This is a genomic window from uncultured Mucilaginibacter sp., from assembly GCF_903893715.1.
Classification (GTDB): domain Bacteria; phylum Bacteroidota; class Bacteroidia; order Sphingobacteriales; family Sphingobacteriaceae; genus Mucilaginibacter.
Map to the genome: position 1 here is coordinate 57672 of NZ_CAITNG010000047.1, position 57671 is coordinate 115342.

The following is a 57671-nucleotide window of genomic DNA, read 5'->3' on the forward strand; positions in this document are numbered from 1 at the left end:
TGCCCACTTTTTAAACTCCTCATTAAATAAATCTGAGATAACAAGGGTAAAGGAAGATGTGTTGGAAGGCAAAACCAAACTACTTTATGTTGCGCCCGAATCGTTGACCAAACAGGAAAATATAGATTTTTTACGTTTAAACAATGTATCGTTTGTTGCGGTTGATGAAGCTCACTGTATATCCGAGTGGGGCCACGATTTCAGGCCCGAATACCGCAAAATACGTCAGGTAATCAGTAACATCGGCGATAATATACCCATCATCGCATTAACAGCTACCGCAACCCCAAAAGTTCAGCAGGACATTCAAAAGAACCTGCAGATGAACAATGCTACCATCTATAAATCATCGTTTAACCGCGGTAACCTGTTTTATGAGGTGAGGGCAAAGCGTACGGTTTTAAAGGAAATTGTTCGTTTTGTAAAACAACACCAGGGCAAATCGGGCATTATTTATTGCCTTAGCCGCAAAAAGGTGGAAGAAGTTGCCGAAGCTTTAAATCTGAACGGTATAAAAGCATTGCCTTACCATGCCGGTTTGGATGCCAAAGTTCGCGCCGATACGCAGGACAGGTTTTTGATGGAAGATGTAGACGTAATAGTTGCCACCATCGCTTTTGGTATGGGTATTGACAAACCCGATGTGCGTTATGTGATACACCACGACATGCCCAAAAGCATGGAAGGCTATTACCAGGAAACCGGGCGCGCCGGGCGCGACGGAGGAGAAGGCATCTGCCTGTCGTTTTATTCTGAAAAGGATATCGACAAGCTGCAAAAGTTTATGAAGGACAAGCCGGTTGCTGAACGTGAAATTGGCACCCAGATATTAAAGGAAGTGATTGATTATGCTGAGTCAGCCGTATGCAGGCGCCAGCAAATATTGCACTACTTTGGCGAGAACTTTAACGAAGCGGGCTGCAACTGTATGTGCGATAATTGCAGCGCGCAAAAACAGTATTTTGATGCCGAAGCACCTTTACATAAAGCGCTGAGCGTTGTTAGGGAGTTGGGCGAGAAATTCGATGATAACCACATCATCAGTGTGTTGATGGGCGTTGATAATCCGCAAATACATAACTACGAACACCATTTGTTGCCTTCGTTTGGTTCGGGAAAAGAGGAAGGCGAAGTGCTTTGGCAGTCGCTGATGCGTCAGGCCTTGCTTAATAATTTCTTGTCCAAGGATATCGACCAGTATGGTCTGTTGCGTCTCACCAAATCGGGCAATGCTTTTATCGAGAATCCGTATTCCTTAAAATATGTGCTGAACAGGCCAATGGGCTCTACAGACGATAGCGACGACAGCGACGATGCCACCAAAAACGGCGGCTCCGGCGCTTTGGATGCGCAATTGCTGCAAATGCTGAAGGATCTGCGTAAAAAAATAGCCAAGCAAAAAAACCTGCCACCGTTTGTTATCTTTCAGGACCCATCTTTAGAGGAAATGTGTACGCATTACCCCATCACTATTGATGAGTTAAAACAAATATCGGGTGTTGGTGCCGGCAAGGCAATGAAGTTTGGCGCGCAGTTTATCGAACTGATCGGCAAATATGTCGAAGAGAACGATATCGACCGACCTATCGACATGGTCATCAAAAGCGCGGCCAATAAATCGGCCATGAAGGTGTATATCATCCAAAACATCGACCGCCATTTATCGCTCGAAGATATTGCCGCCTCAAAAGGCATCAGTTACGAAGACATCATTCGCGAAGTGGAATCCATTGTCAACTCAGGTACCAAGCTAAACCTCAACTATTATATCGATGAGGTGATAGACGAAGACAAGCAGGAAGAAGTGTACGATTACTTCCGCACCGCCGAAGTAGACTCAATTGACGACGCCCTTGCCGAACTTGGCCCCAACGATTATACCCGCGAAGAAGTGCAGCTCATGCGCATCAAGTTTATGAGCGAGTTGGGGAATTAAATGAAAGTTTTATCTCTTATACCAAATAGCGATGGGTTTCAAACCCATCGCTATTTTTGTTTAGCCCTAACCCATAGCCGCTACTTCGCTATTCTTACGCGTAGTTATTTGTTCCGATTTTGCAATTACCTGGTAAACTGCTATCTTTGTAATAAATAATAAAAAAATGCTTTTCCTAACCAACCTGAGTATGTCATACATAAAGCGACCCATGTGGATGCTTCGGGGGGATATTGCGTTGACTCACCATACCTCCAATGCCGTATAGCTAATTACTATTACCGCTATCAACGAATCAATTAATTTTTAAAATGTCTTTTGCTTTTTCGAGCAGGAGCGAAATCTATATCCTATATGGACACTTACTATTCTATTGAAGAGAAATACTTGCATGCGGTGGAGGAGTTGAGTTACGGAGACACTCCACTATCGCTGAAGTTATTGAACGAGATCCTCGCTGAAGATCCTTTGTTCGCTCGTGCGCACTATAAAATAGGTGTTCTTTACTATTATAATCTTTGTGACTATCAGGCCGCAGGTTATCATTTTAAATTATGCACCGAGTTGGACGCATTTTTCCCCGACGTGTACTTTCATTATATCAGCCTGCTGGTGTTTTTGAATATGGAACGCCAGGTGAACCTGGTGGCCCAAAAGGCTGTTACCATTCCGGGAGTATATGTTTCGGCTATTTACAACCTTGTGGGGTTGTGTGCCGAAAACAATTGTAAATTGAACGAAGCACTTAATTGGTATGAAAAAGGCTTAATGCTGGTGACCAATAAAGACAAGAAAGACGATATCGAAGAGAATATCAGCCGGATAAAGTTCAAGATGGAAAGGAATAAAGCATACACCTACCATCTTTCATAAACAAATAAGGTGCCTACCGGGCGCCTTATTTGTTTTTACTTATACACCAAATACTTCACCACCTTGTTCATATCGTTCATCTTATTCGTCAATAATATCCGCCAAATGGTTTTTCCATCCCAACTGTGCTTTAATCCCTGGTCTTCCGGCGAAACTAAGTCCATCTTTTCTTTGCCGATACCCCATACCGAAGCATCATAATCCAAATAAACCTTCCCTTGGTTAGGCAGGTTAAAAATAATCTTGCCCGGCGTGCCTAAATCAACATCGCAAACCGTCATGAACGATTGTGTCAGGCTGGCCAACGGTGTGGCCATCGCATAGCTGTCGTCAATTTCTATCTTGTTGTTGCTCATTTTTACTGTCCTGGTCCAGTTTTTTATACCGGCATCGGCAGGATAGGCTTTGGCAATATCCATGCTCAAACCTGCGCCGGTTTTGTTGAGCTGATAGTTAACATCGCTGGCAGTATATTGCAGGCCCGCGCCTTGCTCTTTGCCGTTAATGGTAGGCAGGTTATGGTACGGCGAGGTATTGAACCACAACTTGTACCTGTCTTTACCAAAAGTACGCCCGGTATACGTGCCCGAGCCAACGTCGATAATTACCGGATAACCATCGGCATATACCATAAAATCGCCAACATCATTATGGTTATGGCTTTCGCCGTTGGTGCCGCCGTGCGATGCCACAAACAAACCATCGTCCGAGCGGGCCACCATCAATTGCACATCGCTATACCAGGCATCGTGTACGTCGGTTTCCTTTGCGGGCGATGTTGCGCAGGCGCTTATGGCGGCCAGGTCATACAAAACCCTCGTCCGGCGGAACTGCTCATAACCGTCTTCGTCCTTAAAGCTATGGTAAGCCCAGCTACCAAACTCCTGCATCGGCCCGTAACCAATGTCTTTCCCAAAACGGTACATCATCAAGCCATCGGGTTTAAGGGTTGGGTGGGCGTCGGCAACGTTGATAAAGTAATCGCCGGCAATATGTGTCTTATAAATATAGCTCCCCATTTTTTGGATGAACGGTTCTTTGTAAATATTGATTTTGCCGCCCGTGGCATCATACAACAGGTTCAGCGCATCATACACGCAACCGCCGGCCGCGCCCCAATAGCTCGGCCCTTCTTCACAGCCGCCGTCAACACCAAGGCCATCCATATACTGGTCGAGTATTTTAATGGCCCGGTTCATATCGTCCAGGAGTTTGGCATCATCTTTCTCCATAATAAGGGCCGCGGTAATATAGTTGCTCGCTATCCATGGCGCCCAATTGTTCAGCTTGGCTTCGGGGTTGTTGCCGCCCATCCAGCCGTATTTGGCAGTGAGCATCGGGGTAAATATTCGGCGGTTTATTTCATAACGGATACGGGGGCGTACCAATTTCGATACCTTCTCCAATTGCGGGCCAACAAAATAATCGGTCCATGCCAGTACGGCTGCGGTTTCGGCGGCAAACAAGTCAACTATCGGGTCTTCTACATCGGGCAGGCCTGCACCGGCCTTTTGCGCACCAACATGCGCGCTGATACCCCAAAAACTTTCCTCGCTTATCGACCATATCCCGTTTACTATCTGGTCGGTGAAACGACCCTTGCCTTCAACCGCCTCGGCCATTGCAAGGTCCCATAACTGGTTTCGTTTTTCGAACGATAGTTTTTCATAATCGGTGCGGTTGCCGGTGCGCACAAATTCAAGCATTACCGTTGCCGGGATATTTTTGAAATCCTTTTTCAAAGCGGCCTCACCCTTACGGATGATCTTAGCGATAACCGTATCGGGCAGTAGCTGCCGCCAGCCATCGGGTGTTTGGGGGAAGGGTTTGAATTTATTTTGCGGCACAAGCGACCGGCCCAGATCGGTCGATGCTTTTTGCAAAAGTTCGCGATGTATCAATTGTGCTTTTGATCGCGCCGAAAAAACAATAAGGCTCAAAATAAGTAAACAGGTATGCAGGTGTTTCTTCATGGCATTGTTATAAATGGTGAAACAATAATAGCTAAAACATTCAATCATTCGATAAATCAATCATTCGATCATTATTCAACTAAACCTTTCCCGTTAAATTCCCTCCAAAGGATATAATTTACAGACAAGGCCATGACCGAGATCAAACAAAATACATTATCCCCGTTCAAAATACTGAGCATCAGTATCGGTGTCATTTATGTATGGTTCGGCGTACTTAAGTTCTTTTTTGGCCTTAGCCCTGCCGAGCAGGTTGCCATACAAACCATCCATCAACTCACCTTTGGCTTAATGCCCGATAGGGTGGCCATCCTAACGCTCGCAGTTTGGGAATGTGGCCTTGGCCTCATGCTGATACTTCGTCGCACCATGAAATGGGTGCTCATCCTCCTGTTTGTACACATGGCCTGCACATTTACCCCATTCATCTTCTTCCCGCATCAAACCTTTATGCGCATGCCTTACGATTTTACCTTGCTGGGCCAATACATCATGAAAAACATCATTATCATCAGCAGCGGCATCGTATTATGGCAATACTATGTAAAAGGCACTCCGACCAATTATATGCGCCCTTTCAGCGAAAGCATATAACAATCGCAATTATATTCTCGTAATCTCTTCTTCGATGCAATGTATTGGATTTTAATTCTTTGTAATTTCATTTAAACGGAATTATATTCTTTGTAATGTATATATTACAATACAATTACTCAATAAATTAAACTATCGCAATTTCATAGCGTCTTAATTACAAACACTAACAAAATGAAAAAGTTATTTTTAATATCAGCAATAGCAATAAGTGGGATGATGGTTCAAACCGCTAACGCACAAATACATTTAGGTTTACATGTTAATTTAGGTGGTCCGGTTTATGTTCCGGCAGCACCTGTATATGCCGACGACGACTATTACTACCTGCCCGATGTACAGGCATACTACTCTGTAAACAGCCGTATGTATTATTATAACGATGGTTACAACTGGGTGTCGGCTGCTTACTTGCCAGGCGCTTACCGCGACTACGATTGGGCACATGCCCGCAGGTTCGAAGTACGTGGCGACAGGCCATACTTACACGATGATGTATACCGTGCCCGTTATGGTGCAGCCGAACACTTTGACTGGAACAGGCACGAAGGTTACGACAGGGATAGGGCTTATGCCGCCCAACCCCGTAACGACCACCAGGATTATAACCGTGAACAATACCGTGGCGACAACCGTGAGCAATATCACGGCGATGACCGTGGCCAATACCAACAACGTAACTATCAACAACAAAACTATAGCCGCCCGCAGGCACAACCACAATACAACAGGGGTAACGACGACAGGGGCAGGGAACGTGATGGTAGCCACGACAGGCACGGCATATAAAGAACAGTGTTTTTGTTTGATTGTTGTTTAATGAAGGCCGCTCCGGAAGCAATTTCGGGGCGGTTTTTTATGCTTTGATCAATTCTTCGCCGCTTTCCTTCTTTGCCAACTCCTTTAACAAAACATAAAAGGTTGTGCCCTTTCCAGGTACGCTATCAAACCATATTTCGCCGCCGTGGCTTTCCACAATCTGTTTTGATATCGACAAGCCTAACCCGAACGACGGCTCGCCAATAGTGCCGGGCCTTTTGGCTTCGGTAAACATATTGAACACCGTTTGCTTCATTTCGGCGGGTATCCCGATGCCATGGTCTTTTACCGATATCAGGATATTATCATCCCTATGTCCAACCTTTACCAGTATCTCGGCTCCCCGCGGGCTAAATTTGATGGCATTGCTAATCAGGTTGCTCATTACGCGCCATATCTTTTCGCGGCTGATGTATAATTCTTCGGGGGTATCCAGCGCCTCAAAAACAATGCGCTGGTTTTTTTCGGCAGCCTTAAAACGCAACAGGTCAATGCTGTTGCTTACCAGCAAATTGATTTCCACCATCTCTTTTTTGGTGATTTTTTCACCTATCGTGCCGGTGGCCTCCAATATCTCCCTTATCAGCTCAAGCGAATTGTTGGTCGCAAGCTTTATCAGCTCCAGTAAGTCCTTTTGTTCACCGTCCACGTCAACTTCTGATAGCAGCAATGCTGTTAACGAGCCTATACCCGCTATAGGGTTGCGCAAATCGTGAGCCACGGCACGTAATATCTTGTCTTTCTCTTTGTCGTTTAGTTCAAGGTTCAAAAAGGCCCTTTGCAGGCTTTCGTTCTGCTCATGTATCTTCTTGTTCAAATCGCTTAAAGCCAGTACGTTGTTTTTTGTCTTCTTCCAGTTGGTGTATACCAATAACACAATGATAAGTGCCATGGCGCCGCATATAATAGCAACCGTAAGGTAAATATGCTGCATTCCATTATCGGTTTTTAGCTTGTTTATGTTCGATTGGTTCTCAAAATCCTTAAATTGCTGACTGGCGTCAATCTCGAGCAGCTTGTGTTTCGCTACATCGCTGGAGTCTTTTAATTGGGCATATTTGTTAAAATAAAGCAATGCCTCTTTAAGGTTGCTTTTGCTTTGATAGTAATTGGCCATCAAATGGCTCCAGTCGACTTCGGCATCAGGGTTTTTAACCGTATCCAATTGCCGTCTGATATTTTGCAGCAAAAGGTAAAGCGAATCAGCTGCATTCTGCTCCACATAAATATGGGCGAGTTTTAGTTCGCTCAGTTCAGCATCTCGGTTATCGTTATCCTTTTTTAAGTTAATGGCAAAGCTCTTTTTAAGCAGGTTTGCGGCTTTTTCATAATCTTTTTGTATCGTAAATAATTGAGCCTGGTTGCCGTAAACCACACCTTTTGCAACCTCTATCATGCCTTTCTTTTCAGGATATTTAGCTCCTTCGGTATCAATAAAGTTTAGCGTTTTATTGTAATAGATACCTGCACTGTCCGTTATCCCGGCCTTATAATAACTTAACGCGGCATTGTCCAATAACTCTTGCCGACGGTAAAATGTCGCGAAATTCTCATCGCACGACTTTGATTCAATAAAACTCTGGTTAAAATAATCAGCCGCGAGGCCAAAATGCTCTTGTTTATACATTACCATCCCCAAACGGTAACTGTAGTCGCCAAGCGTGCAGTTGTCTAAGTTATTACGGCCTGTTACTTTACCTTTATAATAGTACTGATAAGCTTCAATATATTTCTGCTTGTTAAAAGCCACATCGCCCAACGAAAAATAGGCTATCCCGTATAGTTTTGGATAAGCCTCCGGGTGGCCGCTGTTATCCAAAACCATCAGCAGGCTGTCCGCGTAAAGCAGGCCTTTGTCATTATTGCCCGCAATGTTTACAAAATAGTCGCAATGTAAACGGTAAACCTCAAATCTATCAGCTACCGATATGTTTTTATATTTTGAAGCCGCCGAATCAATGATGCGTAAACCCTTTACATGGTCTTTGTTAAAATAGATTTGCGAAGCTGAGTCGAGTATCTTTTTGAAACCCGCCGGCGATGAATTGTTGTTCGGTTTTTGATCGCATCCGGTAACTATCACCACAAAAAAGCACATAATGGCACAAAAAAGATTGATATACAACTTTTTATGTTTGCCTGTATTTTTTGTACTGATTTCTGGCATTTATTGATGGATTATCAAAAATATAAAAAACAAGATCAAAGTTTATAAATTTTTACACTAATTGCTATTAAAATTGAAAAATATAAGTCTAAAAATCAATTATTTAAATGCATCCTCGCCGGTAATGTCCATCCCGGTTATCAATAAATGTATATCATGTGTCCCTTCATACGTAATAACCGACTCAAGGTTCATCATGTGCCGCATAATGGGGTATTCGCCCGTAATGCCCATGCCGCCCAGCATTTGCCTGGCCTCGCGGGCAATGGTAATGGCGGTTTCCACGCTGTTGCGTTTAGCCATCGATATTTGCGCGGGAGTAGCCCTGTTCTCATTTTTCAATATACCCAACCGCCAAACCAATAGTTGGGCCTTGGTGATTTCGGTGATCATTTCGGCCAGTTTTTTTTGTTGTAGCTGGAAGGCTGCTATGGGCTTGCCAAATTGTTTACGCTGTTTGGTATAACGCAAGGCCGTATCATAACAATCCATCGCGCAACCTAAGGCGCCCCAGGCAATACCGTAGCGCGCCTGGTTTAAACAACCTAACGGACCTTTCAGCCCGGCCACGTTTGGCAGCAGGTTTCCTTTCAGGATCTTAACATTGTCAAACACCAACTCGCCCGTTGCCGATGCCCTAAGTGACCATTTGTTATGCGTTTCGGGCGTGGAAAAGCCTTCCATACCGCGTTCTACTAACAAGCCGTGTATCTTCCCTGCCTCACTTTTAGCCCACACAACAGCTATATCCGCAAAAGGCGCGTTCGAAATCCACATTTTCGCGCCGTTCAGCAGGTAGTGGTCGCCCATGTCTTTAAAATTGGTCGTCATACCGCCCGGATCCGAGCCATGGTCGGGTTCAGTCAACCCAAAGCAGCCCATCATTTCGCCGCTGGCTAATTTGGGCAGATATTTTTTACGCTGTTCTTCGCTGCCATAGGCATATATCGGGTACATCACCAACGAGCCCTGCACCGATGCTGTCGACCGTATCCCCGAATCGCCCCGCTCAATTTCCTGCATCATAATGCCGTAAGCAATATAATCCAAACCCGCGCCCCCGTATTCCACCGGTATCGTCGGCCCGAATGCACCCAATTCGGCCAGGCCTTTCAATAATTGTTTAGGGAAGGTAGCATTCTGCGCATGTTCCTCAATTATCGGGCTCAATTCCTTCTTCACCCAATCCCGCACTGTTTTGCGTATCAGCAAATGCTCTTCGCTCAACAGCTCATCCAATAAATAATAATCCGGGCTTTGGTATAGGTCTGTTTTCGGCATAGGCAAAATTATGTTTAACAAAACTAATAATTAATATATAAGTGATGGAATGACCATCAACACCTTTTTTCTATTTAATCAACCCCACAAAACGCGAGGGGGGCGGGAGTACGAAATAACAGATCACCCCGCACTCCCAATAAACTAATGAACTGATGAACCAATGAACCGGCAAAGGGGGAAAAAGTAAGAATTAATTTAAACATATATCAAGCTCCTTCCCTTTAAGCGTCCGGCCGATGACTAATGACTTAATGACCCAATGACTAAAGAGAGGGGGAAAAAGTAAGAATTAATTTAAACATATATCAAGCTCCTTCCCTTTAGGCATCCGGCCAATGACTAATAACTTAATGACCCAATGACTAAAGAGAGGGGGAAAAAGTAAGAAATAACAACAAGCTTTTAACATTTCAACCTTACAACTTTTTAACTTTACAACAATCATACAATATACAAAAATTTACCCGTTTATCCTAACTTTACCGCATGGTTAAAGTTGGTTTACAAGGTGTCCGTTTTTTTGCCTACCACGGCTTTTACGCCGAAGAGCGGGTTGACGGCAATGATTTTATGGTGGAGGAAAAGTTTTTGGGGTAGTATTTCACTGCCGACGAAACTCGTTTTGTGTATATTTGAAATTTTGGTAAATTTAAGAATATTTGATAAACCTTATGAAACCATATCTACTACTATTATTTGTAAGCGCTATTTTAACTGGTTGCAAGGATTCATTTGACGATGCAAGCAAACGGAATGAAAATTTTGTTTGGTGGGTTGATGCTAAAACAGATAAAGGGAGTTGGGTACCTGTAAAAGGTAGTGGTGTACAGATACAAAATGGGGTATTGACGAGGTTCTATTCAAATGGGAAAGTATTTTCGAAATTTAGACTGGTTAATGGAGTTTCTGTGGATACCACACTTTATTATGGGATGGATGGTAAGCCATTTGCTTCTGAATTTAAAAAGGACGGTGACACGATCATGTATTTTTTGCATGACGGCCCGCTAAAAACTTATGCACAGAAAGGTTACCTCACAGGCGAGGGTAATATCCAAAATCATACCTACGGTCATTGGCGTAAGTATTACGAATCGGGCAGATTGCACGTGTTCTATAATTTAAAGAACGATACCGGCAGCATTGAAAATTATTATGAAAATGGGAACCGGGAGGATAGCAATTATAGGTATAAAACAAGTGCTGAATCATGGAATATTAGGCATTGGTCCGAAACTGGCAAATTACAAATGGCTTCATTTTTTAAAAACACACCAACTGGATATTGTGAAAAATATTATTGGGACGGGCAACTTGAGTCCAGAGGCGAGGTTCTTAATGGAATGAGAGACGGTGAAATAAAAGCCTGGTTTCAGAATGGCAAAATAAAAGTTATACAACATGTTATAATGGATGTGCTTGACGGGAAGTAAATGGACTATTATGAAAACGGAAGTCCTAAAACGATACAGTATTATAAAATGGGGGTACGTGATGGGCGGCAGATGGTTTATTACCAAAACGGTAAGCTAAAAATGGATGTCAGTGTAACCGATGGAAAACTTAATGGTGAACGCAAAATGTATACCGAGGATGGTAAGCTTATAAGTGATGAAATTTATGAGGATGGCAATATGATGGAGCGTAAACTTCCCTAACTTTACCGCATGGTTAAAGTTGGTTTACAGGGTGCCCGTTTTTTTGCCTACCACGGCTTTTACCCCGAAGAGCGCGTTGACGGCAATGATTTTATGGTGGATGTGGATGTGGAATTTTTGCAGCAACAGCATTTTAATACCGATGAGATAGCCCATACCGTAAACTACGAAACGCTTTACCTGATCGCTGAAAAGCACATGAACATTACCCGAAAACTGCTCGAAACCGTAGTGCAGGGCATTATCGACGAGATAAAAACGGTTTATCCTTTTGCCGAAGCCATCCGCGTAAGCCTTAAAAAACTCGACCCGCCCTTAAACGGCGATGTGGAATGTTCTTTCGTTCAAATTACCTACCACAAGCCCAATGAAATTTAATACAATCAGCGTCGGCCTGCTTTCGCAGATAAAAACCATTGTTGGCGATGCCAATGTGTATACCCGTCGCGACGACCTGGAGCGCTACAGCCACGATGAAACCGAAGACCTGCACTATTACCCCGAAGTAGCCGTAAAACCAAAAACCGCTGCCGAGGTATCCGCTTTGTTAAAACTTTGCAACGCCCACCTCATACCGGTAACCCCGCGCGGTGCCGGCACAGGTTTGGCAGGTGGGGCATTGCCCATTCATGGTGGTTTGATTATTTCAATGGAGCGTTTCAATACCATCATCGCTATCGACGAGCGCAACCTACAGGCCACCGTCGAACCGGGTGTTATCACCGAAGTATTTATGAACGCCGTGGAAGAAAAAGGCTTATTTTACCCCGTCGACCCGGCAAGTAAGGGCAGTTGCTTTATCGGCGGCAATATGGCCAATTGCAGCGGCGGCCCGCGTGTGGTAAAATATGGCACCATCCGCGAGTATGTGCTCAATTTCGAACTGGTTTTGCCTTCCGGCGATATCATCTGGACGGGTGCCAACACGCTCAAATATGCATCGGGCTATAACTTGACTCAGCTATTGATAGGTTCCGAAGGCACACTGGGCATTATCACCAAAATAGTGGTAAAACTGATACCCAAACCAACGCACACCGCCTTGATGCTGGCCTCGTTCACTACCAACGAGCAGGCCTGCGGAGCGGTATCGGCCATATTCCGCGCCGGACTGGTACCCTCTGCGCTCGAGTTTATGGAGCGCAAAGGTATCGAATGGGTAAAAGAGCACGATGGCATCAATTTTAATTTGCTGGATGGCATCAATGCTTACCTCCTTATCGAGGTCGATGGCACCAATCCCGACGTTATTTTTGGCGATTGCGAGAAGATAAACACTGTATTGGAAGAATTTGATTGCCGGGATATTTTGTTTGCCGATTCATCCGCCCAAAAAGAAGAGCTTTGGTACATGCGCCGCACCATGGCGGTGTCCGTTAAATCAAACTCCATCTACAAGGAAGAAGATACCGTAGTGCCCCGTGCCGAACTGCCCGCGCTCATCAAAGGCATCAAAGAAGTAGGAGCGAAATATGGCTTCGAATCCGTTTGCTACGGCCACGCCGGTGATGGCAACCTGCACGTCAACATCATTAAAGCCGGCATGAGCGACGCCGACTGGAACACCAAACTAAAAGACGGCATCAAAGAGATATTTGAATTGACAGTAGCCCTCGGCGGCACCATCAGCGGCGAGCACGGCATCGGCCTGGTACAAAAAGAGTTTATGTCCTTGAAGTATGCGGAAATAAACCTGAATTTGATGCGAGGAATAAAGCAGGTTTTTGACCCCAATGGGATATTGAATCCGGGGAAGATAACTCCCTAACTATTCATAATCAGCCTCGGCTCATCATAGCTGATCATCTTTTTGCGCTGTTTATCGGGTATCGGCATCGATTTGCCTAACTTATAGTCGTAACTGATGCAAACCGTTTTGCCGGTGGTGCATATTTCTTCATGGTCGCCCACCACTTTCGATAGGATGTACTCCACATCAAAACTGCTGTTGCCCACGCGGCTGGTGCGCACATAGCAAACAATCTGGTCGTCCAAGGTGATGGGTTTGCGATAATAAATTTCCGAGCGGCCTAAAATAATGCCCATTTCATTCCAGTCCCACTCAATAATGTTGGTCCAGTAGTTGCCGCGCGCTATTTCGAAGTAGGTGAGATAGATAGCATTGTTCACGTGCCCAAAGGCGTCCATGTCCGAAAAGCGGATATGTATCGGGGTTTTATATTTAAAATTAGCGAGCGATGGTGGCATTTTATGTCAATATGTCTGTATAAAAAAATAATAAGCGACAATGTGTCTGCATAAAAATGCACAATTGTCCAAAAGTCCCTCAAAAAATCAATTGGTATATCAATTGAAATAGGGTTTACGAAGTTAATAAAAAACCATACTTAGGAGGACATAAAAATGACACTTGTAAAATTTGCAAACGGACAAAAAAACAACGCATTAAACCCATTATTTACCGATGTGTTCGATTCGATATTGAACGACACTTTTTTGGGCGACAGGTTGGTATCGCGTGTACCTGCGGTTAACATTGCCGAAACCGAAAATAATTTCCACATCGAAATGGCAGTGCCCGGCTTAAAGAAAGAAGACTTTAAAATCAACCTTGAAAAAAACCTGTTAAGCGTTTCGGCCGAAAAGAAAACCGAAAACGTTGACGAAACAAAAAAATACAGCAAACGCGAATACAGCTACAACTCTTTCGTAAGGACATTTACTTTGCCCGAAACTGTTGATTACGCCAACATCAACGCCGAATATACCGACGGTGTGTTGAACATAAGCGTTGCTAAAAAAGAAGAAGCTAAAATTCAAACCCGCGAAATAGCAATCAAATAACCGGGTTTTTTATATAGATGATGAGCTACCATGTGCCGGTGGATGAGTGAAACAGATGAGTGCAGCGCGCATGGTATTTCATAATAGGTTGTTAGTTTAGTTGTGGCGGGGTGTTGCGAAAGCGGCACCCCGCTTTTTTGTAAAAAAACTTACCGCGATTATTTCCCTCCTTGGGGAGGGGGGCGGCTGCCGGTGTAGTGGCTGGGAGGGGTCATTCCGTTAATAGGCTTGATAAGCCGCTAAACAGACTTTGCGTCTTCGCGCTTTTGCGCGCTCTAATAAATATCGTTTATCATATTCGCTATCAAGGCACTCCAGCCGGTTTGGTGGCTGGCACCCAAGCCAAAGGCTTCATCGCCGTGAAAGTATTCATAATATAGCAGCAGGTCGGCATTTTCCGGCTTTTGGTAAAAATCGGCATGTATGCCATGTACCGGCCTTGCGCCGTTTTCGTCCTTCTCAAAAATACTCACCAACCTGCGGCTCAGTTCGTTGGCCACATCGGCTATGCTCACTTCCTTATCGCTACCCGCGGGGAACTTAAATTTGGTTTCCTCTCCATAAAACTCCGCGTATTTTTTTATCGCGTTGATCAGCAAAAAGTTCATCGGCATCCATATAGGGCCGCGCCAGTTAGAGTTGCCGCCAAACAGGTTGGTGGTCGAGTCGCCCGGCTCATACTTTATCGAGTACGAATTGCCGTTTATGTTCGCCGTATACGGGTTGTTCAAATGGAATTTTGATAAGGCACGTATACCGCCCTTGCCCAAAAACTCGTTCTCGTCGCATATACGGTTCATCAGTTTTACCAAACGGTCAAACGGCACCAGCGACAACAGTACCTTGCCCTTCCCGTTATCCGATAGGGGCAAAAACAACTTGTTTTGTGTGCGGTAGCGGTTCAGCCAGCCGGCACGTTTCCTAAAATCTTTTAGTTTGTCGTAATTATCCAATTGAAATACCGATACCGCGAACATCGAGGTCAGGCCCACTAACGAGCGTACCTTAAGGTGATAGGGGTTGCCCACGTCCATCCGTAAAGTATCATAAAAAAAGCCGTCCTCTTCGTCCCAAAGGCCAAGCTCGTTCAATGCCTCCGCTATCAGCACGTAATGCTCATAAAACTTAACGGCCATGTCTTCAAAAGCCTCATCCACCAGCGATATCTCAATGGCCATATCCATCATGTTCAACGCGAAAGCGCCCATCCAACTGGTACCGTCAACCTGTTCCAAAACAGCGTCCTTTATGGTGCTGCTTCGGTCGAACACCCCGATATTGTCCAAACCCAAAAACCCGCCCGAAAAAATATTATTGCCTTCCAAATCCTTTCGGTTGGCCCACCAGGTAAAGTTTACCACCAGTTTTTGGAAAACGCGCTTTAAAAAAGTAATATCGCCAACGCCCTTTTTTTCTTTTTCGATGCGGTAAACCTGTAAGGCCGCCCAGGCCTGTACGGGCGGGTTCACATCGCTAAAATTCCATTCGTAGGCAGGTATTTGCCCTTCCGAATTCATATACCATTCGCGCATGATCAGGATCAACTGGTTCTTGGCAAAAACCGGGTCCACCAACGCCATCGGCACACAATGGAAAGCCAGGTCCCAGGCCGCGTACCATGGGTATTCCCATTTATCGGGCATCGATATCACGTCCTGGTTCTTCAGGTATTTCCAACTGCTGTTTCGGTCGTTAGGCCGGGTTTCCAGGGCGGGCGACGCGTCTTTACCCTTGTACACCATCGCACGGATATCATAATGATAATACTGTTTATTCCACAATAGCCCGGCAAAGGCCTGCCGCTGTATAATGGCCTGTTCGGGGCTGGTATTGGCGGTCAGCATTTGCTGGTAAAAGGTATCCGCCTCTTGTTTCCGGGTATCAAATAGCTTTTCAAACCCGTCGGCAAACGGACTTTCAACCGGCAATTTGCTCAGGCGCAGGTATATTTTTTGGCTGCCCTTTGAGGGGACGGTATACTGGTACACCGGCGAAAATTTAGTGCCATCTGCTTTGTTTTTAAATTGATCAAGGTTTTCTTTTTCGATGATCGCTTCATGAAAAGCGTCTTTTACAAATATGCTGTCATTCGGCTGCTTAAAAATGCGCTCCTTATTGGTATCATTTTCGGTAAACATGGTAAACCGGGCATCCTGGTGGTATAAATAATGGTCGCCGCCGTTGGGATGGGTTGCCATAACGCAATTGTCGTTTACTTTAGTGATGACCGGCTTAGGCTTTACCTGGTCAAACTGCCAGTAATTATAAAACCAAAGCGTAGGCAATATGGTAATATCAGCGCTTTCGGCAGCGCGGTTCACTATTTCAATGCATATTTGGATATCACTACTGTTATTTTTTGCGTAAGTAACATATACATCAAAATAGCGGTCGTTATCAAAAATATGGGTATCAAGCAACTCGTATTCAGGCTCTAATTTCGAGCGGCCCATGTTCACACTCACCAACTCATCATACGGAAACTCCTGTTGCGGATATTTGTACAAGTATTTCATATAATAATGCGATGGTACATTATCTAAATAATAATAAAGTTCCTTCACATCTTCGCCATGGTTGCCCTGCCCGTTGGGCAAGCCAAACAGGCGTTCTTTCAAAATCGGGTCTTTACCGTTCCATAAAGCAATGGCAAAACACAGGCGTTGGTAATAGTCGGATATCCCCGCCAGGCCATCTTCGCCCCATCGGTATGCCCGGCTTCGTGCCTGGTCGTGCGTAAAGTAGTTCCAGGCATCGCCGTTGGTGCTGTAATCTTCGCGCACGGTGGCCCATTGGCGCTCGCTTAAATAGGGCCCCCAATGTTCTAAGGGTACCTCTTTTTTGGCATTTTCGTCTAAACGTAACTGTTCGGGGTTGGTAGGTATGTCTGTCATAAACCGGTTGCTGGTGCCAAATTAGCTTATTTGCTTTTGATAATTTGAATGGGTAAGATAAACATTTAATGTTAGCTGTATAAAATGTGTTATTTATTAAAAAAAATGATAATCGTAACTTTAGTAATAGATAATATCGTATAAAAGCTTATATTTAGCGGCGAATTAATTCATAATAAAAATTTCCCCTTTTTATTATAATTGTTATCTCACAATAGTTGCAATTTAAAATTAGTGTAACTAAATTGAGACCAAATATTTTCACTAATTGGTAAAACATTACGTTAACTGTGCCGAAAACAATTTGCTTAAAATCCTGATAGGGATATTGGGCATGCTGTGCTTTTTTTCGGCCTCGGCACAGCAGTTAACGGGCTCGGTTAAAGGAAAAATCACCGAAACCGGCAATATAGCTATTGTTGATGCCACCATATCGTTATTAAAAACCAGCGACTCAAGTTTGGTCAAGATGGCCCTCACAAACGAGCAAGGTATTTTTGAACTGAAAGGTTTAAAACCAGGGGACTACCTGTTGGGTGTTACCAATATAGGATATGCCCGTGCGATGCGCGCAGTCAACATCGGCCCCGGTGCAACCACCGATGCCGGCACCATTCAATTAAATAAGGGCAAAAACCTTGGCCAGGTAAATATTAAGGCAACGATACCCATTGTTGATGTAAAACCCGGAAAAACCGTGGTGAATGTTGGGAAAAGTATATTATCGGCAGGAGGTACAGCCTTGGATGTATTGGGCACCGCTCCGGGTGTCCAGGTCGATGGCAATGGTAACGTAACCCTTAACGGCAAGGATGTACAAATAATGATAAATGGCAGGCAGAGTTATTTATCGCCCGCTGACCTTGCCGAAATGTTGCGCAATACGCCCAGCAATACCATTTCGCAACTCGAACTGATCAGTCATCCCGGCGCAGGTCAGAGTGCCGAAGGATCGGGCGGCATCATCAACATTAAGCAGCACCGCGATAAAACGGCCGGCTTCAGCGCTTCGGTTAACGGCACATACGGTATCATTGACATTAACCCCCAATATGGTACCAAGCAAAAATGGAACACAGGCTTTAACTTCGATTACAATACCAAAAACACAAGCTGGTACGGAGGCTTTACACATGCAAACAATGTTACCGAAAGGCTTTCAAGCATAGACAGGACCGTTTTCGACCCTGCGGCCCAACAAGTGCAAACCGACTATTTGGATGACCTGCACGAAAGCGCTAATATACTTAGGCTGGGTATGGATTATACCATAAACCCTAAACAGATCATCGGTTTTTTAGTAAATGGTACTTACAGCAATTACGACTACCATAAAGGCACCACCAGCAATATATTTACCAATGGTGTACCTGATTCATCCATCATCACACAATCGGCAGTGCTGCGCAGGTTGGTAAATTACACTGTTGATGTTGACTACAAGAACGACCTTGGTAAATTAGGCACCTTATCGGCCGATGCGGACTACACGGTGTTTGACAGGAAACCAACCGAAAATATTGTAAGCAATTATTATAATGGGTATAATGCGTTGTATAGAACTTTGTTGCTGCAAAATATTTTTCCTACACTATACCATATATATACCGGTACAATTGCCGATGATATAAAAACGGGTAAAAATTCATCGTTGCTGGCCCAGGCCAAACTGAGCTATGTTAATACCGATAACAGCGCCACCTTTGGCGATGTGGTAAATGGCCAGCTAATCCCGGACCCCTCTTTTACAAGCGGGTTCAATTTTCACGAACAAATAAACGCGTTTGGCTTAACCTATAATACGCTTTTAAGTAAAACCACCACCTTAGAGGCCGGGCTGCGTGCCGAGCAAACCATAAATACAGGTACGGCAACGCCCTTGAACGGCGGCCAACAAGTGTATAAAAATAACTATACCGATTTTTTCCCATCCTTATTATTGACCACCAATGTAAATGCCGATAACCAATTGTCGTTTTCGTATGGACGGAGAATAAAAAGGCCGAATTACGCTGATTTGAACCCCTTCGTGAGTTATCAGGACCAATACAATTACTCCGAAGGTAACCCCGCGCTTAAACCACAGTACACCAACAGCATCGAACTGACTAATATTTACAGGCAAAAATTCAGCGTTAGCCTACAGGCTTCGTTGGTAAACGATAACATTTACTTGATTGTTTTACCAGGCAATATTGTATCACAACGTGTCAATTTTGGGAACTATTATACTTACAATGCTATTTTTAATGCCCCTGTTAATATAACAAAATGGTGGAACGCTAATATCAATCTTGATGTATCGTACCAACATTTTGATAACAGTTTTGCCGGCAACTCCTTTAATGTAAATACAGAGGAAGCCATTTTGAACGTGCACCAACAGTTCGTTTTTTTAAAGCAATTTAAAGCCGAGGTTATAGGGTACTATGACTCGCCCCACTATCAAGGTTACTACGATTTAAATGCAAGCTATCATTTCGATGCCTCGATAAGTAAAAGTATTTTTGAATCCAAAGGTTCAATACAGTTCCAGATATATGATGTTTTTAATACCAGCTATACCAACTATAACACTGTTTATCAAAATCAAAATTTTAATGGGCATTTGCAATCCTTTTTCAGAACTATTCAGTTAAGTTTAAACTATGCATTAGGTAAAAAAAGTAAACCGGAGCGGCAACATAAAGTAGGCTCGGCCGATGAGCAGGGGCGCTCGGGCGGAGGCTAAAAAAAATAGCGATGGGTTTAACCTCATCGCTGTTTTTTTAATTAGGGGATGCTATTTCTTATTTCAATTTAGCCAAAGCTGTTTTTATCCTGTTCATGGCTTCGATCAGTTTTTCTTCCGATGCGGCGTACGATATGCGTATCGATTTCGGGTCGCCGAACGAATCTCCGCCAACGGTAGCCACATGCGCTTCTTCCAACAGGAAAATGCTTAGCTCATCTGCATCATTATAGGTTTTGCCCTCATAGCTTTTGCCGAAGAACGAAGTAACATCCGGAAAGAAGTAAAACGCGCCTTCGGGCAGGTTCACTTTTATGCCGTCGATATTTTTCAAAAGTTCGTAAACAATATCCCGGCGTTTGCGGAAAGCCGCGCGCATTTCGTAAACCGACTCCAAGCCACCTTCGCAGGCTGCTATACCGGCACGTTGGGTAATGGAGCAGGTGCCCGATGTGATCTGGCCTTGCAGTTTATCGCAAGCTGAGGCAATTTCTTTGTTCGATGCCGAGTACCCGATGCGCCAGCCGGTCATCGCGTAAGCTTTCGAAAAGCCGTTGATGATTACTACACGGTCCTTAACCGATGGGAAAGAGGCTATGGAAACACATTTTTCAACAAAGTTGATATGCTCGTATATCTCGTCCGAAAGGATATAGATATTGGGATATTTCTCAAACACCTTTACCAGGCCTGCCAGTTCTTCTTCGCTGTAAACACTGCCGGTAGGGTTGCACGGCGATGAGAACATAAACAATTTGGTTTTCGGTGTGATGGCCGCCTCTAATTGCTCAGGTGTTATCTTAAAGTTTTGCTCAACAGTAGTGTTGATGAACACGCTTTTGCCCTCGGTAAGCTTTACCACTTCGCTATACGATACCCAATACGGTGTAGGGATAATTACCTCTTCACCGGGGTTTACCAAACACAACAAAGCGTTCGCGATGGCTTGCTTGGCACCTGTTGATACCACGATCTGGCTTGCATCGTAATCCAAACCATTCTCGGTCTTCAGCTTATTGGCAATAGCCTTTCGCAGTTCAGGGTAACCGGCTACCGGGGTATAATAAGTATAGTTTTGGTCCATTGCCAGTTTGGCAGCGGTCTTGATGTACTCAGGTGTATGAAAATCGGGCTCGCCAAAGCTCAGGCTGATCACATCAACACCTTTGGCCGAAAGTTCGCGGCCTAATTTGGCCATTTTAATCGTTGCAGATTCGGATAAATTATTTATCCTGTCGCTTAATACAGTCATATCGTCTTTTTTGTTAACGCGGCAAATATAGAAAATAAGTTTACTGCTGTTTAGCTTGTTATTTATAAATTTGACAAATTCAACACCTACTTGAACGAGCAAAGGCGCATCATACTCATTTCGTTAATTACCGGTACCTTTTTAATGGTTGCCAAATTTGCCGCCTACCTTTTAACCTCGTCAAATTTTATATTGACCGATGCCGCCGAGAGCATCGTCAATGTTTTGGCAAGCGCTTTCGCATTCTTCAGTATCTATCTTTCGGCACAGCCTCGAGATGAAAACCACCCTTACGGGCACGGAAAAGTGGAGTTTTTCTCTGTTTTTGTCGAGGGCATCCTCATCATGATTGCCGCCCTCATGATCATATTTAAATCGGCATTCGGTATTTTTAGCCCCCATCCTATACACGCTATCCTGTTAGGTGCTTTTATCATCGGCATAACAGGCATCATCAACGGATTTTTAGGATGGTTCCTCATCCATAAAGGAAAAACGCTGCAATCGATGACATTGGATGCAGATGGTCGGCACCTCATTACCGATATGATAACCAGTATCGGCCTGGTTGTTGGCCTGGTGCTCATCTACTTTACCCGGTTGGAGATATTGGATAACTTGCTATCCATTTTGGTGGCATTTTATATTGGCTATGTTGGATATAAGCTCACCCGAAAATCCATAGCCGGACTAATGGACGAAGCTGACTTTAAAATAGTTGAACATGTTGTGCAGATTTTGAACGACAAACGCGACGAAGCCTGGATTGACATTCATAATTTGCGTGCGCAAAAATATGGGAATGAACTACATATCGACTGCCATTTAACCTTGCCAAACTATTTCGACCTGAACCGGGTGCACCAGGAAGTGAAAGAGGTGGACGATTTGATAAACAGCCAGGTAAGTATCAAAACTGAGTTTTTTATCCATACCGACCCATGCATACCGGAATGTTGCTATTATTGTAACATGCCCGACTGCCTCATACGCACCGAGCCGAAATCGAAAGATATTTTTTGGACCATGGAAAACGTTACCCGCAATAAAAAACACTTTGAATAGATGAGCAAGTTTAATGTACGTGTGTATGGCTTATTGATAAACGAAGATAACCAGGTACTCATCAGCGATGAATGGGAGCGCGGCATGCGTTTTTCCAAATTCCCGGGTGGAGGCCTGGAGTACGGCGAAGGTATGATAGATGGCCTGAAACGTGAATTTATAGAAGAATGTAACCTGGATGTTGATGTGGTACAACATTATTATACTACCGATTTTTTTGTAAAGTCGATATTTGGTGATACACAGCTCATCGCGGTTTACTATATCGTAAAAAATACCGAACCGGTTAAACTGGCCACTAAAACCAAAGCTTTTGATTTTGATGGCGATACCGAACCACAGCAATCATTCCGCTGGGTTAAAATTGATGAATTAACGCCGGAAGATGCCACCTTCCCGGTTGATAAATATGTAGTTGAATTATTAAAAGATGGCTATGGACTTAGTTGAACGCGACCTTGCCGTAATATGGCACCCTTACACCCAAATGCAAACCGCTTTGCCGCCCATCCCGATAGTAAAGGGGCAAGGCGCTTTGTTGTATGCCGAAGACGGTAAAACCTATATCGACGCTGTATCATCCTGGTGGACCAATATCCACGGGCATTCGCACCCGCACATTGCGCAAAAAATATATGAACAGGCACTGCAATTGGAGCATGTGATATTCGCAGGCTTCACGCATCCCATCGCGGTTGAACTGGCTGAGCGCTTGTTAAAAATCATTCCGAAAAACCAGGGCAAAGTATTTTACTCTGATAACGGCTCAACAGCTGTTGAAGTTGCCCTTAAAATGTGCCTGCAATACTGGAACAACCAGGGTATTCATCGTACCAAAATATTGGCTTTTAACAACGCCTACCACGGCGATACCTTTGGCGCCATGGCCGTTAGCGGCCGCAGCGCGTTTACCAAAGCTTTCGACTCGATGTTGTTTGAAGTTGAGTTTATTGACTTGCCGGATGCTGAAAATATTGAAGGTCTAAAATCCCATATCTCACATCTAAACTCCGAATTAGCCTGCTTTATTTTTGAGCCATTGATACAAGGCTCGGGCGGGATGTTGATGTATGAGGCAAAATACCTGGATGAACTGATGGCGCATTGCCAAACTGAAGGTGTATTAACCATTGCCGACGAAGTAATGACCGGCTTTGGCCGCACCGGCAAACCCTTCGCCTGCGACCATCTGCAGCAGCAACCCGATATCATGTGTTTCTCAAAAGGGTTGACCGGTGGCTCGATGGCATTAGGTATAACCACCTGCACGCAGCAAATTTATGATGCCTTCCTTTCGGATGATAAATTGAAGACCTTGTTCCACGGGCATTCCTTTACCGCCAACCCCATCGCCTGCACTGCTGCGTCGGCCAGTATGGATTTGTTTTTACAGCCCGAAACCATGGCCAATATCCAACGCATCGAGGCCAGCCATAAAGCTTTTGGCGCTAAAATAAAATCACATCCTAAACTAAAAGCCATACGCCAAACGGGCACTATCATTGCGATGGAGTGGGAAACGGGCAGCAATACATCCTACTTTAGCGGCTTGCGCGATAAACTGTACGCCTACTTTTTAGGCGAGGGCATTATCCTGCGCCCATTGGGTAACATCTTATACATTTTACCGCCATATTGCATAACCGATGCCCAACTGGACTATATTTACGGCAAAATTGAAGAGGCCTTAGACAAATTTTAATGGAGAACTTACTGAATACCATAGTAGCTGATAATGGTTTACATGCGCGTTGGCTAAACACGCTTTCGCTGATGGAAAATACCGGCGCGCGCAAAATTTCGGCCAGCGAGGATATGGCGACCGTTACCTATATCATCCTCAAACACGCGGCTGAAGAACACCGCCACGCTTTCTACCTCAAAAAGCAATTGGAGAAAGTAGGGAATGACCTTTGCCCAACTTATGCCACCCGGTATCTGATAGCCCCTGCCCAAAGCAAATACTACCTTAACCTGCTGGATGTTGAAGTTTGCCGTTACCTAAAAACAGAGCTGAAACTGAGTGGCCGGGACCTGCGTTTCGCCGCATACCTTTTAGTTACATACGCCATCGAAGTGCGTGCGGACGAGCTTTACCCGGTTTACCAAACTGCTCTGGATGCCGCGGGAAGCAAGGTCAACGTAAAATCCATCATCCTGGAAGAAGAAGGACACTTGGAAGAAATGATCAACCAGCTCAAAGCCTTCTCACCGGATTGGCAAACACACGCCAACAAAGCCGTTGAAATAGAGTCGGGTTTATTTAATAATTGGATTGAAGGGTTGAAGAAAGAAGTGTTACTGGGAGTAGCAAACTAAACTTATTAATAAAAGCGTCATTGCGAGGAACGAAGCAACCTCTGCGCGATAGGTCTCAGATATGTGTCCTCGACATGTATGTGCAGAGATTGCTTCTCCGCTAGCCAACGGATCGCAATGACGTGGTCACTTACACGTATATCTCCCCCTTCAAATAAGTAACCGCTTTGCCGCTCATCAGCACGCGCTCACCTTTGTTCTCGCACCATAACTCACCTTTGCGGGAAGATATTTGATAAGCGTGCAATTTATCCTCGCCTAACTTTCTGGCCCAATACGGTATCAAATTACAATGCGCCGAGCCCGTTACCGGATCCTCATTTATCCCAGCCGATGGCGCGAAGAAGCGCGATACAAAATCAACCGTATCGCCGACAGCGGTAACAATAACGCCAATGGTATCCACTTTGCCCATCAGGTTAAAATCAGGTTTCATATCGCGTATATCTTGTTCGCTTTCGTAAACCAAAAAGTAATCACGACTCTTTAGTATCTCTACGGGCGGTTTCCCGCCCAGCGACTCAATAAGGTGAGGCGGAGCTGCAACAGGCTGTGGTGGCCTGCTCGGGAAATTGAGCGTGTATTTATCACCGTTTTTCGTTACTGTCAGCGTGCCGGCCTTTTGCGTATAAAAGTTGATGGTTTTTTCGGCATAGCCCAACTCGGTAAACAAAATATGCGCCGAAGCGAGCGTAGCGTGCCCGCAAAGATCTATCTCATACTCCGGCGTAAACCAGCGCAGACCGTAACCATCGCCCTGTTTTACAAAATAGGCGGTTTCGGCAAGGTTGTTCTCGGTGGCAATTTTCTGCATGGTGGCTTCGGGCAGCCATTCGGTCAACGGACAAATTGCTGCGGGGTTACCGCCAAAAAGCTGGTCGGTAAAGGCATCGGCCTGGTAAATTGGGATAGTCATAATAGTAAAAAAATGATGGGCTAAGTTAAAGAATGTTAACCACAGAGATGCACAGAGATTTTAACAGAGTTAACAGAAAAGTAAATCAGCGTCGCTCTGTGTTTCCTCACTCAGTGAACTTTGTGGTTAAAAAATAAGATAGGGAGGCTATCCTAAATACGATTTCAATATCTTGCTTCTCGATGTATGCCTCAAACGCTGCAGGGCCTTGTCCTTGATCTGTCGTACACGCTCGCGGGTGAGGTTGAACTTCTCGCCGATCTCTTCTAACGAAAGCGGCGAACTGCCTCCCAAACCAAAGAATAACACTACAATTTCGCGCTCGCGCTCGGTTAAGGTGGATAACGAACGTTTTATCTCTTCCGACAATGACTCATTAATAAGGTTAAAATCGGTATTCGGCTCGTGGTTTTCCAATACGTCCAACAACGTATTCTCTTCACCTTGCACAAACGGCGCGTCCATGGATACATGTCGGCCCGAGTTGCTGAGCGTATCCGAAATTTTATCAACGGTGGTCTCCAATATATCGGCCAGTTCTTCCGGCGATGGCTCACGCTCATATTCCTGCTCCAGTTTGCTGAAAGCCTTGCTGATCTTGCTCAGCGAACCTACCTGATTCAAAGGCAAACGCACAATACGCGATTGCTCGGCAATAGCCTGTAATATGCTCTGCCGTATCCACCAAACCGCGTACGATATAAATTTAAAACCCTTCGTCTCATCGAAACGTTTGGCGGCTTTTATCAAACCTAAGTTACCTTCGTTGATCAAATCGCCCAGCGTAAGGCCCTGGTTTTGGTATTGTTTAGCTACCGATACCACAAAACGTAAGTTGGTTTTGGTGAGGCGTTCCAATGCGGCCTGGTCGCCTTCACGTATCTTTTGCGCAAGTATTACTTCTTCTTCGGCAGTTATCAGGTCAACCTTACCAATTTCGTGCAGGTATTTGTCGAGCGATTGCGACTCACGGTTGGTAATGGATTGGGTTATTTTGAGTTGTCTCATCTGTTAGATATACGCGCTATTCTGATTATACAATACAACGTGCAATAATATGAAAATGTTGCTAAAAATTAACATTCCAAGCCAATTGCGAAAAAAAATTTACTAACATATTACCTGATTTCAACAACCCGATTTAAAATAAAAATTTATTGTTTTGCAATAAATTAAAAAATTGTTTTTATCATTGTAAAACCAAATAAAATACGTAACAGGTTATGAATAAATGGAGTGGGGCTTTAAAGTCAGTCGGCAACTGGTTTATGCCGGTATCGCAAATAAAAGGGTCGTTTGTTATTATGGTATCATTGTATGCTCTTTTTTTGATGTCCGATATGGGAAGTTATTTTACTATGCAACGTTCCGTATTATTAGAAAATAAGCATACCGGCGGTACAGTCGCACTTAAAGGGGTTAAATACACGGTGCCTTTTATCACTTCTAAAACCAAAGTTGATTTTCAAGGAAATGGCTTGATTGATTTCCTATTTCTGAGCGGCGGGGAGCACGACGAATGTTTTGTGAGTTTCTTTTTGAAAGCAGCGACAAGTATTTTTGCCATTATATTGATTTTACTCTTCGATTTCTCAGACCCATTTAACCATCGGCTTTATTGGCGGTTTAACACCTTGTGTTATCTTGCCATTGGGATAATAGTTGTCGACTATGCCAAATATTTGTACACCACGCAATGGGTTAATAAAGCCATACAAGATGACGCCAGCTTTCATTATGACGGAAACTTTAACCTTTTTTATTTTATTGGCGGCCTATGGGTAATACGGACTATTTTGGCATTTTACAATACGGCAGTAAAAACACAACAAGAAGCCGAACTAACCATCTAAACCCATGAAAAAACTAACCCTGTTTGGCCGCGACATTGAATTTTTTTGGGGTGAGCGCAAAGCGAGCACTAAACCGATAGAAATATGGCCGTTCTTTCTGGTCGTAACTTTCTTTTTGTTTTTTACGATAAGCGATGCGTACGATAGCTCGAAAAGCACCATGCGGATACCCGTATTAACGCCTACCGCGCAAGCTACAGATTATAAAGAACACGCTTTGGCCAACCATAACCTCTTTGTAACAGGCGATGGTACGGGAACATTGGTATGGCACCCGCAAAGCATATGGCAGGCCCTCATCCTGAAAATGACCAGTACCGATAACCTCAACTTTATGGATATTTTCCATATCGGGCTGTTGTACCTGTTTGTTTTGATATTCTATCTGATGACACGGCAGGGAAAAGGTACCTTAACCTTCTCCAAAAAAGTAAGCAACGGTTTCCGTTATATCTTTTTCCTGCTTGCCATCACCGGCCCATTGGAGTATGAGAAGTATAAATTGCTGAACAGTTACGTACAGTACATCACCAACGGGCAGTTCAGGCTGCCCGAAGAAACAATCCATTGGTATTACTTTTACCTCGGCATCATGCTCATAGTTTTAAGCCGCTTTACCGACCGGGCCGCCGAACTGCAAAAAGAAACCGAACTAACCATCTAAATCATGCCTATTGTTATAAACCTGGATGTGATGATGGCGCGGCGCAAAATGTCGCTAAACGAGCTAAGCGCGCGGGTGGGTATTACGCTGTCCAATTTGTCCATCCTAAAAACGGGTAAAGCCAAAGCCATCCGCCTCGAAACCCTCGAAGCCATTTGCAAAGCGCTGGATTGCCAGCCGGGGGATATTTTAGAATATGTTGATTAGGAGAGTGGTTGATAGGGTTGACTAAGTTGATTGAGTTAACTTGGATTAATAATTTCGGACTTCTGACTTAGGACTCCAGACTAATATTAATACACCGCAGGATAGTTTATATCAGTTTAAATTTTATTTTTACCCGCAAATCTATTCCAATGACCTATATTCCTGCTTCAAACAGATATTCCAATATGCTGTACCGCCGTTGCGGTAACAGCGGTATCAAACTTTCGGCCGTGTCGCTGGGCCTGTGGCATAACTTTGGCGATGTGGATACCATGTCGACGTACCGCAAAACCCTGCACACCGCGTTCGATAGCGGCATCACCCATTTCGATTTGGCCAACAATTACGGTCCGCCTCCGGGCTCGGCCGAGATCAATTTTGGCAGGATATTGAAAGAAGATTTTGCTTCGCACCGCGACGAGATGATCATCAGCACCAAAGCCGGTTACTATATGTGGGAAGGCCCTTACGGCGAATGGGGTTCCAAAAAGAACCTGGTTGCCAGCCTTAACCAAAGCCTGAAACGCATGGACCTGGACTATGTGGATATATACTACCACCACCGCCCCGACCCCGATACACCATTATACGAAACCATGTCGGCCCTCGATTTGATCGTTCGCCAGGGCAAGGCTTTGTATGTGGGCATATCCAACTATAAACCAAAGGAAGCCGCCGAGGCCATCAAAATATTAAAAGAATTAGGCACACCCTGCCTTATCCACCAGCCCAAATACTCTATGTTCGAGCGTTGGGTGGAAGATGGCTTGTTAGAGTTGTTAGGTAAAGAAGGCGTAGGCTGCATTCCGTTTTCACCTTTGGCACAGGGTTTATTGACAAATAAATACCTGTCGGGTATCCCGACCGATTCGCGGGTGGCAAAAGGCGTTGGTTTCTTAACAGAAAACAACCTGACCGAAGCACGCCTGTCGCAAATAAAACGCCTAAACGATATTGCATTAGAACGCGGCCAAAGCTTGGCCCAAATGGCACTGGCTTGGATATTAAGGCACGATGAGGTAACCACGGTATTGATCGGCGCCAGTCGCCCCGAGCAACTTACCGACTCGCTGAAATGCTTAGATAACATCAAATTTAGCACCGAGGAATTGGCTAAGATAGAGGAGATATTAAAGTAAGATGGAGTTGGTTAGCCGACAGACACCAATCAACTAATGAACTAATGAACCAACAAACTATAAAATGGGGCATCATCGGCTGCGGCGACGTAACCGAAGTAAAAAGCGGCCCCGCATTTAACAAAGTAGATGGTAGCCAAATCATAGCGGTTATGCGCCGCGATGCCGCCAAAGCTGCAGATTATGCCCAACGACACGGCATAGGCAAATGGTACAGCGATGCCGACGAGTTACTGAACGATCCGGAGATCAACTCCATTTACATTGCCACCCCCCCGGTTTACCACAAAGAATACACCCTGAAGGCATTGGCCGAAGGCCTCAATGTGTATGTTGAAAAGCCGGTAACCCTGAATGCCAAAGAAGCTATTGAAATCGCGGAAGCCGCGAGGAAATCTACAGCTAAATTAAGCGTAGCGCATTACCGCCGCGCCCTGCCCATGTTTTTATTTGTAAAGGATTTGTTGGACCGTAAACAAATAGGCGATGTGCGTACCGTGCAGATAAAAATGTGGCAATCGCGCAAGCCGCAACTCATTACTTATACCGAGCATGCCTGGCGTGTCGACCCGGCATTGTCGGGAGGCGGGTACTTTCATGATCTGTCGCCGCACCAGCTCGACCTGATGCTCTACTTTTTTGGCGAGCCCACCCATTTGCACGGCTTCTCGTTAAATCAGGCTCACATCACCCAGGCCGACGACCATACCGCCGGCCTGGCACTTTTCCCCAACAATGTGGTATTGAACGGCTCCTGGAGTTTTAACGTGGATGACGAAGAACAGATAGACGAGTGCCTCATCGTTGGCAGCGAAGGCAGCATCATTTTCCCCTTCTTCGGTAAAACGGTAACCTGGCAAAACGGCGATAGCGATGAGGTGCATATCGAAGAGTTTACCCACCCGCAGCACATACAACAACCCATGATAGAACGCGTGGTCAACTTTTTTAGCGATAAAGGCGATAACCTGTGTTCGATAGAAGAGGCCATCATTGTCATGCGAATGATAGATTCTTTTGCGGCCAAGCCTTAATTGTTGTAGTTGACAGATAAATGCTAAATTGCATCATCAATTGCTGACCAATAAACATTAACAATTAAAATAAATCCAACCATGAAAAAATTAGTATTGTCCGCGCTTTTTGCATGCGGAACGTTTTTAGCTTTTAATGCCGCCGCGCAAACCATGGCACCGCCGCCACCCCCACAACCGCCAATGGCTAAACCGGCCGGCCCAAAAAAACCAAGGCCAAGCTTGCCCGATACCGTTAGGGGTACCTTAAAAAATGGCGTAAACATCGAAATTGCTTACAGCCAGCCCGGTGTTAAGGGTCGTACCGTTGGTAAAGAGATAGCCCCTTTTGATGGCAAAGTATGGCGAACAGGTGCCAACGAAGAAACTACCATCTCTTTTAGCAAAGATGTAAAACTGGAAGGTAAGGATTTGCCTGCTGGTAAATACAGCCTTTGGACTATCCCCGGTGCCGATGAATGGACCATCATCATCAATAAAAAAACCACCGAATGGGGCACAGTTTACAGCGATGCTTTTGATGTGTTCAGGGTAACAGTTAAAACCCAAAAAGCACCCGCCTTTACCGAATTGTTAAAATTCGCGATAGACCCTGCTGGTAAAGTGTCATTTGCCTGGGGCGATTATATGGTAGCTTTCAAAGTAAAATAATTACGTAGAGTGCCCGTTTTGGGCAGAAAACAGATACAAACCATCCTGATAGCCGGGATGGTTTTTTTATGCCCAAGAATTTGATTGGGCAAATTATTGCAAGTTTTATAATTATAGCCCATCGGCAAATTGTTTAATATATATTTTTTTGCTTAAGCTCATTTTTTTATAAACCGGTAAAAAAACTGTGATGCAGACGGTTCAGGGCTGTTTTTCTTGCTGAATATGTTATTTGTATGGTACTTAGTGCTATAAATTTAACTTAAACATTATGAATTATTTGCAATTTATTGGTGGGTTATTATACCCTTATTATGTATTTTATTTTACAAAACTATCCTGCGCATCATCTTCGGTATGGTAATGATTCCCGAAGATAAGATTGGCTTGGTTACAAAAAAATTCGTGCTTTTTGGTACGGATAAGGAATTACCCGACGGGCGTATCATCGCTACAAAAGGGGAGGCCGGTTTTCAGGCAAAAGCCTTAGCGCCGGGCTTGTACTGGTTTATGTTCCCCTGGCAGTACGGTATCCGGATGGAAGAGTTTACCGTTATCCCCGAAGGTAAAATTGGTTTGATACTATCGAAAGATGGTGCCGAAATACCTACAGGTAACATCCTGGGCCGCAAAGTGGATTGCGACAACTTTCAGGATGCCGAAAAATTTCTGACCAACGGTGGTCAAAAGGGTCGTCAAACAGCCATCATCACGGCAGGTACCTATCGTATCAATACCTATGCTTTTACCATATCCATCGCGGATATGACAGTTATCCACGAAAGTAAAGTTGGTGTGATTACCGTGCTCGATGGTGAGCCTATTACTATAGGCCAAATAGCCGGTAAACATGTGGAAGGCCACAATAACTTCCAGGATATTGATGCCTTTTTGGCCAATGGTGGTAATCGTGGTTTGCAGCCCCAAATAGTACTGGCGGGCTCGTACAATATTAACCAATGGGCTGTGCAGATAGAGGAAATCCCGATGACTGAAGTGCCAATAGGGTACGTAGGTGTGGTGATATCGTACATCGGCGAAGACGGCAAAGACCTTACAGGCGAGCACTTTAAACATGGTAACATTGTGGGCAAAGGCTTCCGTGGTGTGTGGATGGAGCCGCTTGGCCCGGGCCGTTACCCTATCAATACCTTTACCATGAAGGTAGAGCTTGTACCAACCACAAACCTGGTATTGAACTGGGCCAATGCCCGCAGCGAGGCGCATAACCTCGATAAAAACTTGTGTACCATTACCGTACGTTCAAAAGATGGCTTCCCTTTTAATTTGGACGTGGCACAGATTATTCACATCCCCGCGAATGAGGCGCCAAAGGTTATCGCAAGGTTTGGTAGTATGTTGAACCTGGTATCGCAGGTGCTGGAGCCTACTATTGGTAACTACTTCCGTAACTCGGCGCAAGACAGCGATGTGATATCGTTCCTGATCACCCGTAAAGAAAGACAGGAATCAGCTAAACAGCATATCGCCGTGGTTTTGGAAGAATATAACGTGAACGCCGTAGATACCCTTATCGGCGATATCGTTCCGCCGGAAGCTTTGATGAAAACCTTGACCGACCGTAAAATAGCGCAAGAGGAAGAAAAAACCTACGAAACGCAACGTATGGCACAGGTACAACGCCAGGGTGTTGAAAAGGAAACAGCCATTGCCGAAATACAAAAGGAAATAGTGAAGGCACAGCAGAGTGTGGAGATTGCCCAACGCACAGCCGACGCTGCCGTTAAGAAATCGGAAGGTGAGGCTACCAGCATGAAATTACAGTTAAACGCGGAGGCTGCCGCCACAAAAATGCGTGCCGAGGCCGAAGGTGAGGCCACAAGGGTGAGGGCAGCCGCGCAAGCAGAGTCGACTAAGCTGAACGCTTCCGCTGAGGCCGAAAGGATTTCTAAAACGGGTTTGGCTGAAGCCGAAAAAATCATGGCCATCGGTAAATCCACAGCGGAAGCCTACGAGTTACAGGTGAAGGCCATGGGTGGTGATAACTTTACCAAATTCAAGATTACCGAAGAGATTGGAAAGAACCATATCAAGGTAATGCCTGAAGTATTGATAGGTGGCTCCAATGGCACCGATGGCCCGATCAGCGGTTTATTAGGCTTGAAACTGATGGAGATGATGGATACAAATAAAGACAGCACCGAACCCAAAGTCGCGCCCGCCGCAAAGCCGGATAAAAAGTAAAGCTAAATAGTTGCATAGTTAAGCGCCGTTGTAAAACAACGGCGCTTTTTGATTTTAGTCTTTCTTCTTCGGTACCTTTAGCCCATCTTTCCTTGCTTCCGATAAGCCAATGGCAATAGCCTGCTTAGGATTGGTTACCTTTTGGCCGCTGCTGCTTTTCAATTTGCCTTCTTTCATTTCGCGCATGTTTTCCTCAACATACTCCTGCGCTTTTTCCGAATACTTTGCCATGGTGTTTTGATTTTAGATATTGTTGATCTCAAAAACATACATGCAATTCTTTTGCCATCCTTCAATAAAACGATAAATAATTTGCACGTCTGCACATACTCACATTTGCACATTGCTATCGGGAACGATTGCACAAATAAATCGGCACAAATCATTCATTTTAGCGTTAAAACTGCTTAGCATTGCTTACCAATTACTATTTCCCGATGAAAAAGCATTTCCTATTTCTATTAACCATTGCAGCTATAACAGGCATTTTCAAAAATTCCGCCTGCGCACAGGAACACGATATGGCCTGGTATATAAAAAACGCGCCCTTTAAAATGGGTGATATAAGCGAACCGGTGTTCCCTGCACGTACATTCGACATCAAAGATTACGGCGCTGTTGGCGATGGGCAGACCCTCAACACCGTAGCAATCGCGAAAGCAATTGATGCCTGCTCGGCAGCGGGCGGCGGTACGGTATTGATACCGGCTGGCGACTGGCTCACCGGGCCTATCGAGCTGAAAAGCAATGTAAACCTCCATACCGAATGGGGAACACTGGTGCTGTTCAGCAGCGACCACTCCTTGTTTACCATGAGCGGCGGCCGCGGCAAACCGCAACTATATGGCGAAAAACTGGAGAATGTAGCTGTTACCGGTAACGGCATTTTTGATGGTGCCGGCGATACCTGGCGCCCCTTAAAACAGGGCAAGGCAGCGCCTACCTTGTGGAACGAACTGACCAAGTCGGGCGGGGTGCTCAATAAGAACGGCGATATGTGGTACCCAACCAAAGAAGCATCGGAAAACGACCGTTTACGCCCTATAGAAGTAAGTATTGCCAGCAGTAAGAACGTAATGATTGACGGACCGACGTTCAAAAATTCACCAAATTTTGCCTTTAACCCTAAAAATATAACCAACCTAATCATCCGTAATGTAAAGATCGAGAATGAATACTACGCCCAAAACGGGGATGCTATCGATTTGTCGAGCTGTAAAAACGCGATTGTTTACCATTGCACGGTACATGCGGGGGATGATGGCATCTGTATGAAATCGAGCGGGACAACCGAAAAGGGCACCGCCGGATTGGAGAACATCATTATTGCCGAAAACATTGTTTACCATGCGCACGGTGGCTTTGTGGTGGGCAGCAATACCGATGCCGGTATGAACAACATCTGGGTAACCAACTGCAATTTTGTAAACACCGATATCGGCATCCGCATCAAAAGCAACAAAGGCAGGGGCGGACTGGTGCACAACATCTATATCGACCATGTTTTTATGCGCGACATCCTGAACGAAGCCATCCTGTTCAGCAGTTATTATGAGGACGGCGGCGCGGGACATACCAATCCTCCCGAAACCAATGATAAAACACCCTTCTTTCAGGATTTTCACCTGAGCGATATTTACTGTAACGGCGCCAAAACGGCTATCTCCATCATCGGCCTGCCCGATGCGCAGGTAAACCACCTGTATTTCAACAATATCAAAATATCGGCCAAAAAAGCGGTCTACATTACAGAAGCCAGCGATATTGACCTCAAAAACGTAACCATTATATCGCCCGATAAAAACACCTATAACTTAACCAACGCGAAGAATATTAATCATTGACAAACTGTCTAATGGAGTAAGTGCGACAGCCTAACTGCGAAAGTCACCCCGCATGCAATCAGCACCAGCGTACTCACCACCAATAGCCAGTTTACATCGGCTTTACTGAATTTCTGCCTCACGGCGACAATAAATATGCTCATAAAGCCGATGACCACAATAGCCGGGTAAACCAATACCCATTTGTTGGGCATAACAATATATACCTTATCGAGTCGCTTTTGCCAGCCGTTATTGGTAAAAAACGGCACAAACGCCATCAGGATAAGAAATAACAATACCCTCACCACCGCTTTGGCGGCGATGCGGCTTATTTTAATGCTTTTGGCAGCAATGCTGGCCGGTGTTGGTTTTTGTGTTACAGGTTTCTTTGCCATTTATTCGTGTAAGGTGATGTTATCCAGTGCGGGTTCCGTAAACTCCTGTTTGCTGATGTTTTTACTACTTACATGCAGGTAAATAAGCCCTAAAATAGTGAATGTCGTCATTACGCCCGTCATGGGGATGGGGGAGAGCCTGCCCTCGTTCAAAAAACTGACTATGGCCGACGACAGCGAACCAATACCGAGCTGTAAAAAACCCATCAATGCCGAAGCGATGCCCGCCTGTTTGGCAAAAGGCGCCAACGATAATGCGGCCGCGTTGGGCGTAATGAAACCCTGGATGCACAAAAAAGTAAAAATAGTCCCCACCATACCAACAAGGCCCATATGCCCGCTGTAGGTAACACCAAATAAGCCTACGCCGATAAAGCACTGAATGATGAGCGCCGTCTTCATCAAGCCCTCGCTCGAATATTTTTTGATGACCACACTGTTTAACTGGCTAAAAGCGATAAGTCCGGCGGCAATAAAAGCGAACAGGTAACCAAAGTGCGCTTTATCTACGTGATAGTACGAGATGAAGACATACGATGAGCCCGAAAGATAGGCATATTGACTGCCCAAGGCTATACCGCCAGTAATGGCATAAACGTAAAACTGCGGATGCTTAAATACGCTGTAGTAGTTGGCAGCGATATGTTCCGGTTTTAACGACAAGTTGGTATCGGGTTTACGGCCTGCCGGTAGCCAAATAGCGCAGGCTACAATAACCACCACAGCAATTGCCGCTAAAATGATAAATATATAATGCCAACCCCAATAAGCGCTTACGTAGCCGCCAATGGTGGGTGCCAGCATGGGTGATACGATGAGTACCAGCAACAGCAGCGATAAAACCTTGGCTATCTCCGTTACCGGGAACAGGTCGCGCACCAAAGCCCTCGCGGCCACAATACCGGCGCAACCACCCAGCGCCTGCAGCAGCCGCAAAGCGATGAGCAAATGGATGGAATGGGTTGCCGCGCAGGCCAGCGAAGCTGCCACATATACCGATAAGCCAATAAACAAAGGTTTTTTACGTCCGTAACGATCGAGCAGGGGGCCATACAGCAACTGCCCGGCCGATATGCCGAAAAAATAACTCGCTAAGGATAACTGTACGCCCGACACATCGGTATGCAGGTCGGCAGCGATGGCCGTAAACGCCGGCAGGTACATGTCGATAGAAAACGCACCCAGCGCTGTGATGAACCCTAAAATTAAAATGAGTATGATAAATTGCTTTCTGTCCACTACCGTCTGCCTAAGCGGCAAATATAAACAGACCTGAAATGATTAAGCCGCGGTTTTTGCCCAATTGTTGATAATAAAAATCACAAATATTATATAATTAAAAAAAACACCTACTTTTGACCCAAACATCGAACCTTTATTCTTCTTGTCAAAAATGTCAGCGCAAACAACCAACGATACCTCGGTATTTAACCAGCTCAATATTTTTGCACACCAAAAGGTGGTCTTCTGTAACGATGTTGCCACCGGCTTAAAAGCCATCATCGCTATACACGATACCACTTTAGGCCCTGCCTTAGGCGGTACACGCATGTGGCCCTACAAAACCGAAAACGATGCTTTGCAGGATGTTTTGCGCCTTTCACGCAGCATGACGTATAAGGCGGCCATCACGGGCCTCAATCTGGGCGGCGGTTCGGCTGTTATCATCGGCGATTCGCGCAAAGATAAAACCGAGGCCTTATTACGCATGTTCGGTAAGTTTGTAAAAAACCTGAACGGTGAATACATTACCGCCGAAGATGTGGGCACCAACACCCGCGATATGGAATACATCCGTATGGAAACCGAACACGTAAGCGGCCTGCCCGAAAGCATTGGCGGGAGCGGCGACCCGGGACCGGTTGCGGCACGCGGTGTGTTTATGGGGATAAAAGGTTGTTTGAAGGAGTTATACGGTAACGATACTTTAACGGGTAAATCCATAGCGGTACAAGGCACGGGCCAGGTAGGCGAGCATTTGGTTAGGTTGCTGCGCGACGAAAACGCCAAAGTATATGTAAGTGATATCGACGAAGACCGTTTGCGCCAGGTGGCCAAAAAATATGGTGCCGAAGCAGTGGAGCATAATAGTATATTTGACCTCGATGTGGATATATACGCACCCTGCGCTTTGGGGGCAACCATCAATACCCAAACCATCAACCGCTTAAAGTGCGCCATCATAGCCGGTTCGGCAAATAGCCAGCTGGAAGACGAACAGGTACATGGTAAAATGCTGCTCGAAAAAGGCATACTATACGCGCCCGATTATGTAATCAACGCCGGTGGTTTAATCAATATGTATTCGGAGATTGCGGGCTTTAACAAAAAACGTACTTTACAACTGACCGAAAATATTTACGACGCTATTAGGAATGTTTTAAAACTTTCCAAAGCCGAAAACATTTCCACTATCCTGGCTGCAAATAAAATTGCCGAAAAACGGATAGCCGACATCAAAAAAATAAAAACATCATACTAATAAAACATAGTTTAACTTCGTTCGTTTTTTAACGGACAAAATCGTTCTTATCACATGCTAAACAGAAGGCACCTGCGCGTAAAAGTATTACAGTCATTGTATGCTTACCATCAATCCGAAAAAAAGGATATCAAAGTTTACGAAAAGTCACTAATCCAAAGTGTCGACAAGGTACAGGAAATGTACATTTGGATGCTTTCGCTCATCAACGAAGTAGCTCAATATGCCGATACCGATGCTACGGCCATGTCGAACAAGTTTTTGCCCACCGAGGCCGACTTGAAGCCTAACCTCAAAATATTGGGCAATACCTTTATCACCTCGCTTAATAAAAACAAAGAGTACCTCTCGCACTTAAAAAAATATAAAGTTATTTGGGATTTTGATCCGGAGTTGACCAAATCGCTTTTCGCGACATTGAAAGCTTCCGATGATTACAAGACCTACCTCGAAAAAACCGACGATACCATTCATTCGGATAAGGATATCATCAAATTTATTTTCAAAAAGGTGATACTAAAATCGTCCATAGCCGAGCAGGTTTTTGAAGATAAGTTTATCTACTGGCCCGTTGATAAAGACGTGTTGCAGGCACTCATCGCCAAAACATTTAAAAATTTCGCTTACGAAGAACCCGAAAAAAACAAACTGGCCGAAGTGGTGGTGAATTGGGATGAAGACCGCGAGTTTATCATCAACCTTTTTCAGCAGGCTGTTCGCTACGACGAAACTTTCCAGGAAATGATTGCCACCAAAACCCAAAACTGGGAGCCCGATCGTATCGCCATGATGGACACTTTGCTGATGAAACTGGCTCTTGCCGAGTTCCTGCATTTTCCATCGGTTCCTGTTAAGGTAACCATCAACGAGTACCTGGAAATTTCGAAGGAATTTAGTACACCGAAGAGCAATTCATTTATAAACGGTATCTTAGACAAAATTTTAGCGGAGCTAAAAGCTGACAATAAAATCAAAAAAACAGGTAGAGGATTAATTGAATAACATGAAAAAAATGCTTTTTGGCCTTTTAGCAGCAAGCATGTTAATGGCCTGTCATCAGTCAAACAAATCAAATACACAAACGGTAAATACCCTAACAGCCATTAAATTTACCGAAATAGCTTTCGATTTTGGTAAAATAAAACAAGGCGCGTCGGTAACACATAACTTTACGTTCATCAACTCTGGCAAAGCACCACTCATTATCAGCGATGCCACAGCCACCTGCGGCTGCACCAAACCCGAGTGGCCCAAAACACCCGTAAACCCCGGCGAGCAAGGCACCATTAAGGTAACCTTTAACAGCGAAGGCAAATCGGGTTTGCAGGATAAAATGATTACCGTAACCGCCAATACCAATCCAGCCGATAACATGGTGCATCTGGTTGGCGAAGTAACCAAGTAACAACAAGTAAATAATTAAACACAAAATAAAAATGACCCCTACTATTTTATTACAAGCCGCAGGCCCAGGCGGTATCCCGGTTCAAACCATTGTGATGTTTGGCCTTATATTCGTAGTATTTTATTTTTTCATGATCCGCCCGCAGGTTAAAAAGCAAAAGGACCAGAAAAAATTTGTTGAAGAACTGAAAAAAGGCGACAAAGTGGTAACCACAGCAGGCATACACGGCCGCGTAGTTGATGTTACCGATACCATGGTAACCATTGATGTTGACAATAGCGTTAAAATACGTTTCGACAAATCGGCCATTTCTTTAGAAGCATCAAAACTGCTGAATACGCCTGTAAAATCGTAGAAAGCACAATTTCTATTTAATAGCCTCACGTAAGTGGGGCTTTTTTTTTGAACGGCAATGATTAAAGCCTTTCGGCGGCTAATTATTTATAATTTTGGGATAACGTACCATGGCAATTATCAAACTATCAAAAAACGAGCGCAGGCGCCTGTCGGTATTTTTTACCTGCCTGGTACTTGCTTTTTTGGCATGGGTGCTCACCACCTTATCAAAAACCGATAAATACCATATCAAAGTGGCCGTTGCCTATATCAACCCGCCGGCGCACCGTTCGTTCCGCTCGCTGCAGGCCGATACCGTAGACGCCACGGTTGAAGGTACAGGTTGGGACCTGCTATTCTCGACAATGAACTTTACCGACCGCACCATACCCGTCAGCTTAAAAAACCTGGAGAGCAAAAATTATATCACACTCAACTCGCAACTAAAAGCTATTAACGAAAAATGGGCCGACAAACCACAAATCGCTGCTTTGGACCCTGATACGCTTTACTTCGATTTTTCATCGCGGGCTACCAAGCGTGTGCCCATACAGTTGCAATCAAAAATAACCTACCAGCACCAGTACACCGTCTCGGGCAATACCAGCTTCAGGCCCGATTATGTAACTGTCAGTGGCCCCGAAAATGTGATCGCCAACATCACCTCCTGGAAAACAGAGCCATTGATTATGGACGACGTATCGGACACCGTAGAAAAAACCGTGCGTTTGTTAGGTGTTCCCGAATCGAACATGAACATTTACCCCAGGGCCGTACAGGTAAAAATACCCGTGGAGGAGTTTACCGAAAAAACACTGTATGTACCCGTTAAACTCATTAACAATAAAGATTACTACAACGTAAAGGTATTCCCGCAAAAGGTTAAAATTACTTTTACCGTGGCCCTGAGCAGCTATACCACCATCGATGAAAGCTATTTTGATGCCATAGCCGACCTGAATTTATGGCGCGACAAAGGCTATCACCAATTGCCCGTTACCATAACACGCGTACCCAAATATTGTAAAGTAGTGAGGATTGAGCCTCAAAACGTGGATTTTATCGTTAACCAATAATGCTGAAAATCGGGATAACAGGTGGAATAGGCAGTGGCAAAACCACGGTAAGCAAAGTATTCGAGGTATTGGGCGTCCCCGTTTTTTATGCCGACGACCATGCCAAACGTGTAATGGTTGAAGATGATATCCTGATAGCAGCCATAAAACAGGAATTTGGCTCTGAAGCCTATTTTGCCGATGGCAGCCTTAACCGCAAATACATTGCCAATATTGTGTTTAACGATGCCGACAGGCTCGAAAAGCTGAACGCCATCGTTCACCCGGCTACCTTTAGGGCTTTTGATGCCTGGGTGGCGCAGGTTGGCCATGTGCCCTACATCCTTAAAGAAGCCGCGCTGCTTTTCGAGGCATGCTCCTATAAACTATGCGATAAGGCCATTATGGTTTATGCCCCTTTAGAGGTACGTATCAACCGTGTGATGCGCCGCGACAGCATCAGCCGCGAGGAGGTATTAGCACGTAATGCCAAACAAATGACCGATGACGAAAAAATCAAATTGGCCGACTATACCATCGTTAATGATGATACAGAATTGGTGATACCCCAGGTACTGGCATTGCACCAACAGTTTTTACAAATGGCCGCCGCTTTATGATATTGGATGATTTTATCGTGATAAACGATAACGGTTTATATTGCCGTTACGGCGATTTTTACCTCGACTCCAAACAGCCTGTCGAAAAAGCCGTCATTTCGCACGCTCATGGTGACCATGCCGTCGCCGGCAACAAAACCGCTTATTGTACCGAAGTCACTGCCGATTTAATGCTGCTGCGCTATGGAAAAACTGCCTCCAAAGTATTTGAGACGTATAAATTTCATGAAATGTTTTCGATGGGGGAGGTGAAAATCACTCTCATATCTGCCGGGCATATCCTCGGTTCTGCGCAGGTATTAATGGAATATCAGGGCATTAAATACCTCTATACCGGCGATTACAAAGTACAACCCGATGATACCTGCGAACCCATCGATTGGGTACAAGCCGATGTTTTGATTACCGAAACCACCTTTGCCAACCCGGCAACCCAACACCCCGACCCGGTTACCGAAATAAAAAAACTTAACAATATAAAAAGCAATATTTTGCTTGGCGCGTATGCTTTGGGTAAAAGCCAGCGTTTAATAAAGCTTATCAGCACCTGGTGCCCGCAAAAAAAGATACTGGTGCATCATAAAATTATGCCCATCAATTTGGTGTACGAGAAACATGGTTTTAGCCCCGGAAAATATAAAATATACGAGCGCAAACTGATGAAGCAACAGGACGAGTTTGTGTACATCGTTCCGCCCTTTACCTTCGACAGTTATTTTAAGGCTACGGGCGTAAAGCGCCTTTTTGCTTCGGGATGGAAAAACCTGCAGGCAAACGAGAACGACACGCTCTACATATCAGACCATGTGGATTGGAACGATATACTGCAATGTGTTAACTTTGTTAAGCCAAAGCAGGTATGGACACTGCACGGCGATGGCACCCATTTGAAAGAACATTTTAAGGATAGCATTGTAGTTAAATTATTGAAATGATGCTGGTAGAGGGCGAAGATTATTATATTAACGACGATGGTAATTTTGTGTTTACCAAAGAATATCACCTGAAACGGGGTTATTGCTGCCAGAACAAATGCCTGCATTGCCCCTGGAACTTCGGTAAGACGGATGGAGAACAAACAAAATCAAAATAAAATCGTCATATTTGAGTTGAAGTTGAGGAATGACAATGCAGATTGATAAAGAAATACAGAGTAAGTTTGAAGATAACTACCATCGCGCGGTGGTCAACCTGGTATTTACCTATGGTTGGTTTTCCAACGTGATGCGCCTGGAATTTGAAAAACATAACCTTACACAACAGCAATACAATGTGCTGCGTATTTTGCGTGGGCAATTGCCAAAACCATCAACTGTAAACCTGTTGAAAGAGCGTATGCTGGATAAAATGTCCGATGCGTCGCGTATTGTCGACCGCCTGGTACAAAAGCAATTGGTTACCCGCTGCACCAACAATAAGGACCGCCGCGCCGTTGATATCCGCATCAGCGAAGAAGGCCTGGCTATTCTGGCCCGCATCGATGCCGAATTTAAAACCCGCGATGTTTTCAAAGATAACCTGACCGAAGAAGAAGCCGGAAAGCTGAGTGAGTTGTTGGATAAGTTGAGGGGATAATTTAGTCATTAGGTCATTTATCATTAAGTTATTGCCTGCTGGATATTTTTAGCAATAAAAAATGACTCAATGACCTAATGCCCCAATGACCTTCCTCAAAGTTCAATTAAAAACCCGATAAGCGGTATACTGATACCCAAGAGCACTACCACCATTTTTTTAAGATTAAACCGGTGCCCTTCGCTCGATTCGAAAAGGATGGTGGTGGAGATATGCAAAAAGATACCGATAACAATACCCATAATGCGGTTAAAGTATTGTTGCAGGTTCCAAACGGTACTGTGGCTTAGGGTATCGCTAAAAAAGTAGCCCACCGGCGCCATTATCGCAAACAGGAATAAGCAGGCAATAATTTTATTTTTGGTTACTTTATTGGCCAGCATAACACTTGCCAGCGCGAACGATGCAGGTATGTGGTGCAGCGCGATACCAAAGACTAATTGGTTTTGATAGCCCTGCGCCAATGGCATCCCTTCCAAAAAAGCATGCAAACAAAGGCTAATGAGTATAGCGAAAGGAAACACCACGTGACCCGCATGTGGTTTATGGATATGCCCATGCTCTACCCCGTCCGAAAATTGCTCCAATACAATCTGGAACAAAAAACCACCCAATATAAACACGCCCACCAGGTTGTCGTTACCATGATAAGCGTCTGGTATCAAATGCAAAACCGTTATCGCAAACAAAAATGCCCCGCTGAACGATAGCACCAGTTTCAATAATTTTGTATTATCCTTTCCCTTGAGCAGGAAAATGCTCATCCCACCCAAAAAGGCGCATCCAAACAGTAACAATAATTGCCAAACCCTCATGCCTTAAACCCCGGTTGTAATTTTTTGAACAATAATACCATCAGCCACCCCACCACTAAGCCGTATATGGCTCCGCCGGTAACGTCGAGTGGGTAATGCACCCCAACATATACTTGCGCAAAGCTGATAGTGGCAGCCCACAGCAAAGCGACGTACCATACCCATCGCCAGCGCGTGCCAAATATCAGGCACAAAACTATCGCTATGGCAAAGTGGTCGCTTGCATGCGATGATGGAAAGCCGTACCCCGACCCCGGTATCCGTTTGATGATGGTATGCGATAACGCGGGTTCATTACATGGCCGCACCCGCTTAAATATCGGTTTTATGAGTGATGCGCTGCCATAATCGGCAACGGCAAAGGCCAGCAGTAGCGTCACAATAATGTATAGGCCAACCTTCTTGTATTTGTAAATGCAAAAACCCGTAATGGCAATGTATAAGGGTATCCATATCAGCTTATTGCGCATAATGGGCATCAACCAATCAAAAAAAGGATTGCTCAGCCCACTATTGATGAGGTAAAATAAGTGGCGGTCAAATTCGATGAGCTGCTGGGGCATGTTGGCAAATATAGCTAATTTGACAAAGTCGGGGCGTTGCCTATCGGGCAAATAATGTTATTTTTGCAGTTAAATATTTATAGTTTGACGCTGATTAAATCAATTTCCGGGATACGTGGCACCATTGGCGGTGCGGTTGGCGATGGCTTAACGCCATTGGATATCGTTAAATTCACTTCGGCCTATGGGTCGTGGGCGGTTGCCAAATCGGGTATCAAAAAAATAGTGGTTGGCCGCGATGCCCGCATCTCGGGCGAAATGGTGCTCAATATCGTGGTAGGTACGTTGCAAGGCTTAGGTATCGATGTGGTGGATGTTGGCCTTTCAACCACACCAACTGTCGAAATTGCCGTACCGATAGAAAAAGCCGGCGGAGGAATCATCCTCACCGCAAGCCATAACCCTAAACAATGGAACGCTTTAAAATTATTGAATGCCAATGGCGAATTTGTGAGCGAAGCCGATGGTTTGGAGATACTGGAAATTGCCGAAAAAAGCGATTTTAAATATGCCGAGGTAAGCGATTTGGGCAAACGCACTATCGACGATACCTATATGCAAAAGCATATCGACCATATTTTAGGTTTGGAATTTGTGGACGTGAAAGCAATCGCGAAAGCCAATTTTAAAGTGGTGATAGACTGCGTAAACTCATCGGGCGGCATATTTGTACCGGCTTTGCTGGAAGCATTGGGAGTTAAAACCGTTTACAAACTGTTTTGCGAGCCCGATGGTCAATTCCCGCATAACCCGGAGCCGCTGCCCGAAAACCTGACGGAGCTATCGAGCACGGTATTGGCCAAACATGCCGACCTCGGTATAGCCGTTGACCCGGATGTGGACCGCCTGTGCTTTGTTTGCGAAGACGGAAACGTATTTGGTGAAGAATACACACTGGTAGCCGTAGCCGATTATGTATTGAAGAACCATAAGGGCAATACCGTATCCAACCTGTCGTCAACCCGTGCTTTGCGCGATGTGACCGAGCTTGCAGGTGGTGAATACAATGCCGCCGCGGTAGGCGAAGTGAACGTAGTAAACAAAATGAAAGAAACCAACGCGGTTATTGGCGGTGAAGGCAACGGCGGGGTAATTTATCCGGCGTCGCACTATGGTCGTGATGCTTTGGTGGGTATCGCTTTATTTTTAACACACCTGGCTAAGTTTGGTAAGAGCATATCTACACTGAAGCACACTTATCCAAACTACTTCATTTCGAAGAACAAGATTACCCTGACACCCGAAATGGACATTGATGCGCTGCTGTTAAAAGTGGAAGAGAAATACAAAAAACAACCGCATAGCACCATTGATGGTTTAAAAATTGAATTTGACAAGCAATGGGTACACCTGCGCCGTTCAAATACCGAACCCATCATCCGTATTTATTCGGAAGGAGATTCGGAAACCGTGGCGAATAATCTGGCAAATAAGATCATTGCTGATATAAAAGAAATTTTGAACGTATAGTTCATTCTATGCCGTTATTTCGAACGATGGCTTTATCAAAGTGTTCGACAAAACATAACTGAAAACTCAATAACAATACCCATGCGTGTTTACTTAGACAATGCTGCTACCACTCCTGTGGACCCTGAAGTTTTAAAGGCGATGTACCAGGTGATGGAAAATAGTTTTGGAAATCCATCATCCATACACGGGCATGGGCGCGAAGTGCGTACGCTCGTCGAAAAGGCCCGCAAAACGGTGGCTTCGCTGCTGCATACTTCACCTGCCGAGATATTCTTTACCTCGGGCGGTACCGAGGCTGATAATATGGCGATCCGTTGCGGTATTGCCGATCATGGTATCAAACATGCCATCACCAGCAAAATAGAACATCACGCTGTAGTTCATACCTTAGAGGCTATGCAAAAAGCGGGCGTTATTGAGCTCGATTTTGTTGAAGTGGACGAAAAAGGCAACATCAATACCGAACACTTAGAAACTTTATTGCAAGGCCACGACCGCAGCCTTGTATCGCTGATGCATGCCAATAACGAGATAGGCACCCTGACCGATATCGAACTGGTAGGCGACATCTGCGAAAAGTACAATGCCATTTACCATTGTGATACTGTTCAAACCATGGCGCATTATCCGCACGATATGAGCAAACTCAAAATGCAATTCATTGTTGGCGCGGGGCACAAGTTTCACGGGCCGAAAGGTGTGGGCTTTTTGCACATCAATCACAAAATAAAGATAAAGCCATTGCTGTACGGCGGTTCGCAGGAACGTAATATGCGCGGCGGTACTGAGAATGTATATGGCATCGTCGGTTTGGCTAAGGCATTGGAAATAGCTTACGCCGAAATGCCCCAACACCAGGCTCATATACAGGAATTGAAAAGCTATATGATGGCGCAGCTAAAAGCCAGCGTACCCGGCATAGCCTTTAACGGCGAAACCGACCCGGCCAAAAGCCTGTACACAGTGCTCAACGTATCTTTCCCCGAAATGGAGATGGCCGATATGCTATTGTTCAGTCTTGATATAGCCGGTATATCGGCATCGGGCGGCAGTGCCTGCAGTTCTGGCACAGATATAGGCTCGCACGTGCTTACCGGCATTGGTGCCAACCCGCTACGCCCTGCCGTAAGGTTCTCATTCTCTAAATATAATACCAAGGAAGAGGTGGATTATACCGTTGAGAAAATCAAAGAGATCTGTTTGGTGAAGGTGTAGTTTATGGTATTACCAATTCTAAATTTTCAACACGCTGAAAATGTTTGGCATTTAGCGTGGCGCATGGTAAATTAAGTTTAATTGCGGTAGCTGCAATGAACAAGTCGGCAATTGCTAACTGCTTATTGCTTTTTTTAAGTTCGTTGTTTATTTCGACAGCGGTTTTTATTATCTCTGAATCTAAAGTCACTATAGGGATCAACTTTAGCACATCCCTCCAATATTCGTACTGTTCTTTTTTAGCACCCGAGTAAATTTCGTATTCTGTTAACACTGAGATTTTAAATCCCGAATATGAATTGGAAAGGTTAAAAAAGGCAGTTTTATTTTTGTCTTTTTTTCTAAAATAATCAATTAAGATTGAGGTATCTAAAAGAATTATTTTGTCCGCCATTTGTTGATCTGCTTCCGCGCATCGCTAATAGCTTTTAGCTGCTCTTTAGTAAAAACAGGCCCCGTCAACAATAAAGCCCTCAACTCATCCATATTGGAAGAGTTTTTAGGGTCATTTGCGTTATTTTTCAAATCGGCCATACCAGATGGGTTTTTATCGCCATTCAATTTATCCTTCAAGGCAGTCAATTGATCTTCAGGCAATTGCTGTATCGCGTGCAAAAGCTCCTCAAATCCTATGTCTACCTTTAATTCCATATACAAATATACAAAATATGGGATAATTAAAGTTTGGTGCTGTTAATCTTCCTTCGGCGCTATCCCTTTATCCACATTCAAAGTGAAAGCAGCTTCCGATGCCTCATCGGCGGCTTGCAGGCCTTCTACATCAGGCTCTGTTTCGCCAACAACTTCATCGGTGCCTTCTATACCATCCGAATGTACATCCTGTTGGCTTTGTTGGTCTTCAGGGTCGTTTTCCTGCGCATCAAGGGGGAGTTGGTCTTTTGGGTCTATCATGGCTTTTGGTTTTATGTAAATCTACAACATTAAACGCATCATGTTGTTTTGAAATATAGGGGCAAAAAAAATGCCCCGGTTAACCGGGGCATTTTTTTATATTTTATCCTCTTCGGCTACTGCGCCAAGCGGTTCGGGATGATCAATATAGCTACGCTCTTTTAAATGCGGCGCAACAAACATGAACAATACCAGGAAAGCAGCAACTACCCCCACGAAAAACCAATAGTATTTTGCCCCGACCAGACCCGAGAAAATGCCACCGCCTGATATGTTGCCATTTATAATGCCGGTGAACAAGTTACCCGCAGCCACAACCAAAAACCAGATACCGTTCATGGTGCTTTTCATGGAAATAGGCGAGTGTGTATAGGCGTATTGCAAACCGGTTATCGAAACCAAAACTTCCGCTGCCGACAGTACGAAATAAGCGAATATCTGGTACCAAATAGATGGGTGCCCGCCATTGTCAATATTGGCCTGTATCAAGGCGATAACAACAAATGATAATGCAGTCAAGAACAACCCAAAACCAAGTCGCCTTAGCGGCGTAGTTTTAAGCCCCATTTTATCTAATGCAGGATAGATCCAATAATTGAATATCGGTATCATGATCAAGAGGAACACCGTATTCACTGTGCTTACCTGACCCGCTATAACGCTAAAGCTGGTAAAACCAAGGTTGATGTTCAGGTTCATTTTAGCTGCCTGCAAAACCCATTCCGAAAGGCATTGATCCCAAACAGCCCAAAAACCTAACGCGAAGAAGAAAACCGCCATTACACGGTATACTGCCTTAAAGCCTTCTACCTTTTCGGGATCGAATTTTTCTTTGGCCACATCCAGTATTGATTCGCCCTTTTTCTTTTTGCCCGCATTCATCAATGCGTAAATGGTTACATTCACCAGGTTGTTCCTATTTAACCCTTGCGGTGGAACCCTTACATACATTTTACGGCCCGAAAAGAAGATGATTGTAGCTAAGCCCATCAGTATACCCGGTATGCCAAAAGCCCATTTAGCGCCATAATATTTATAGGTCCATGGGATCAAAACGGTCGAGAACATGGAGCCTGCATTAATCGCAAAGTAGAACCAGCCATATACTTTTGATAAGAGGTCCTGATTACTGGCATCAAACTGGTCGCCCACGTTTGCCGATACGCAGGATTTTATACCGCCGGCGCCAATAGCCACCAGAATAAGGCCGCCTATAAAACCGTTCAGGTTGGTATCAAAAAGGGCCAAAAACAAATGCCCCATACAATAAACCAGCGACAAGCTTAGAATGAGCCTGTATTTACCCGTAAACCAATCAGCCATAAGGCCACCCACAAAGGGTAAAGTATAGGCCAACGTTACAAAAAAGTGTGTACTCGCGTTGGCATGTGCCTCGGCAGTGGTGGTTAAGGCAGGATTTAAGGTAGGGTTATAGAATTGGGCAACCAAAAAGGTCACCAAAATCGACCTCATTCCATAAAAACTGAACCGCTCGGCGGCTTCATTACCAATAATAAAAGGTACACTTCGGGGATAACGTGGTTTGGCAACCGCTACGGGCGTGGTTTCTGGCATAAAGGGGTCTGTTAAAATTTCGTCTAAAATAGGATTATTCTTACAAATCCAAATTTTATGCTGAAAGTAATTAAAACTAATTACTTTATATTGGTTGGCCCGATTTTTTTACAAAATGGATGACTGATAAAACCAGAATTCGCACAACAAAAGTCAATTTTTAATCTGCGCCCGCTGTTTATCTATCAAGGCCTGCTTCTTCGGGTCAACATATTGGTCGTCGTTGGCTTGCGGGGCATTGCGCATGTCCAGGTTGTCTACATATACCCAACGGTTAAGTTTTAGGCGATAGCCACTGTAGGTCATGTCGGGCCCATAGGTATCAAAGTGGCCTTTCATCTTCGGGTCGGCCGGCGACAGGTGATCGAATATGATGGTATTTGATGCCTCATCAAACTTAAGCATCATCGCCGCCTGGGCGGTAAATTCGAACACGATCCGGTCGCGTGTTTTGCCGTTGCCATCAAACACAGGCAAGCCAAAAACGGGCTTATCGTTTTTAAAACTCAGTACTTCAATTACCTTCTTTGTTATTTTTTCGGTATGCCCTTTCCAGCCTATCAATACATAATACGGCGTGGCCGCATTTACCTGAATAATTTTATAGTATTGTGCACCATACCATTTGTGGTTATCCACCACCGAATCTTCGGGGTTTTTTAGCAAGGGCGAGTAATCTTCGAGACCGAAAAGCTTTAAACTGCCATCAGGGGTATTCATTTGTATGGTACCATAGTAGCGGTAGCTGCCATCGCTGTTGGTTACATGCCAGGTAATGATTCTGAAAAGGTTATCAGCCGAGCCGATGATACTGATGCTTTTCAGCGAATCGAAAGGGTAACTGAACGAATGGTTAATTTTTAGCGCGCTTACCAATGTTTTAATCATGGCATAGTTGGTGTTGATGCGCTCCACATCCTCGCGGCCATTGATCACTGTTCTCCCTAACTTTTTCAAGCTGTCTTCAAACACCCTCAACTGCTTAAGCGATGCCGCGTCCGTTACCTGCTGTGCAAAACAGATGGGCGAGATAAACAGGAACAACAATAAACCGAGGCAGGTTTTCTTCATTATCGCGATTAAAAATTTAACTAATTAACGCAAATTTTCGATCACAATTGCGCTGGCGCCGCCGCCGCCGTTACAAATACCCGCAACACCGTATTTTGCGCCGTTTTGCTGTAATACATTGATGAGTGTTACCACGATGCGCGCCCCCGAAACCCCCAGCGGGTGCCCCATGGCCACTGCACCGCCATGTATGTTTACTTTGGTGGGGTCCAGGTCTAACAATTGATTGTTGGCGATAGATACCACTGCAAAAGCCTCATTGATTTCAAAAAAATCAATATCGTCGCTTTTCAGCCCGGCACGGTGCAGGGCCAAAGGGATAGCTTTAGATGGGGCCGTTGTAAAGCGCTCGGGCTCCTGTTGGCTATCGGCATAAGCCACCACACGCGCCAGCGGTTTTATACCCAGCTCATCGGCTTTTTGTTTGCTCATCAGCACCAGCGCGGCTGCGCCGTCGTTCAAGGCCGATGCATTGGCTGCGGTAACGGTACCGTCTTTTTGGAATACGGGTTTTAACGAAGCGATCTTATCAAACTTAACCGCTTTGGGGTCTTCATCATCGCTAACAAAAGTGCTTTCGCCTTTTTTGTCTTTTATCTCCACCGGGGTAATTTCTGTTTTGAATTTCCCTTCGGCTTGAGCGTTTAAGGCCCTGTGGTACGATTCTGTAGCATAGGCATCCTGCTGCTCGCGGGTAATATGGTGCTCAACTGCACAAAGCTCGGCTGCCGAGCCCATATGGAAATCGTTATATACATCCCAAAGGCCGTCTTTTATCAGTCCGTCGATAATTTGGCCGTGCCCCAGGCGGTAACCATTACGTGCTTTGTCCAGGTAGTAGGGGGTATTACTCATGCTTTCCATGCCGCCCGCCACAATAATATCGTTTTGGCCCAGTTGTATGCTTTGCGCGCCAAGCATAATGGCTTTGGTGCCCGAGGCACAAACTTTGTTAATGCTGGTAGTTGGGACATCGGGCAGACCGGCAAACTTGGCCGCCTGTGTGGCTGGTGCCTGGCCCAAATTGGCCGACAATACATGGCCCATGTAAACTTCCTGCACCTGCGCAGGGTTGATGCCCGCTTTTTCGACTGCTGATTTGATGGCTATGGCACCCAATTGGGTTGCCGAAAGGGATGATAAACTGCCGCCAAAACTACCGATAGGTGTACGCGTAGCGGCAACGATATAAACTTCGTTCATAAATAGATGATTCAATAATGTGGTCGGGGGCAAATTTACGAATTTGCTTGTGCTTGTAACGAATTATTCAAAGCTTGTGTTTCAGCACGCTAAATTTTACTAAAGTACGACATCGACAAAAAGCCATTTCTTTCAATACGCGGCTAAGCCTTCAAGAAAAGGAAAAATGACCCAATGACTTAATGATCAATGACTACTCAACACTCTTCCCCCTCATTGCAGTACCAATGGCCTGATCCATCAGGCGCTCGGCAAAGGGACGGGTAAATTCGTTCAGCTCGTCGATGTTTTTATGGATGAGGTCCTTATCGCCGCTGGTTAGCGCTTCTTTCAGACTTTTGAGGTATTGTTGGGTATTGGTAACTTCTGCTACGCTCAGGTGTGTGCCGTGTTTTTCAATAAAACGCTCCACGGTGTACACCATTTGCTCTCCTTCGGTGCGGGCCTCTATCAGCATACGTTGTGCAATATCGTCTTTGGCGTGGGTAATGCTGTCCATCAGCATTTTTTCTACCTGGTCGTCGGTAATACCATAGGTTGGTTTTACTTCCACTTCTTGTTTAACGCCAGAGCGCAGTTCAATCGCCTGTATCTTCAATATACCATCCGCGTTCAGCAAAAAGTTGATATCTACCTTCGGGAAACCTGCAGGCATGGCCGGTATGCCTTTCAGGTCGAACTCGGCCAGTTTTCGGTTCTCTTTTATCAGGTCGCGCTCGCCCTGGTACACGGCTATCTTCATATTCACCTGCCCGTCAATGGAGGTAGTGTACTGCCTGCCTGCTTTGGTGGGCACTTTGCTGTTGCGTGGGATGATGACGTCCATCAGGCCGCCCATGGTTTCGATACCGAGTGAAAGCGGGGTAACATCCAACAATAAAATATCTTTACGGTTACCGGCCAAAATATCGGCCTGTATGGCAGCGCCAAGGGCAACAACTTCGTCTGGGTTTACCTCATCGTGTACCGGGCGGCCAAAAAACTCCGATACCATGCGTTTAACCAGCGCGGTACGGGTGGAACCGCCAACCATTACCACCTCATCTATCTGGCTGATATCGAGCTTGGCATCGGCCAGGGCTTTGCGGCAGCAATCAATAGTTTGCTCAACCTTTGGCAGGATGAGTTGTTCGAAGGTATTGCGGTCTATCGTACACCATATATCGCCAATTTTTTGATTGACGATGCTTTGGTGCAGAAACATTTTCTTGGTTTCTTCGGCCTTCAGGCGCATCTCCTGCATAATCTTCGGGTAAAGCAGCAAGGTATCCAGATCGAGGTGGTTGTTTTTTATCCAGTAATCCAATATCGCGGCATCAAAATCGTCGCCACCCAAAAAGGTATCGCCATTGGTAGCCAATACCTCAAAAATGCCGTTCTGAATCTGCAGGATGGACACATCAAATGTACCGCCGCCTAAGTCGTACACGGCGATGGTTTTGGTTTCATCGGGATTCAACCCGATACCATAGGCCAAACTCGCGGCGGTTGGTTCGTTCACAATACGCAACACATCCAGGCCCGCCAGTTTGCCCGCATCGCGGGTAGCCTGGCGTTGCGAATCATTAAAATAGGCAGGTACGGTTACCACCGCGCGGTTAACCGGGGTTTTCAGCGCGTGTTCGGCACGTTGTTTCAGTTCTTTCAATATCATTCCCGATAGTTCTATCGGTGTATAAAAAGTATCGCCAACTTTTATTTTGACAAGGCTCTCACTGTCATCATCAATGACTTTATAGCTAAAAAAGTCTTTATGTTTTTCGATGTCCTTGTACGAGCGGCCCAGCAAACGTTTTACCGAAAATATGGTGTTTTGCGGGTCGGTTAGCAGGTAGTTTTTGGCTTCATTGCCTACGGTTACTTCGCCTGCCGGGCCAAAGTGCACAATGGAAGGCACCAACACGCCTTTGCCGGCATCGTTTATTACTTTTGGCTCCTTGTCGGGATTGATAAATGCCACCAGCGAATTGGTGGTACCTAAGTCGATCCCTACAATAATTTCTTCTTTTTGGATAGAACCCGTTGCCAGGTTGATAGAAATTTTAGCCATCTTAAACGTGAATTAACAAGGCGCAAATGTAGCGAGTTTTTGCCGATGGCGTGTCATGATATTGTAGGTTGATGCATATCGAAAACCACTTCACGTAGTTTTCATAAATTTTCCCTTATTTTCACCCATCAAAACCTGTAAATGAAGCTTGTTAAACTGCTACTGCCATTGCCGCTGATCCTTTCGGTGCTCCTGCTACTATCAACTGCCGGTATAACCAAAGCGCAGCTATTTGGCGGCAACCCGCCATCCATCACCTGGCAACAGGTAAATACCCCGGCCGCTAGGGTGATATTTCCCAAAGGGCTCGATTCGGCAGGTATACGTATTGCCGATATTGTAGGCCAGATGAACAAGGCCATACAGCCCACCATCGGTCCCGATAGCTATCGGGATAAACAGCTAAAGGTGAGTATACTGGTGCAAAATCAAACCACTATATCTAATGCGTATGTTGGCCTGGCGCCTTTCCGCAGTGAGTTTTATTTTACACCAGACCAGAATAGTTTTGAATTGGGTAGCCTACCCTGGATAGACCAATTGGCCGTACACGAATTTCGGCACGTGCAGCAGTACAACAACTTTAATGTGGGCCTCTCCAAAGCCATGCATGTGCTGTTTGGCGAGGGCGGACAAGCCGTAGCCAACAGCCTGGCCATACCGAACTGGTTTTTTGAAGGCGACGCGGTATTTAACGAAACCTATGTTACCACGCAGGGCAGGGGCCGCCTGCCCTGGTTTTTCGATGGTTACCGGGCTTTATGGGCCGCCGGGAAAGATTATAGCTGGATGAAACTGCGCAACGGCTCGTACCGGGATTTTGTGCCCGACCATTACCCCTTGGGTTATATGATGGTGGCTTATGGGCGTGATACCTATGGTGATGATTTTTGGAAAAACGTTACACAGAACGCGGCGGCTTATAAAAGCCTGGTTTTCCCGATGCAGCATGCCATTGAAACGTATTCGAGAAAATATTTTTACCAATTTGGTAAAGATGCTTTGGGTCATTTTAAAGAACAATATGGCTTTAAAGCCGATGATGCCAATTCTTCAAAATCAATCAATCAATCATTCAATAAATCAATCAATGCTCACCAGCATTTTATCGCCGACGAAGAATACCCCGCTTTTGTTGATGATAACACGATAGTCTATGTGCGGTCGAGTTACGACCGCGCGCCTGCATTTTACACCCGCATGGGCAATACTGAACACCGCGTACGCGTACACGATTACTCGCTTGATTATTATTTTGCTTACCGCAATGGTAAGATAGTGTACGACAGTTACCGCACCGACCCGCGCTGGGGCTACCGTACCTACAGCGAACTAAATATACTGGACATCAAAACCGGCAAGCAAACCCGCATCACTAAAAACAGCAAATATTTTTCGCCGGCTTTTAGCGAAGACGGCACACGTATTGTAACCGTGCAGCAAAGCACCGATGGCAAGAGCCAACTGATTGTATTAGGTACCGATGGTAAAGTCATCTCAGCCATCCCCAACCCCGACCATCTGGTATATACGTACCCCAAGTTTTATGGCAACAGCATCATATCTGCTGTGCGTAATGCAGCGGGTCAAATGTCCATCGCGAAAAGCGATATCAATACCGGTGCAAATACTTATTTACTGCCCTTTACCATGCAGCCCATTGCTTTCCCTGTGGTTGCGAACGATAAAGTCTATTTTTCGGCCACCAGCGATAAGAACAATGAATTGTTCGCGCTATCGCTGACCGATAAAAAGTTGTACCAATTGCAAAACGATTCGCTTAAAGCGAGTATCGGCAACTACCAGCCTGCATTAAGCGCCAATAAATTGGCCTGGACCAGTTTTACCGCCTATGGTTATAAATTGCACCAGGCCGATGCAAGCCAGGTACAATGGCAGCCAGTAAACAGCAACACATTGCCCGGAACCTTGCCCGATTATGGTATAAATGCCTTAGGCAAAGGTGGCGCGGTTGATTTCCTGGCATCGGTAAAGGAGGAACAACCTGCCGTAACCAAATACAACAAAGCTTTTCATTTGATCAATTTCCATAGCCTGATACTCAATATAAGCGACCCGAACTATGGGTTTGCTATTGAGGGTGAAAATGTGTTGAATACCCTGCAATCTGAACTGTCGTTTAACTATAACCGTAACGAAGGGTACAAAGAGTTTGGGTTTGATGCTGTTTACGGGGCCTTGTACCCTTACCTGTCGGTAGGGGCTAATTATTTGGTCGACAGGACGGGGCTTTATACCATTAATCACTCGCCGCTGATGTCGTACTATTTTAACGAAACCCAGGTGTTTGGCGGTTTACAGTTTCCCTTCAATTTATCGCGCGGACGCACTTCGACGTCATTATCATTTGGCGGGCAGGTGGTGTACGATGCCACGAATTACCAATCGCCATACAACCAGCTGTTTAAAGATCAGAATTATATGTACACCGATTACTTTTTAAGCTTCAGTAGTTTAAGCAGGCAGGCCAAAAAGAATATTTACCCGCATTTTGGGCAAAGCATTTCGGTTGATTATCGCACGGCAATCACCAATATCAGTGGCAACCAGTTTTTGGCGGTGGCCAACCAGTATTTGCCCGGTTTGACAGTCAATCATAATTTGGTGTTACAAGGCGCTTACCAGCAAAGGGATTTTAACGACGAGGCAGGCTTTACCAATAACTTTCCTACGGCAAGGGGCTATACATCGGCCAACCTGTACCAAATGTATAAGCTGAGCGCCAATTATCATTTCCCGATAGTTTATCCCGATGCCGGCGTGGCTAACTCGGTTTATTTTTTGCGTATAAGGGGTAATTTATTTTACGATTACAGCTATGCTTCGGATGCGAAGTATATACAGGCTTATACCGGGTCGAACACGGCTACTTTCCGCTCGACAGGTACCGAAGTATTTTTTGATACGCAACTGTTTAACCAGTACCCGGTATCGATAGGGCTGCGTTACAGCCGTTTGCTGGACAACGATATTTTTGGTGGGAACAGCCCGAACCGGTTTGAGATTGTTTTGCCTTTGAGTATATTTTAACCAAAGGGTAAAAAACAAAAGAGGGTACATAAATGCACCCTCTTTCCCCTAATTAATTTAAACTATTGATTAAACCCAAAGTACAAAGAACGTTTTCAGTACGGCATTGGGCAACCGAACTTGAGTAATTATACGAATAAGATTTATTTTTGTTCAAGTTTTTATCATAAAAAGTAAAAAAATAACGAATTTGTCATCATTTTACAGAATTACGTAAATTCACAAGCAACTATCCACGCATAAAAGGGTTAAAACCCCGGGTGCCTATCTCCATTCCGGCAGCCCGACACACGGTTTTATCGCCATACTTATAGTTAATTTTATCAACTGCATGATAAAGGTTTATTCGTTCCTCGTTATCCTCAAACAGGTTGATTTGGTAATTACCGGTGCAGAGCTGGCTTAACTTTACCCCGATGAGCCTGATGGGCCGACTTTGGTTCCAGGCTTTGGCCAGCAGGTTTTTTACGCCCGGTATCAAAATGTGGTCGGCCGAGGTGAGGGCTATTTTCTCCTGCAAAGTATGCGTTTCAAAATTGGCGTAGCGTATTTTAATGGCGAGGCAGCTCGATAGCTTGTTTTCTTTGCGAAGTTTAAAGGCCAGTTCTTCGGTCATGGATACCAAAATAGCTTCCAGTTTTTTTTTATCCATGGCATTTTTGTCGAAGGTACGTTCGGTAGAGATGGATTTACGGTCGGAGTGGGGCACTATCTCGCTGTCGTCCAGTCCCTGCGCTTTTCGCCAGATGGAACGCCCCGCGATCCCAAAAACTGATTCAAGGAAACGGATATCGGTGCGTTGCAGGTCGGCTATTTTTTCAATACCATATTGATACAATTTTTGGCAGGTCTTTTCGCCCAGCATGGGTATTTTGCCGATCGGTAGCGGGGCCATAAACGCTTTTTCGCCCCCATGGGGTACCCAAAGCTGCCCGTTGGGCTTGGCCTCGTTGGTGGCCATTTTGGCAATGGTACGGTTTGATGCCATGCCGAACGAAATGGGTAAACCT

Annotated in this window: 55 protein-coding genes (2 of these 55 cut by a window edge); 34 read left to right on the plus strand and 21 right to left on the minus strand. The window is 45.0% G+C overall.

The window, feature by feature from the left end; translation table 11 throughout:
- Together recQ and QZX97_RS06140 are read left to right on the plus strand one after the other, a co-directional pair.
- Positions 1-1936, plus strand: the 3' portion of a protein-coding gene (gene recQ, locus QZX97_RS06135) for a DNA helicase RecQ (RefSeq protein WP_295655613.1). It extends 263 nt beyond the left edge of the window; only the last 1936 of its 2199 coding nucleotides appear in the window; its start codon lies beyond the left edge, outside the window; the stop codon is at positions 1934-1936.
- A 354-nt stretch (positions 1937-2290) separates the two neighbouring features.
- A complete protein-coding gene (locus QZX97_RS06140; protein WP_295655432.1) occupies positions 2291-2809 on the plus strand; it encodes a hypothetical protein in 519 nt (172 codons plus the stop codon).
- A gap of 35 nt (positions 2810-2844) precedes the next feature.
- Here QZX97_RS06140 and QZX97_RS06145 read toward each other — a convergent pair whose 3' ends face one another.
- Positions 2845-4782 carry a heparinase II/III family protein gene (locus QZX97_RS06145; protein ID WP_295655434.1) on the minus strand — a complete coding sequence of 646 codons (1938 nt, stop codon included), beginning with the start codon at positions 4780-4782 and terminating at the stop codon, positions 2845-2847.
- A 132-nt stretch (positions 4783-4914) separates the two neighbouring features.
- Between QZX97_RS06145 and QZX97_RS06150 the strand changes: the two genes are divergently transcribed.
- Both QZX97_RS06150 and QZX97_RS06155 read left to right on the plus strand, forming a co-directional pair.
- On the plus strand, positions 4915-5376 hold the full coding sequence (locus QZX97_RS06150; protein ID WP_295655436.1) for a hypothetical protein: 462 nt from the start codon (positions 4915-4917) through the stop codon (positions 5374-5376).
- A gap of 174 nt (positions 5377-5550) precedes the next feature.
- Positions 5551-6165 carry a hypothetical protein gene (locus tag QZX97_RS06155; protein ID WP_295655438.1) on the plus strand — a complete coding sequence of 205 codons (615 nt, stop codon included), beginning with the start codon at positions 5551-5553 and terminating at the stop codon, positions 6163-6165.
- Between the two features lie 67 nt (positions 6166-6232).
- On the opposite strand, the gene QZX97_RS06160 is transcribed toward QZX97_RS06155, so the two are convergent.
- Both QZX97_RS06160 and QZX97_RS06165 read right to left on the minus strand, forming a co-directional pair.
- Complete coding sequence (locus tag QZX97_RS06160; RefSeq protein ID WP_295655441.1) at positions 6233-8362, minus strand: HAMP domain-containing sensor histidine kinase; 2130 nt, start codon at positions 8360-8362, stop codon at positions 6233-6235.
- Between the two features lie 99 nt (positions 8363-8461).
- Positions 8462-9643, minus strand: a complete 1182-nt coding sequence (locus QZX97_RS06165) for an acyl-CoA dehydrogenase family protein (RefSeq protein WP_295655443.1) — start codon at positions 9641-9643, stop codon at positions 8462-8464.
- A gap of 674 nt (positions 9644-10317) precedes the next feature.
- Here QZX97_RS06165 and QZX97_RS06170 point away from each other — a divergent pair.
- Genes QZX97_RS06170 through QZX97_RS06185 form a run of 4 tightly spaced genes read left to right on the plus strand, consistent with a single transcriptional unit; the run spans position 10318 to position 13072 of the window.
- Complete coding sequence (locus QZX97_RS06170; protein ID WP_295655444.1) at positions 10318-11079, plus strand: hypothetical protein; 762 nt, start codon at positions 10318-10320, stop codon at positions 11077-11079.
- A complete protein-coding gene (locus QZX97_RS06175) occupies positions 11080-11304 on the plus strand; it encodes a hypothetical protein (RefSeq protein WP_295664465.1) in 225 nt (74 codons plus the stop codon). It abuts the gene before it with no gap.
- 9 nt (positions 11305-11313) lie between these two features.
- Entirely contained in the window at positions 11314-11682 is a 369-nt protein-coding gene (gene folB, locus QZX97_RS06180; protein WP_295655448.1) for a dihydroneopterin aldolase, read from the plus strand.
- Positions 11672-13072 carry an FAD-linked oxidase C-terminal domain-containing protein gene (locus QZX97_RS06185; protein WP_295655450.1) on the plus strand — a complete coding sequence of 467 codons (1401 nt, stop codon included), beginning with the start codon at positions 11672-11674 and terminating at the stop codon, positions 13070-13072. Before folB ends, QZX97_RS06185 begins: the two co-directional genes overlap by 11 nt.
- Here QZX97_RS06185 and QZX97_RS06190 read toward each other — a convergent pair.
- A complete protein-coding gene (locus tag QZX97_RS06190; RefSeq protein ID WP_295655451.1) occupies positions 13069-13512 on the minus strand; it encodes a thioesterase family protein in 444 nt (147 codons plus the stop codon). The genes QZX97_RS06185 and QZX97_RS06190 overlap by 4 nt on opposite strands.
- A gap of 156 nt (positions 13513-13668) precedes the next feature.
- On the opposite strand from QZX97_RS06190, the gene QZX97_RS06195 reads away from it, so the two are divergent.
- Positions 13669-14109, plus strand: a complete 441-nt coding sequence (locus QZX97_RS06195) for an Hsp20/alpha crystallin family protein (RefSeq protein ID WP_295655452.1) — start codon at positions 13669-13671, stop codon at positions 14107-14109.
- 275 nt (positions 14110-14384) lie between these two features.
- Here the strand turns inward: QZX97_RS06195 and QZX97_RS06200 are convergent, their stop codons facing one another.
- Entirely contained in the window at positions 14385-17003 is a 2619-nt protein-coding gene (locus QZX97_RS06200; RefSeq protein WP_295655454.1) for a glucosidase, read from the minus strand.
- Positions 17004-17271: 268 nt separating this feature from the next.
- Here QZX97_RS06200 and QZX97_RS06205 point away from each other — a divergent pair, with 268 nt between their 5' ends.
- Positions 17272-19734, plus strand: coding sequence for an outer membrane beta-barrel family protein (locus QZX97_RS06205; RefSeq protein WP_295655457.1), 2463 nt, complete (start codon positions 17272-17274; stop codon positions 19732-19734).
- A gap of 58 nt (positions 19735-19792) precedes the next feature.
- Here the strand turns inward: QZX97_RS06205 and QZX97_RS06210 are convergent, their stop codons facing one another.
- Positions 19793-20986, minus strand: a complete 1194-nt coding sequence (locus QZX97_RS06210; RefSeq protein WP_295655459.1) for a pyridoxal phosphate-dependent aminotransferase — start codon at positions 20984-20986, stop codon at positions 19793-19795.
- A 90-nt stretch (positions 20987-21076) separates the two neighbouring features.
- On the opposite strand from QZX97_RS06210, the gene QZX97_RS06215 reads away from it, so the two are divergent.
- From QZX97_RS06215 to QZX97_RS06230, 4 genes are read left to right on the plus strand one after another with little or no spacing between them, the layout of a single operon-like run.
- Positions 21077-22051: a cation diffusion facilitator family transporter gene (locus QZX97_RS06215; protein ID WP_295655461.1), complete on the plus strand. Its 975-nt coding sequence runs from the start codon at positions 21077-21079 to the stop codon at positions 22049-22051.
- The gene (locus QZX97_RS06220; RefSeq protein ID WP_295655463.1) at positions 22052-22501 is read left to right on the plus strand and encodes an NUDIX domain-containing protein; all 450 of its coding nucleotides are present in this window, start codon (positions 22052-22054) and stop codon (positions 22499-22501) included. It begins immediately after the preceding gene.
- Positions 22488-23753 carry an adenosylmethionine--8-amino-7-oxononanoate transaminase gene (bioA, locus tag QZX97_RS06225; protein ID WP_295655465.1) on the plus strand — a complete coding sequence of 422 codons (1266 nt, stop codon included), beginning with the start codon at positions 22488-22490 and terminating at the stop codon, positions 23751-23753. The genes QZX97_RS06220 and bioA overlap by 14 nt, the downstream gene beginning before the upstream one ends.
- Positions 23753-24370, plus strand: a complete 618-nt coding sequence (locus QZX97_RS06230) for a hypothetical protein (protein ID WP_295655467.1) — start codon at positions 23753-23755, stop codon at positions 24368-24370. The genes bioA and QZX97_RS06230 overlap by 1 nt, the downstream gene beginning before the upstream one ends.
- A gap of 130 nt (positions 24371-24500) precedes the next feature.
- On the opposite strand, the gene QZX97_RS06235 is transcribed toward QZX97_RS06230, so the two are convergent.
- Together QZX97_RS06235 and QZX97_RS06240 are read right to left on the minus strand one after the other, a co-directional pair.
- Positions 24501-25286, minus strand: a complete 786-nt coding sequence (locus QZX97_RS06235) for a PhzF family phenazine biosynthesis protein (RefSeq protein ID WP_295655469.1) — start codon at positions 25284-25286, stop codon at positions 24501-24503.
- Positions 25287-25433: 147 nt separating this feature from the next.
- A complete protein-coding gene (locus QZX97_RS06240) occupies positions 25434-26294 on the minus strand; it encodes an RNA polymerase sigma factor RpoD/SigA (RefSeq protein WP_295655471.1) in 861 nt (286 codons plus the stop codon).
- Between the two features lie 350 nt (positions 26295-26644).
- Between QZX97_RS06240 and QZX97_RS06245 the strand changes: the two genes are divergently transcribed.
- The 7 genes from QZX97_RS06245 (at position 26645) to QZX97_RS06275 (ending at position 33039) form a co-directional block, all read left to right on the plus strand.
- Entirely contained in the window at positions 26645-27139 is a 495-nt protein-coding gene (locus QZX97_RS06245) for a hypothetical protein (protein WP_295664468.1), read from the plus strand.
- Positions 27140-27143: 4 nt separating this feature from the next.
- Positions 27144-27803 carry a hypothetical protein gene (locus QZX97_RS06250; protein ID WP_295655474.1) on the plus strand — a complete coding sequence of 220 codons (660 nt, stop codon included), beginning with the start codon at positions 27144-27146 and terminating at the stop codon, positions 27801-27803.
- Positions 27804-27806: 3 nt separating this feature from the next.
- Positions 27807-28010: a helix-turn-helix transcriptional regulator gene (locus tag QZX97_RS06255; RefSeq protein WP_295655475.1), complete on the plus strand. Its 204-nt coding sequence runs from the start codon at positions 27807-27809 to the stop codon at positions 28008-28010.
- A 149-nt stretch (positions 28011-28159) separates the two neighbouring features.
- Positions 28160-29149 (plus strand): L-glyceraldehyde 3-phosphate reductase, encoded by a 990-nt coding sequence (mgrA, locus tag QZX97_RS06260; RefSeq protein WP_295655477.1) that lies wholly within the window; start codon positions 28160-28162, stop codon positions 29147-29149.
- 44 nt (positions 29150-29193) lie between these two features.
- Positions 29194-30183: a Gfo/Idh/MocA family oxidoreductase gene (locus QZX97_RS06265; RefSeq protein ID WP_295655479.1), complete on the plus strand. Its 990-nt coding sequence runs from the start codon at positions 29194-29196 to the stop codon at positions 30181-30183.
- A gap of 81 nt (positions 30184-30264) precedes the next feature.
- On the plus strand, positions 30265-30834 hold the full coding sequence (locus QZX97_RS06270; protein ID WP_295655481.1) for a DUF2911 domain-containing protein: 570 nt from the start codon (positions 30265-30267) through the stop codon (positions 30832-30834).
- 357 nt (positions 30835-31191) lie between these two features.
- Positions 31192-33039 carry an SPFH domain-containing protein gene (locus QZX97_RS06275; protein WP_295655483.1) on the plus strand — a complete coding sequence of 616 codons (1848 nt, stop codon included), beginning with the start codon at positions 31192-31194 and terminating at the stop codon, positions 33037-33039.
- Between the two features lie 54 nt (positions 33040-33093).
- On the opposite strand, the gene QZX97_RS06280 is transcribed toward QZX97_RS06275, so the two are convergent.
- Positions 33094-33270, minus strand: coding sequence for a DUF6496 domain-containing protein (locus QZX97_RS06280; protein WP_295655485.1), 177 nt, complete (start codon positions 33268-33270; stop codon positions 33094-33096).
- Between the two features lie 206 nt (positions 33271-33476).
- Between QZX97_RS06280 and QZX97_RS06285 the strand changes: the two genes are divergently transcribed.
- On the plus strand, positions 33477-34883 hold the full coding sequence (locus QZX97_RS06285; RefSeq protein WP_295655487.1) for a glycoside hydrolase family 28 protein: 1407 nt from the start codon (positions 33477-33479) through the stop codon (positions 34881-34883).
- Positions 34884-34891: 8 nt separating this feature from the next.
- On the opposite strand, the gene QZX97_RS06290 is transcribed toward QZX97_RS06285, so the two are convergent.
- Positions 34892-35260, minus strand: a complete 369-nt coding sequence (locus tag QZX97_RS06290; protein WP_295655488.1) for a hypothetical protein — start codon at positions 35258-35260, stop codon at positions 34892-34894.
- Positions 35261-36499, minus strand: coding sequence for a multidrug effflux MFS transporter (locus QZX97_RS06295; protein WP_295655490.1), 1239 nt, complete (start codon positions 36497-36499; stop codon positions 35261-35263).
- A 154-nt stretch (positions 36500-36653) separates the two neighbouring features.
- Here QZX97_RS06295 and QZX97_RS06300 point away from each other — a divergent pair, with 154 nt between their 5' ends.
- The 9 genes from QZX97_RS06300 (at position 36654) to QZX97_RS06340 (ending at position 42733) form a co-directional block, all read left to right on the plus strand.
- On the plus strand, positions 36654-37742 hold the full coding sequence (locus QZX97_RS06300) for a Glu/Leu/Phe/Val dehydrogenase dimerization domain-containing protein (protein WP_295655492.1): 1089 nt from the start codon (positions 36654-36656) through the stop codon (positions 37740-37742).
- A gap of 54 nt (positions 37743-37796) precedes the next feature.
- On the plus strand, positions 37797-38744 hold the full coding sequence (gene nusB, locus QZX97_RS06305; protein ID WP_295655494.1) for a transcription antitermination factor NusB: 948 nt from the start codon (positions 37797-37799) through the stop codon (positions 38742-38744).
- Position 38745: 1 nt separating this feature from the next.
- Entirely contained in the window at positions 38746-39147 is a 402-nt protein-coding gene (locus tag QZX97_RS06310) for a DUF1573 domain-containing protein (protein WP_295655496.1), read from the plus strand.
- Between the two features lie 31 nt (positions 39148-39178).
- Positions 39179-39502: a preprotein translocase subunit YajC gene (gene yajC, locus QZX97_RS06315; protein WP_295655498.1), complete on the plus strand. Its 324-nt coding sequence runs from the start codon at positions 39179-39181 to the stop codon at positions 39500-39502.
- Positions 39503-39611: 109 nt separating this feature from the next.
- Positions 39612-40559 carry a YbbR-like domain-containing protein gene (locus QZX97_RS06320; protein ID WP_295655500.1) on the plus strand — a complete coding sequence of 316 codons (948 nt, stop codon included), beginning with the start codon at positions 39612-39614 and terminating at the stop codon, positions 40557-40559.
- Positions 40559-41158 (plus strand): dephospho-CoA kinase, encoded by a 600-nt coding sequence (gene coaE, locus QZX97_RS06325; protein ID WP_295655502.1) that lies wholly within the window; start codon positions 40559-40561, stop codon positions 41156-41158. Before QZX97_RS06320 ends, coaE begins: the two co-directional genes overlap by 1 nt.
- Positions 41155-42093: an exonuclease gene (locus QZX97_RS06330; RefSeq protein ID WP_295655503.1), complete on the plus strand. Its 939-nt coding sequence runs from the start codon at positions 41155-41157 to the stop codon at positions 42091-42093. Before coaE ends, QZX97_RS06330 begins: the two co-directional genes overlap by 4 nt.
- Positions 42090-42251, plus strand: a complete 162-nt coding sequence (locus tag QZX97_RS06335) for a DUF5522 domain-containing protein (protein WP_363152044.1) — start codon at positions 42090-42092, stop codon at positions 42249-42251. The genes QZX97_RS06330 and QZX97_RS06335 overlap by 4 nt, the downstream gene beginning before the upstream one ends.
- A gap of 35 nt (positions 42252-42286) precedes the next feature.
- Positions 42287-42733: a MarR family transcriptional regulator gene (locus QZX97_RS06340; protein WP_295655504.1), complete on the plus strand. Its 447-nt coding sequence runs from the start codon at positions 42287-42289 to the stop codon at positions 42731-42733.
- Positions 42734-42828: 95 nt separating this feature from the next.
- Here the strand turns inward: QZX97_RS06340 and QZX97_RS06345 are convergent, their stop codons facing one another.
- Together QZX97_RS06345 and QZX97_RS06350 are read right to left on the minus strand one after the other, a co-directional pair.
- Positions 42829-43548, minus strand: a complete 720-nt coding sequence (locus QZX97_RS06345) for a ZIP family metal transporter (RefSeq protein WP_295655506.1) — start codon at positions 43546-43548, stop codon at positions 42829-42831.
- Positions 43545-44111: a phosphatase PAP2 family protein gene (locus QZX97_RS06350; RefSeq protein WP_295655507.1), complete on the minus strand. Its 567-nt coding sequence runs from the start codon at positions 44109-44111 to the stop codon at positions 43545-43547. The genes QZX97_RS06345 and QZX97_RS06350 overlap by 4 nt, the downstream gene beginning before the upstream one ends.
- Positions 44112-44195: 84 nt before the next feature.
- Between QZX97_RS06350 and glmM the strand changes: the two genes are divergently transcribed.
- Together glmM and QZX97_RS06360 are read left to right on the plus strand one after the other, a co-directional pair.
- Positions 44196-45581: a phosphoglucosamine mutase gene (gene glmM, locus QZX97_RS06355; protein WP_295655508.1), complete on the plus strand. Its 1386-nt coding sequence runs from the start codon at positions 44196-44198 to the stop codon at positions 45579-45581.
- Positions 45582-45662: 81 nt separating this feature from the next.
- Entirely contained in the window at positions 45663-46799 is a 1137-nt protein-coding gene (locus tag QZX97_RS06360; protein WP_295664471.1) for a cysteine desulfurase family protein, read from the plus strand.
- A 1-nt stretch (position 46800) separates the two neighbouring features.
- Here the strand turns inward: QZX97_RS06360 and QZX97_RS06365 are convergent, their stop codons facing one another.
- The 7 genes from QZX97_RS06365 to hscA form a co-directional block, all read right to left on the minus strand.
- Positions 46801-47193, minus strand: a complete 393-nt coding sequence (locus tag QZX97_RS06365; RefSeq protein WP_295655512.1) for a type II toxin-antitoxin system VapC family toxin — start codon at positions 47191-47193, stop codon at positions 46801-46803.
- Positions 47178-47450, minus strand: a complete 273-nt coding sequence (locus tag QZX97_RS06370) for a hypothetical protein (protein WP_295655515.1) — start codon at positions 47448-47450, stop codon at positions 47178-47180. The genes QZX97_RS06365 and QZX97_RS06370 overlap by 16 nt, the downstream gene beginning before the upstream one ends.
- Positions 47451-47492: 42 nt before the next feature.
- Complete coding sequence (locus QZX97_RS06375; protein ID WP_295655517.1) at positions 47493-47711, minus strand: hypothetical protein; 219 nt, start codon at positions 47709-47711, stop codon at positions 47493-47495.
- Positions 47712-47807: 96 nt separating this feature from the next.
- The gene (locus QZX97_RS06380) at positions 47808-49286 is read right to left on the minus strand and encodes an MFS transporter (protein WP_295655518.1); all 1479 of its coding nucleotides are present in this window, start codon (positions 49284-49286) and stop codon (positions 47808-47810) included.
- A gap of 153 nt (positions 49287-49439) precedes the next feature.
- Positions 49440-50357 (minus strand): hypothetical protein, encoded by a 918-nt coding sequence (locus tag QZX97_RS06385; RefSeq protein WP_295655520.1) that lies wholly within the window; start codon positions 50355-50357, stop codon positions 49440-49442.
- 24 nt (positions 50358-50381) lie between these two features.
- Positions 50382-51560, minus strand: a complete 1179-nt coding sequence (locus tag QZX97_RS06390; protein WP_295655522.1) for an acetyl-CoA C-acyltransferase — start codon at positions 51558-51560, stop codon at positions 50382-50384.
- A 193-nt stretch (positions 51561-51753) separates the two neighbouring features.
- Positions 51754-53610 (minus strand): Fe-S protein assembly chaperone HscA, encoded by a 1857-nt coding sequence (gene hscA, locus QZX97_RS06395; protein ID WP_295655524.1) that lies wholly within the window; start codon positions 53608-53610, stop codon positions 51754-51756.
- Between the two features lie 141 nt (positions 53611-53751).
- On the opposite strand from hscA, the gene QZX97_RS06400 reads away from it, so the two are divergent.
- A complete protein-coding gene (locus tag QZX97_RS06400; RefSeq protein WP_295655526.1) occupies positions 53752-56661 on the plus strand; it encodes a hypothetical protein in 2910 nt (969 codons plus the stop codon).
- 229 nt (positions 56662-56890) lie between these two features.
- On the opposite strand, the gene dinB is transcribed toward QZX97_RS06400, so the two are convergent.
- Positions 56891-57671, minus strand: the 3' portion of a protein-coding gene (gene dinB / locus QZX97_RS06405) for a DNA polymerase IV (protein ID WP_295655527.1). The gene runs 404 nt beyond the window's last position; 781 of the gene's 1185 nt are visible here — the last part of the coding sequence; the start codon falls outside the window, past its right edge; the stop codon is at positions 56891-56893.

Excerpts from the sequence above, each read along its gene's own strand:
- QZX97_RS06140 (WP_295655432.1), top strand. The coding sequence starts at position 2,291 with ATGGACACTTACTATTCTATTGAAGAGAAATACTTGCATGCGGTGGAG.
- QZX97_RS06145 (WP_295655434.1), bottom strand. The coding sequence starts at position 4,782 with ATGAAGAAACACCTGCATACCTGTTTACTTATTTTGAGCCTTATTGTT.
- QZX97_RS06150 (WP_295655436.1), top strand. The coding sequence starts at position 4,915 with ATGACCGAGATCAAACAAAATACATTATCCCCGTTCAAAATACTGAGC.
- QZX97_RS06155 (WP_295655438.1), top strand. The coding sequence starts at position 5,551 with ATGAAAAAGTTATTTTTAATATCAGCAATAGCAATAAGTGGGATGATG.
- QZX97_RS06160 (WP_295655441.1), bottom strand. The coding sequence starts at position 8,362 with ATGCCAGAAATCAGTACAAAAAATACAGGCAAACATAAAAAGTTGTAT.
- QZX97_RS06165 (WP_295655443.1), bottom strand. The coding sequence starts at position 9,643 with ATGCCGAAAACAGACCTATACCAAAGCCCGGATTATTATTTATTGGAT.
- QZX97_RS06170 (WP_295655444.1), top strand. The coding sequence starts at position 10,318 with ATGAAACCATATCTACTACTATTATTTGTAAGCGCTATTTTAACTGGT.
- QZX97_RS06175 (WP_295664465.1), top strand. The coding sequence starts at position 11,080 with ATGGACTATTATGAAAACGGAAGTCCTAAAACGATACAGTATTATAAA.
- folB (WP_295655448.1), top strand. The coding sequence starts at position 11,314 with ATGGTTAAAGTTGGTTTACAGGGTGCCCGTTTTTTTGCCTACCACGGC.
- QZX97_RS06185 (WP_295655450.1), top strand. The coding sequence starts at position 11,672 with ATGAAATTTAATACAATCAGCGTCGGCCTGCTTTCGCAGATAAAAACC.
- QZX97_RS06190 (WP_295655451.1), bottom strand. The coding sequence starts at position 13,512 with ATGCCACCATCGCTCGCTAATTTTAAATATAAAACCCCGATACATATC.
- QZX97_RS06195 (WP_295655452.1), top strand. The coding sequence starts at position 13,669 with ATGACACTTGTAAAATTTGCAAACGGACAAAAAAACAACGCATTAAAC.
- QZX97_RS06200 (WP_295655454.1), bottom strand. The coding sequence starts at position 17,003 with ATGACAGACATACCTACCAACCCCGAACAGTTACGTTTAGACGAAAAT.
- QZX97_RS06210 (WP_295655459.1), bottom strand. The coding sequence starts at position 20,986 with ATGACTGTATTAAGCGACAGGATAAATAATTTATCCGAATCTGCAACG.
- QZX97_RS06220 (WP_295655463.1), top strand. The coding sequence starts at position 22,052 with ATGAGCAAGTTTAATGTACGTGTGTATGGCTTATTGATAAACGAAGAT.
- bioA (WP_295655465.1), top strand. The coding sequence starts at position 22,488 with ATGGACTTAGTTGAACGCGACCTTGCCGTAATATGGCACCCTTACACC.
- QZX97_RS06230 (WP_295655467.1), top strand. The coding sequence starts at position 23,753 with ATGGAGAACTTACTGAATACCATAGTAGCTGATAATGGTTTACATGCG.
- QZX97_RS06235 (WP_295655469.1), bottom strand. The coding sequence starts at position 25,286 with ATGACTATCCCAATTTACCAGGCCGATGCCTTTACCGACCAGCTTTTT.
- QZX97_RS06240 (WP_295655471.1), bottom strand. The coding sequence starts at position 26,294 with ATGAGACAACTCAAAATAACCCAATCCATTACCAACCGTGAGTCGCAA.
- QZX97_RS06245 (WP_295664468.1), top strand. The coding sequence starts at position 26,645 with ATGCAACGTTCCGTATTATTAGAAAATAAGCATACCGGCGGTACAGTC.
- QZX97_RS06250 (WP_295655474.1), top strand. The coding sequence starts at position 27,144 with ATGAAAAAACTAACCCTGTTTGGCCGCGACATTGAATTTTTTTGGGGT.
- QZX97_RS06255 (WP_295655475.1), top strand. The coding sequence starts at position 27,807 with ATGCCTATTGTTATAAACCTGGATGTGATGATGGCGCGGCGCAAAATG.
- mgrA (WP_295655477.1), top strand. The coding sequence starts at position 28,160 with ATGACCTATATTCCTGCTTCAAACAGATATTCCAATATGCTGTACCGC.
- QZX97_RS06265 (WP_295655479.1), top strand. The coding sequence starts at position 29,194 with ATGAACCAACAAACTATAAAATGGGGCATCATCGGCTGCGGCGACGTA.
- QZX97_RS06270 (WP_295655481.1), top strand. The coding sequence starts at position 30,265 with ATGAAAAAATTAGTATTGTCCGCGCTTTTTGCATGCGGAACGTTTTTA.
- QZX97_RS06275 (WP_295655483.1), top strand. The coding sequence starts at position 31,192 with ATGGTAATGATTCCCGAAGATAAGATTGGCTTGGTTACAAAAAAATTC.
- QZX97_RS06280 (WP_295655485.1), bottom strand. The coding sequence starts at position 33,270 with ATGGCAAAGTATTCGGAAAAAGCGCAGGAGTATGTTGAGGAAAACATG.
- QZX97_RS06285 (WP_295655487.1), top strand. The coding sequence starts at position 33,477 with ATGAAAAAGCATTTCCTATTTCTATTAACCATTGCAGCTATAACAGGC.
- QZX97_RS06290 (WP_295655488.1), bottom strand. The coding sequence starts at position 35,260 with ATGGCAAAGAAACCTGTAACACAAAAACCAACACCGGCCAGCATTGCT.
- QZX97_RS06300 (WP_295655492.1), top strand. The coding sequence starts at position 36,654 with ATGTCAGCGCAAACAACCAACGATACCTCGGTATTTAACCAGCTCAAT.
- nusB (WP_295655494.1), top strand. The coding sequence starts at position 37,797 with ATGCTAAACAGAAGGCACCTGCGCGTAAAAGTATTACAGTCATTGTAT.
- QZX97_RS06310 (WP_295655496.1), top strand. The coding sequence starts at position 38,746 with ATGAAAAAAATGCTTTTTGGCCTTTTAGCAGCAAGCATGTTAATGGCC.
- yajC (WP_295655498.1), top strand. The coding sequence starts at position 39,179 with ATGACCCCTACTATTTTATTACAAGCCGCAGGCCCAGGCGGTATCCCG.
- QZX97_RS06320 (WP_295655500.1), top strand. The coding sequence starts at position 39,612 with ATGGCAATTATCAAACTATCAAAAAACGAGCGCAGGCGCCTGTCGGTA.
- coaE (WP_295655502.1), top strand. The coding sequence starts at position 40,559 with ATGCTGAAAATCGGGATAACAGGTGGAATAGGCAGTGGCAAAACCACG.
- QZX97_RS06330 (WP_295655503.1), top strand. The coding sequence starts at position 41,155 with ATGATATTGGATGATTTTATCGTGATAAACGATAACGGTTTATATTGC.
- QZX97_RS06335 (WP_363152044.1), top strand. The coding sequence starts at position 42,090 with ATGATGCTGGTAGAGGGCGAAGATTATTATATTAACGACGATGGTAAT.
- QZX97_RS06340 (WP_295655504.1), top strand. The coding sequence starts at position 42,287 with ATGCAGATTGATAAAGAAATACAGAGTAAGTTTGAAGATAACTACCAT.
- QZX97_RS06345 (WP_295655506.1), bottom strand. The coding sequence starts at position 43,548 with ATGAGGGTTTGGCAATTATTGTTACTGTTTGGATGCGCCTTTTTGGGT.
- QZX97_RS06350 (WP_295655507.1), bottom strand. The coding sequence starts at position 44,111 with ATGCCCCAGCAGCTCATCGAATTTGACCGCCACTTATTTTACCTCATC.
- QZX97_RS06360 (WP_295664471.1), top strand. The coding sequence starts at position 45,663 with ATGCGTGTTTACTTAGACAATGCTGCTACCACTCCTGTGGACCCTGAA.
- QZX97_RS06365 (WP_295655512.1), bottom strand. The coding sequence starts at position 47,193 with ATGGCGGACAAAATAATTCTTTTAGATACCTCAATCTTAATTGATTAT.
- QZX97_RS06370 (WP_295655515.1), bottom strand. The coding sequence starts at position 47,450 with ATGGAATTAAAGGTAGACATAGGATTTGAGGAGCTTTTGCACGCGATA.
- QZX97_RS06375 (WP_295655517.1), bottom strand. The coding sequence starts at position 47,711 with ATGATAGACCCAAAAGACCAACTCCCCCTTGATGCGCAGGAAAACGAC.
- QZX97_RS06380 (WP_295655518.1), bottom strand. The coding sequence starts at position 49,286 with ATGCCAGAAACCACGCCCGTAGCGGTTGCCAAACCACGTTATCCCCGA.
- QZX97_RS06385 (WP_295655520.1), bottom strand. The coding sequence starts at position 50,357 with ATGAAGAAAACCTGCCTCGGTTTATTGTTGTTCCTGTTTATCTCGCCC.
- QZX97_RS06390 (WP_295655522.1), bottom strand. The coding sequence starts at position 51,560 with ATGAACGAAGTTTATATCGTTGCCGCTACGCGTACACCTATCGGTAGT.
- hscA (WP_295655524.1), bottom strand. The coding sequence starts at position 53,610 with ATGGCTAAAATTTCTATCAACCTGGCAACGGGTTCTATCCAAAAAGAA.
- QZX97_RS06400 (WP_295655526.1), top strand. The coding sequence starts at position 53,752 with ATGAAGCTTGTTAAACTGCTACTGCCATTGCCGCTGATCCTTTCGGTG.